52 protein-coding genes (1 of these 52 running past the window's edge) are annotated in these 57,671 nt (G+C 54.9%); 26 read left to right on the top strand and 26 right to left on the bottom strand.

Annotated elements, in window-relative coordinates; all coding sequences use genetic code 11:
- The 6 genes in view from CRO19_RS20930 to CRO19_RS20905 are tightly spaced (at most 29 nt apart) and all read right to left on the bottom strand, a layout consistent with a single transcriptional unit that may run on beyond the window.
- Positions 1 to 349, bottom strand: partial view of an ABC transporter permease gene (locus CRO19_RS20930; RefSeq protein WP_097097768.1) — the start only. The gene continues 596 nt to the left of window position 1, outside the view; the window shows 349 of its 945 coding nt (coding positions 1-349); the start codon lies at positions 347 to 349; its stop codon lies off the left edge, out of view.
- Positions 346 to 1,287 carry an ABC transporter permease gene (locus CRO19_RS20925; protein ID WP_097097767.1) on the bottom strand — a complete coding sequence of 314 codons (942 nt, stop codon included), beginning with the start codon at positions 1,285 to 1,287 and terminating at the stop codon, positions 346 to 348. The genes CRO19_RS20930 and CRO19_RS20925 overlap by 4 nt, the downstream gene beginning before the upstream one ends.
- A gap of 11 nt (positions 1,288 to 1,298) precedes the next feature.
- Positions 1,299 to 2,270, bottom strand: a complete 972-nt coding sequence (locus tag CRO19_RS20920) for an autoinducer 2 ABC transporter substrate-binding protein (RefSeq protein WP_097097766.1) — start codon at positions 2,268 to 2,270, stop codon at positions 1,299 to 1,301.
- Between the two features lie 29 nt (positions 2,271 to 2,299).
- Positions 2,300 to 3,067 (bottom strand): ATP-binding cassette domain-containing protein, encoded by a 768-nt coding sequence (locus CRO19_RS20915; protein WP_097097765.1) that lies wholly within the window; start codon positions 3,065 to 3,067, stop codon positions 2,300 to 2,302.
- Positions 3,064 to 3,723 carry a TenA family protein gene (locus CRO19_RS20910; protein ID WP_097097764.1) on the bottom strand — a complete coding sequence of 220 codons (660 nt, stop codon included), beginning with the start codon at positions 3,721 to 3,723 and terminating at the stop codon, positions 3,064 to 3,066. Before CRO19_RS20910 ends, CRO19_RS20915 begins: the two co-directional genes overlap by 4 nt.
- Complete coding sequence (locus tag CRO19_RS20905; protein WP_097097763.1) at positions 3,723 to 4,568, bottom strand: BtpA/SgcQ family protein; 846 nt, start codon at positions 4,566 to 4,568, stop codon at positions 3,723 to 3,725. Before CRO19_RS20905 ends, CRO19_RS20910 begins: the two co-directional genes overlap by 1 nt.
- 28 nt (positions 4,569 to 4,596) lie before the next feature.
- On the opposite strand from CRO19_RS20905, the gene CRO19_RS20900 reads away from it, so the two are divergent.
- Positions 4,597 to 5,466: a PfkB family carbohydrate kinase gene (locus tag CRO19_RS20900; RefSeq protein ID WP_097097762.1), complete on the top strand. Its 870-nt coding sequence runs from the start codon at positions 4,597 to 4,599 to the stop codon at positions 5,464 to 5,466.
- Between the two features lie 4 nt (positions 5,467 to 5,470).
- Here CRO19_RS20900 and CRO19_RS20895 read toward each other — a convergent pair whose 3' ends face one another.
- On the bottom strand, positions 5,471 to 6,421 hold the full coding sequence (locus tag CRO19_RS20895) for an ABC transporter substrate-binding protein (protein ID WP_097097761.1): 951 nt from the start codon (positions 6,419 to 6,421) through the stop codon (positions 5,471 to 5,473).
- 571 nt (positions 6,422 to 6,992) lie between these two features.
- Between CRO19_RS20895 and CRO19_RS20890 the strand changes: the two genes are divergently transcribed.
- The 6 genes from CRO19_RS20890 to CRO19_RS20865 all read left to right on the top strand — a co-directional run bounded on the left by CRO19_RS20890 (position 6,993) and on the right by CRO19_RS20865 (position 13,128).
- Positions 6,993 to 8,021: a substrate-binding domain-containing protein gene (locus tag CRO19_RS20890; protein WP_097097760.1), complete on the top strand. Its 1,029-nt coding sequence runs from the start codon at positions 6,993 to 6,995 to the stop codon at positions 8,019 to 8,021.
- A gap of 369 nt (positions 8,022 to 8,390) precedes the next feature.
- Positions 8,391 to 9,137 carry an ATP-binding cassette domain-containing protein gene (locus tag CRO19_RS20885; protein ID WP_176519248.1) on the top strand — a complete coding sequence of 249 codons (747 nt, stop codon included), beginning with the start codon at positions 8,391 to 8,393 and terminating at the stop codon, positions 9,135 to 9,137.
- 18 nt (positions 9,138 to 9,155) lie between these two features.
- Positions 9,156 to 10,157: an ABC transporter permease gene (locus CRO19_RS20880; RefSeq protein WP_176519246.1), complete on the top strand. Its 1,002-nt coding sequence runs from the start codon at positions 9,156 to 9,158 to the stop codon at positions 10,155 to 10,157.
- A gap of 3 nt (positions 10,158 to 10,160) precedes the next feature.
- Positions 10,161 to 11,240 (top strand): phosphotriesterase family protein, encoded by a 1,080-nt coding sequence (locus CRO19_RS20875; protein ID WP_097097757.1) that lies wholly within the window; start codon positions 10,161 to 10,163, stop codon positions 11,238 to 11,240.
- A gap of 14 nt (positions 11,241 to 11,254) precedes the next feature.
- On the top strand, positions 11,255 to 12,010 hold the full coding sequence (locus CRO19_RS20870; RefSeq protein WP_097097756.1) for a glutamine amidotransferase: 756 nt from the start codon (positions 11,255 to 11,257) through the stop codon (positions 12,008 to 12,010).
- The gene (locus tag CRO19_RS20865; protein ID WP_097097755.1) at positions 12,010 to 13,128 is read left to right on the top strand and encodes a M20 family metallopeptidase; all 1,119 of its coding nucleotides are present in this window, start codon (positions 12,010 to 12,012) and stop codon (positions 13,126 to 13,128) included. Before CRO19_RS20870 ends, CRO19_RS20865 begins: the two co-directional genes overlap by 1 nt.
- Positions 13,129 to 13,290: 162 nt before the next feature.
- Here the strand turns inward: CRO19_RS20865 and fhuE are convergent, their stop codons facing one another.
- Positions 13,291 to 15,495: a ferric-rhodotorulic acid/ferric-coprogen receptor FhuE gene (gene fhuE, locus CRO19_RS20860; RefSeq protein WP_097097754.1), complete on the bottom strand. Its 2,205-nt coding sequence runs from the start codon at positions 15,493 to 15,495 to the stop codon at positions 13,291 to 13,293.
- 591 nt (positions 15,496 to 16,086) lie between these two features.
- Here fhuE and CRO19_RS20855 point away from each other — a divergent pair.
- Entirely contained in the window at positions 16,087 to 16,488 is a 402-nt protein-coding gene (locus tag CRO19_RS20855; protein WP_097097753.1) for an H-NS family histone-like protein, read from the top strand.
- A gap of 110 nt (positions 16,489 to 16,598) precedes the next feature.
- Here the strand turns inward: CRO19_RS20855 and CRO19_RS20850 are convergent, their stop codons facing one another.
- From CRO19_RS20850 to CRO19_RS20840, 3 genes are read right to left on the bottom strand one after another with little or no spacing between them, the layout of a single operon-like run.
- Positions 16,599 to 17,798, bottom strand: a complete 1,200-nt coding sequence (locus CRO19_RS20850) for an aminotransferase class I/II-fold pyridoxal phosphate-dependent enzyme (RefSeq protein ID WP_097097752.1) — start codon at positions 17,796 to 17,798, stop codon at positions 16,599 to 16,601.
- A gap of 17 nt (positions 17,799 to 17,815) precedes the next feature.
- Complete coding sequence (locus CRO19_RS20845; RefSeq protein ID WP_097097751.1) at positions 17,816 to 19,117, bottom strand: LLM class flavin-dependent oxidoreductase; 1,302 nt, start codon at positions 19,115 to 19,117, stop codon at positions 17,816 to 17,818.
- A gap of 31 nt (positions 19,118 to 19,148) precedes the next feature.
- Positions 19,149 to 20,219 (bottom strand): iron-containing alcohol dehydrogenase family protein, encoded by a 1,071-nt coding sequence (locus CRO19_RS20840; RefSeq protein ID WP_097097750.1) that lies wholly within the window; start codon positions 20,217 to 20,219, stop codon positions 19,149 to 19,151.
- A gap of 328 nt (positions 20,220 to 20,547) precedes the next feature.
- Here CRO19_RS20840 and CRO19_RS20835 point away from each other — a divergent pair, with 328 nt between their 5' ends.
- Genes CRO19_RS20835 through CRO19_RS20825 form a run of 3 tightly spaced genes read left to right on the top strand, consistent with a single transcriptional unit; the run spans position 20,548 to position 23,554 of the window.
- Positions 20,548 to 21,093, top strand: coding sequence for a GNAT family N-acetyltransferase (locus CRO19_RS20835; protein WP_097097749.1), 546 nt, complete (start codon positions 20,548 to 20,550; stop codon positions 21,091 to 21,093).
- A complete protein-coding gene (locus CRO19_RS20830; protein ID WP_097097748.1) occupies positions 21,090 to 22,241 on the top strand; it encodes an amidohydrolase in 1,152 nt (383 codons plus the stop codon). Before CRO19_RS20835 ends, CRO19_RS20830 begins: the two co-directional genes overlap by 4 nt.
- Entirely contained in the window at positions 22,241 to 23,554 is a 1,314-nt protein-coding gene (locus CRO19_RS20825) for an MmgE/PrpD family protein (RefSeq protein WP_097097747.1), read from the top strand. The genes CRO19_RS20830 and CRO19_RS20825 overlap by 1 nt, the downstream gene beginning before the upstream one ends.
- On the opposite strand, the gene CRO19_RS20820 is transcribed toward CRO19_RS20825, so the two are convergent.
- Together CRO19_RS20820 and CRO19_RS26290 are read right to left on the bottom strand one after the other, a co-directional pair.
- The gene (locus CRO19_RS20820) at positions 23,551 to 23,775 is read right to left on the bottom strand and encodes a hypothetical protein (protein ID WP_097097746.1); all 225 of its coding nucleotides are present in this window, start codon (positions 23,773 to 23,775) and stop codon (positions 23,551 to 23,553) included. The genes CRO19_RS20825 and CRO19_RS20820 overlap by 4 nt on opposite strands.
- 113 nt (positions 23,776 to 23,888) lie before the next feature.
- Positions 23,889 to 24,011, bottom strand: coding sequence for a hypothetical protein (locus CRO19_RS26290; protein ID WP_255438391.1), 123 nt, complete (start codon positions 24,009 to 24,011; stop codon positions 23,889 to 23,891).
- A gap of 457 nt (positions 24,012 to 24,468) precedes the next feature.
- Between CRO19_RS26290 and CRO19_RS20815 the strand changes: the two genes are divergently transcribed.
- Entirely contained in the window at positions 24,469 to 28,182 is a 3,714-nt protein-coding gene (locus tag CRO19_RS20815; protein ID WP_097097745.1) for an FAD-dependent oxidoreductase, read from the top strand.
- 51 nt (positions 28,183 to 28,233) lie between these two features.
- Here CRO19_RS20815 and CRO19_RS20810 read toward each other — a convergent pair whose 3' ends face one another.
- The 6 genes from CRO19_RS20810 to CRO19_RS20785 all read right to left on the bottom strand — a co-directional run bounded on the left by CRO19_RS20810 (position 28,234) and on the right by CRO19_RS20785 (position 33,976).
- The gene (locus CRO19_RS20810; RefSeq protein WP_097097744.1) at positions 28,234 to 28,599 is read right to left on the bottom strand and encodes a type II toxin-antitoxin system PemK/MazF family toxin; all 366 of its coding nucleotides are present in this window, start codon (positions 28,597 to 28,599) and stop codon (positions 28,234 to 28,236) included.
- Positions 28,599 to 28,871 (bottom strand): AbrB/MazE/SpoVT family DNA-binding domain-containing protein, encoded by a 273-nt coding sequence (locus CRO19_RS20805; protein WP_097097743.1) that lies wholly within the window; start codon positions 28,869 to 28,871, stop codon positions 28,599 to 28,601. The genes CRO19_RS20810 and CRO19_RS20805 overlap by 1 nt, the downstream gene beginning before the upstream one ends.
- Positions 28,872 to 28,958: 87 nt before the next feature.
- On the bottom strand, positions 28,959 to 31,244 hold the full coding sequence (locus CRO19_RS20800) for a molybdopterin-dependent oxidoreductase (protein ID WP_097097742.1): 2,286 nt from the start codon (positions 31,242 to 31,244) through the stop codon (positions 28,959 to 28,961).
- Between the two features lie 161 nt (positions 31,245 to 31,405).
- Positions 31,406 to 32,167, bottom strand: coding sequence for an amino acid ABC transporter ATP-binding protein (locus CRO19_RS20795; RefSeq protein WP_097097741.1), 762 nt, complete (start codon positions 32,165 to 32,167; stop codon positions 31,406 to 31,408).
- Positions 32,160 to 33,083, bottom strand: a complete 924-nt coding sequence (locus tag CRO19_RS20790) for an amino acid ABC transporter permease (RefSeq protein WP_097097740.1) — start codon at positions 33,081 to 33,083, stop codon at positions 32,160 to 32,162. Before CRO19_RS20790 ends, CRO19_RS20795 begins: the two co-directional genes overlap by 8 nt.
- Positions 33,080 to 33,976, bottom strand: a complete 897-nt coding sequence (locus CRO19_RS20785) for an ABC transporter substrate-binding protein (protein WP_097097739.1) — start codon at positions 33,974 to 33,976, stop codon at positions 33,080 to 33,082. The genes CRO19_RS20790 and CRO19_RS20785 overlap by 4 nt, the downstream gene beginning before the upstream one ends.
- Positions 33,977 to 34,477: 501 nt before the next feature.
- Here CRO19_RS20785 and CRO19_RS20775 point away from each other — a divergent pair.
- Positions 34,478 to 36,649 carry a TonB-dependent siderophore receptor gene (locus tag CRO19_RS20775; protein WP_176519245.1) on the top strand — a complete coding sequence of 724 codons (2,172 nt, stop codon included), beginning with the start codon at positions 34,478 to 34,480 and terminating at the stop codon, positions 36,647 to 36,649.
- 137 nt (positions 36,650 to 36,786) lie between these two features.
- Here CRO19_RS20775 and CRO19_RS20770 read toward each other — a convergent pair whose 3' ends face one another.
- Positions 36,787 to 37,701, bottom strand: coding sequence for an alpha/beta fold hydrolase (locus tag CRO19_RS20770; RefSeq protein ID WP_097097736.1), 915 nt, complete (start codon positions 37,699 to 37,701; stop codon positions 36,787 to 36,789).
- 217 nt (positions 37,702 to 37,918) lie between these two features.
- Between CRO19_RS20770 and CRO19_RS20765 the strand changes: the two genes are divergently transcribed.
- A complete protein-coding gene (locus tag CRO19_RS20765; protein WP_097097735.1) occupies positions 37,919 to 38,836 on the top strand; it encodes a DMT family transporter in 918 nt (305 codons plus the stop codon).
- Here CRO19_RS20765 and CRO19_RS20760 read toward each other — a convergent pair whose 3' ends face one another.
- The gene (locus CRO19_RS20760) at positions 38,837 to 39,727 is read right to left on the bottom strand and encodes a MurR/RpiR family transcriptional regulator (protein WP_097098324.1); all 891 of its coding nucleotides are present in this window, start codon (positions 39,725 to 39,727) and stop codon (positions 38,837 to 38,839) included.
- A gap of 369 nt (positions 39,728 to 40,096) precedes the next feature.
- On the opposite strand from CRO19_RS20760, the gene CRO19_RS20755 reads away from it, so the two are divergent.
- The 4 genes from CRO19_RS20755 to CRO19_RS20740 all read left to right on the top strand — a co-directional run bounded on the left by CRO19_RS20755 (position 40,097) and on the right by CRO19_RS20740 (position 44,787).
- Entirely contained in the window at positions 40,097 to 42,226 is a 2,130-nt protein-coding gene (locus CRO19_RS20755) for a TonB-dependent siderophore receptor (protein WP_097097734.1), read from the top strand.
- A 58-nt stretch (positions 42,227 to 42,284) separates the two neighbouring features.
- Positions 42,285 to 43,370 carry an ABC transporter substrate-binding protein gene (locus tag CRO19_RS20750; protein ID WP_176519244.1) on the top strand — a complete coding sequence of 362 codons (1,086 nt, stop codon included), beginning with the start codon at positions 42,285 to 42,287 and terminating at the stop codon, positions 43,368 to 43,370.
- 117 nt (positions 43,371 to 43,487) lie between these two features.
- On the top strand, positions 43,488 to 43,640 hold the full coding sequence (locus CRO19_RS20745; RefSeq protein WP_008110189.1) for a KGG domain-containing protein: 153 nt from the start codon (positions 43,488 to 43,490) through the stop codon (positions 43,638 to 43,640).
- Between the two features lie 250 nt (positions 43,641 to 43,890).
- The gene (locus tag CRO19_RS20740; RefSeq protein ID WP_097097732.1) at positions 43,891 to 44,787 is read left to right on the top strand and encodes an SDR family oxidoreductase; all 897 of its coding nucleotides are present in this window, start codon (positions 43,891 to 43,893) and stop codon (positions 44,785 to 44,787) included.
- A 46-nt stretch (positions 44,788 to 44,833) separates the two neighbouring features.
- Here CRO19_RS20740 and CRO19_RS20735 read toward each other — a convergent pair whose 3' ends face one another.
- The gene (locus CRO19_RS20735) at positions 44,834 to 45,754 is read right to left on the bottom strand and encodes a LysR family transcriptional regulator (protein WP_097097731.1); all 921 of its coding nucleotides are present in this window, start codon (positions 45,752 to 45,754) and stop codon (positions 44,834 to 44,836) included.
- 146 nt (positions 45,755 to 45,900) lie between these two features.
- Here CRO19_RS20735 and CRO19_RS20730 point away from each other — a divergent pair, with 146 nt between their 5' ends.
- Entirely contained in the window at positions 45,901 to 46,647 is a 747-nt protein-coding gene (locus tag CRO19_RS20730; protein WP_097097730.1) for an SDR family NAD(P)-dependent oxidoreductase, read from the top strand.
- Between the two features lie 108 nt (positions 46,648 to 46,755).
- Here CRO19_RS20730 and CRO19_RS20725 read toward each other — a convergent pair whose 3' ends face one another.
- On the bottom strand, positions 46,756 to 47,928 hold the full coding sequence (locus CRO19_RS20725; protein ID WP_097097729.1) for an ROK family protein: 1,173 nt from the start codon (positions 47,926 to 47,928) through the stop codon (positions 46,756 to 46,758).
- 153 nt (positions 47,929 to 48,081) lie between these two features.
- Here CRO19_RS20725 and CRO19_RS20720 point away from each other — a divergent pair, with 153 nt between their 5' ends.
- The 6 genes from CRO19_RS20720 to CRO19_RS26165 all read left to right on the top strand — a co-directional run bounded on the left by CRO19_RS20720 (position 48,082) and on the right by CRO19_RS26165 (position 54,220).
- Positions 48,082 to 49,401, top strand: coding sequence for an MFS transporter (locus tag CRO19_RS20720; RefSeq protein ID WP_097097728.1), 1,320 nt, complete (start codon positions 48,082 to 48,084; stop codon positions 49,399 to 49,401).
- Positions 49,402 to 49,411: 10 nt separating this feature from the next.
- A complete protein-coding gene (locus CRO19_RS20715) occupies positions 49,412 to 51,055 on the top strand; it encodes a GMC family oxidoreductase (RefSeq protein WP_097097727.1) in 1,644 nt (547 codons plus the stop codon).
- The gene (locus CRO19_RS20710) at positions 51,048 to 52,127 is read left to right on the top strand and encodes a M24 family metallopeptidase (RefSeq protein ID WP_097097726.1); all 1,080 of its coding nucleotides are present in this window, start codon (positions 51,048 to 51,050) and stop codon (positions 52,125 to 52,127) included. The genes CRO19_RS20715 and CRO19_RS20710 overlap by 8 nt, the downstream gene beginning before the upstream one ends.
- Positions 52,128 to 52,137: 10 nt before the next feature.
- The gene (locus CRO19_RS20705) at positions 52,138 to 52,917 is read left to right on the top strand and encodes an SDR family oxidoreductase (protein WP_097097725.1); all 780 of its coding nucleotides are present in this window, start codon (positions 52,138 to 52,140) and stop codon (positions 52,915 to 52,917) included.
- A gap of 178 nt (positions 52,918 to 53,095) precedes the next feature.
- The gene (locus CRO19_RS20700; RefSeq protein ID WP_097097724.1) at positions 53,096 to 53,986 is read left to right on the top strand and encodes an oxidoreductase; all 891 of its coding nucleotides are present in this window, start codon (positions 53,096 to 53,098) and stop codon (positions 53,984 to 53,986) included.
- A gap of 84 nt (positions 53,987 to 54,070) precedes the next feature.
- Positions 54,071 to 54,220 carry a hypothetical protein gene (locus CRO19_RS26165; RefSeq protein ID WP_176519227.1) on the top strand — a complete coding sequence of 50 codons (150 nt, stop codon included), beginning with the start codon at positions 54,071 to 54,073 and terminating at the stop codon, positions 54,218 to 54,220.
- Here CRO19_RS26165 and CRO19_RS20695 read toward each other — a convergent pair.
- The 3 genes from CRO19_RS20695 to CRO19_RS20685 all read right to left on the bottom strand — a co-directional run bounded on the left by CRO19_RS20695 (position 54,186) and on the right by CRO19_RS20685 (position 57,020).
- Complete coding sequence (locus CRO19_RS20695) at positions 54,186 to 54,965, bottom strand: MipA/OmpV family protein (protein WP_097097723.1); 780 nt, start codon at positions 54,963 to 54,965, stop codon at positions 54,186 to 54,188. The two genes, CRO19_RS26165 and CRO19_RS20695, sit on opposite strands and share 35 nt — an antisense overlap.
- Positions 54,966 to 55,053: 88 nt before the next feature.
- Positions 55,054 to 56,322, bottom strand: a complete 1,269-nt coding sequence (locus tag CRO19_RS20690) for a HAMP domain-containing sensor histidine kinase (RefSeq protein WP_097097722.1) — start codon at positions 56,320 to 56,322, stop codon at positions 55,054 to 55,056.
- The gene (locus CRO19_RS20685; RefSeq protein WP_097097721.1) at positions 56,319 to 57,020 is read right to left on the bottom strand and encodes a winged helix-turn-helix domain-containing protein; all 702 of its coding nucleotides are present in this window, start codon (positions 57,018 to 57,020) and stop codon (positions 56,319 to 56,321) included. Before CRO19_RS20685 ends, CRO19_RS20690 begins: the two co-directional genes overlap by 4 nt.
- A gap of 325 nt (positions 57,021 to 57,345) precedes the next feature.
- Here CRO19_RS20685 and CRO19_RS20680 point away from each other — a divergent pair.
- Positions 57,346 to 57,671: MFS transporter (locus tag CRO19_RS20680; protein WP_141400274.1), on the top strand; the 326-nt coding region annotated here is incomplete at its 3' end.

The following is a 57,671-nucleotide window of genomic DNA, read 5'->3' as shown; positions in this document are numbered from 1 at the left end:
GCCGCAGCCGCGCAATCAGCCAACCGTTGATGGCGCCCGCCAGCGTGCCGGTGAGCAGACAGATCAGCGGTAGCCATGCCGGATTGATGCCCTGATCGAGCGCCAGCATGCCGAGAACCGCCGAAAGCGAAACGTTGCCGCCCACTGAGAGATCGATGCCGCCGCCTCCGGTCATCACCACTAACGATTGTCCCAGCGCGACCAGCGACAGCAAGGTAGCGAATTGCAGGATCGAGGTGATTGACCAGGACGCCAGCATCTGTGGCAACAGCAATACAATACCGATGGCCAGCAGCAGCCATAGCGCGATCAGCAGCGTTAAGTCAGGAGATTTACGCCATAACGTCATGCAAGCCTCCTGAAGGTAAATACGCGACTGCTGGCCGCTTCGCTACTCAATACGATGAGCAATACCGCGCCGGTCACCACCGTTTGCCACAGCGATGGAATGCCCACCAGCAGTAAGCCATTTTGCAGAATACGCAGCAGTAACACCCCAAGCAGCGTCCCCAGCAAGCTGCACGATCCCCCGGTAATCCGCGTGCCGCCTAGCACCACGGCGGCGATGGCTTCCAGCGCCAGGCTACCGCCCACCGTCATCTCGACGTTGCGATAAGTCGCGATATAGCAGGTGGCGGCAATACCGCACAGCAAACCGCTGATCATAAAGATGGCGATGCGTACCTGAGTGACCGGAATGCCCGCCAGCCGCGCTTTCTCCTCCGAGTTGCCCGCCGCCAGCAGCCACAAACCGTACGGCGTGTGACGCACTACCAGCCACACGCTGGCCCACACCAGCCCAATGATCCAGGCCATCACCGGCACGCCCAACAGGGAATGCATTAACCCGCCGGTTAACGTGCCTGGCAAACCGGAAAGCCACTGTCCGCCGAGCAGCGCAAACAGCCCGGTGCGCAACACGCCGAACAAGCCGAGGGTGCCAACAATCGCTGGAATACGACCAATCACTACCACCAGCGCGGTCATCAAGCCCAGCAGTAATCCGAGCAACGGGCCCGCCAGCGCCGCCAGCCATGGCGAATTCGTCAGCAGCAGCTGGCCAACCCCCCAGGCCGCTACGCCCATCACCACGCCGACGGACACATCCACGCCGCCCATGGCGATCACTAGCGTCATCCCTAGCGCGATCAACAGCAGTTCACTGCTATTGCGCAGAATGGTGAGCAGGTTATCCACCGTCGCGAACCAGGGAGAAAACCAGGAGAAACCGGCAATGGCGAGGAAGGCGATCGCCAGTAAAGCGATCTCCCGTGAAGTCATGTGCATGCGCATCCCCATTAGAATTTGAACTGGTCGACATTCTCTTTGGTAAATACTGCCGGCGCACCGAGCAGCAGTACGCCGGTTTTGCTATCAAACTTCACCGGCTCGGCGAAACCTGGCACGCGGTTTTCGGCGCTCAAGGCTTTGCCATCAATCAGCTGCTTACCGGCCCACACCGTCAGATAGCCAAGCTTCTCGGGATCCCACAGCACCGTGTAACCAAAAGCACCGCTTTTCAGATAGGCGCGCGCGGTGTTCGGGCTGCAAAAACCGCTGCCGATCACCTTGCCATTCTTACCGGCGGTTTCAATGGCCTGCGCGACGCCAGGGCAAGTGGTCGACGCCATGGCGATCAAGCCTTTAAGATCCGGATTGGCGGACATTAAATCGGTGGCGATCTGTGCCGCGCGGCTGGCGGAGCCACCGGCATATTGCGGTTTAAGCAAAGTAATGTGGGGATATTTGCTTTTCACCCGCTGCTGCATGAAGCCGATCCAGCTATTGAGATTAGATGCGGTGGCTTCACCGGAAACGATGCCGATTTTGCCGCGTTCGCCAACGCGTTTGACCATCTCGTCAATGATGGTTTCGCCCAATCCCTGATCGGTAGCCTGCGCGACATATACCGGACGGCCGCTGTCAGGGGCATCGCTGTCGCTGGTAAACAAATGCACATTATTCGCTTTCGCCTGCGCCAGTACCGGCGCAATGCTGGATGCATCCAGCACGCTGATGCCGATCGCGTTAACCTTCTGCGCAATCAGGTTCTGCACGATCTGCAGTTGATCCATTGGATTGGTGTCTACCGGACCGCTATAGACAAACTCGACGCCCAGATCGCTGGCCGCGCGTTTACCGCCCGCTTCCATCGCCTGGAAATAGGGAATGCCGATAATCTGTGGCACAAAGGCCACTTTTTCTGCGGCGAGGGAATAACCTGAAAACAGTAATGAGAGAGAACAGACTGCAGTAGCAATTCGACGCATTTTATTTCCCCTGGTTAATGGCAGAGCAATTACTGATTCTCAAACACGCGTGCATCGGGATGCGCGCCGGTAATGAGTGAAACGATTTCATCGGGTGAGGTTTCGGCGTGACGCCGCTCGGCAATTTTTCGTCCACGGCGGAACACCACCATGCGATCGGCCACCGCGAACACATCACTGATGTTGTGGCTGATCAGCACCACGGCGCAGCCGCGCGCCGCGAGTCGCCGCGTCAGCTGTAATACTTTTTGCGTTTCTGCAACGGCCAACGCGGCAGTTGGCTCATCCATAATCACCAGCTGCGCGTTGAGGTTGAGCGCGCGGCAGATCGCCACCGCCTGGCGCTGTCCGCCGGAGAGACTGCCGACCGACGCTTCGGCATCGGAGATATGCGCGTCAAGATCCTTTAACAGCTGATCGACCTGCTCACGCATCTCGCGTCGGCGTAGAAAAGGAATGCCCAGCACGCGGCGCTTGAGCTCACGGCCAAGGAAAACGTTCTCGGCAATGCTAAGGTTCTCCGCCAGCGCCAGCTCCTGATAAATGGTGGCGATGCCGTGTTCTGCAGCCTGGCGCGGCGAGGTGAATTTCACCGACTGGCCGTCAATCCACAGTTCGCCGTCGCTGGCGCTATAAGCACCCGACAGCACTTTGGTAAAGGTGGATTTCCCTGCGCCGTTATCGCCGAGCAGCGCCAGCACTTCGCCGCGATGAATGGTGAGATTGACCTGGTTAAGTGCCGTTAAGGCACCGAAGCGTTTGCAGATATTGCGCGCCTCAATAAAACACGTCGTCATCTTCTCTCCCCAGCGCTGAGATAGGCGGCGCTGTGGAAATCGATTTCCCACTGCAGCACCTGGCCGTAGAGAATGGATAAGCGGTTTTTTTCTGCCTCACTAAGATCCTGTGCACAGCGATCCAGCTCGGCTTTCAGCCACAGCGCCTGCTGATGAAACTCCTCTTCAGCATGCATATCGACCCAGCGACGGATGTCGTCATCCAGCAGCGGTTGGGCACTGACGCGTGCGCACCAGTGGTAATACATCCACTCGGCACCAAACATCAGCGTGATGATCTCGGCAAAACTGCCCTGCTTTGCGACGTTTAACATGCCATCGCGAAACGCCGTCACGCCGGGCAAATCATCCGGATAATCCGCCGTATTGATGTTGCGCCGCGCCAGCACCGCTTCAAACCAGGCAATTTGCGTATCCACCAGCGCATTTAACACGCCAATCAACCAGCGCTGCTGGCGAATATCCGGCGCTTTACTCACTGCCAGCGCAAAGATATTGATGGCAGTGGCGACAAAGTTGCCTTCAAACACCAGATAGCGATTAAACACGGCATCAGGCAGCTGATTGCGCTCGATATCCTGCACAAACTGATGCTGTTGCATCGCCAGCCATAGTGTTTGATGCTGCTGCAAAAGCTCATCAGAGAAGCCTTTCATCACGCCTCCTCCAGCGCCGCTTGCGCCACGGACATGAAGTGTTTGACGCGTGCAAGCTCAACCTCATTCCACCACACGCCATCCACTTTCAGCGTGCTGGCGACGATTACGCCCTGCGTGCGTTCAAGGATCTGGCAGATGTTGACGGGTGTTACGCCGGAACCAACCAGCAGCGGCAGCTCGGTAGCCGCACGGATTTCGTCGATTTCATCCAGCGTGGCGCTGTCGCCGGTGCGTTGCCCGGTGGCGATCACCGCATCCGCGTCAAAGAAATCCACGTCCCGCGTGAGCTCCTGAATGGAGCGGTCGGCAACAATCGCATGGCTGCCGTGTTTGACATGGCTATCGGCAAACACGCGGATATGTTCGGCCCGCAGCTGACTGCGGTAACGCAGCGCTTTTGCCGCCGCGCCTTCAATAAATCCTTCATTGGCGATATAGGCATTAGCCCACTGATTCACACGGACAAAATCAGCGCCGCCCGCCAGAGCGGTAGCAAAAGCAGGAATGGCGGCGTTGGCCAGCACATTAATACCGAGTGGCACGCCAAAACGTTCGCGAATTTTTTCCGTAATGACCGCCATAAAGGCAGCGGTTTCCGGACCAATATCCTCTGGTTTGGCAAAAGGAATATCACCGTGATTTTCTACGATCAAACCATGTACACCACCCGATATATAATTTTCGGCATCACGCAGCGCACGCTCAATAATAGCGGGGAGCGGCTTACCTTGATATTTAGGCGCCCCCGGAAAAGCCTCGCAATGAATAACACCTATCACTGCTTTCTTTCTGGAAAAAATATCTTGTATTGCGCTACTTTTTCCTGCTGATATAGAAGCCATCTTCTTCACCTTATTAATGAGAACCATTATGCGAATTTATGTTGCAGGTAATATTGTTGTTGATGAAACCTGGTCCATTAACGATTTGCCTCAAAAGGGCGCGTCTATCCATGGCGTAAAAACATCGCAGGATATTGGCGGCAAAGGCGCTAATCAGGCGATTGTTATTTCACGCTGCGGTATCGATACACGTTTAATTGCCGCAATAGGCGACGACAGCAATGGACGCTGGATTCGTGAGAATATCGCTCATGAACCGGTGACACTTTTTCCCACTGAATATTCATCCCCTCACAGTGACGCCTCAATTATTTTAAACAGCAGCGATGGTGACAATGCCATTATTACCACCACCGCAGCGGCCGATGCCTTAACGGTGGAGATGATTCTGCCCTATTTAGCCGATGCCGCTCCGGGTGATATTTTGCTGCAGCAAGGCAATTTCTCCATAGAGAAAACCCGCGCGCTGTTCAGCTGGGCAAAAACCAGAGGGATGAAAACCGTGTTTAATCCCTCACCGGTCAATCCTGACTTCGCGCAACTTTGGCCGCTGGTCGATATTGCCGTTGTGAACCAGCTGGAAGCCGATTTATTGCAACCGGCTGGCGTCAGCACCCTCATCGTTACTCAGGGCGCTGCCGGTGCGCTGCTTTTCACCGCCACGCAACGCAGCTTTTGCCCCGCCTCACCGACGCAGGCGGTGGACAGCACCGGTGCGGGCGATACCTTCCTCGCCGTGCTGCTGGCGTCTGCGCTCCTGCGCGGCGTGGAACCCGATCGGCTTGCTTTACAACATGCCAGCCAGGCAGCCGCCATCACCGTGAGCCGTACCGGCACCGTGACGGCTTTCCCTTCGCAACAGGAACTCGCCGCGCTGCTGGCTACGCGCAGCGAGTAACCGGTTACTTGAACAGCGGACGATAAGTATCGACGTTCGCTTTGGTCACCACGGTGGCTGGAACCAGAATGGTTTTACTCACCGTTTTCCCTGCCGACAGCGTGTTGAGGGCTTTCAGCGCCTCTTCGCCCATCTTTTTCGGATCCTGCTGCAGCACAGCAGTAACGTAACCGCCATCAATACCGCTGATGGCTTTGGCCGTCAGATCCCATCCGAATACTTTGATCGCTTTCTGCCGTCCCTGGTTTTCCACGGCGGCAATCGCGCCCAGCAGTGCCGGTTCTCCGGTGGCATAAATTGCCGTTAAATCAGGATTGCCGGTGATAAGGTTTTCCGCTGCCGTCATGGCGTTGTCCTGGATATTCTGACCATCCACCACATCGGCAACGGTGATGTTGCTATTGCTCTTGATGGTCTCTTCAAAGCCTTTCTGACGCTGGTTCTGGATCGCCGAATTAAGGGCACCGACAATGCCCAGGCGTGCCTTGCCACCCATCTCTTTCGCCACGTAATCGACAAAATATTTACCGAGTATTTTTCCGCCTTCCAGATTATCCACGCCAACCTGTGACGCTTGTGGACCCGCTGGTAATACCGCATCGATGGCAATTACGGGAATGTTCGCGGCAGCGGCTTCTTTAATCGCCGGCATAATTCCGTTGACGTCAATAGCATCAACCAGAATGCCTTTCACACCTTGCTGAATATAGTTTTCAATTGCATCGTTCTGCGCAACCGGATTATCGGTGGCATTGAAAATAACCAGATCTTTACCACTGGCTTTAGCGGCTTCTTGCGCGCCCTGATTCATCAGATTAAAGAATAATGCCTGCTGATTAATTTGCACTAAGGCATAAGTTGGTGCGGCTTGCGCCAGGGAAAAAAGGGAACCCGCAGAAATTAAGCCTGTAGCCAAAACCAATGAACGCAGTTTTCCGGTGAAAGATAACATCATGGTGTTCCTCGTCGGGAATAAATAATAATCAGCGTTTCCCAGCGTTAAGACACTGAGATTATTTTTGGCGGGCAAATATCGATGGATATGCTGTTCACACTGCGCAGGTGCAGTGTTTTTAAAACGCCCTGCTTACGTTTTTTCGGCAACCCATCCGCTAGGAATACCTGATGAAATAACGAAAGTCAGTTTGGGAATGGATTCCCGGTACTGCGGTAAACTGTGCATACAATTCGCTGAGTGACTTTTTTTGTCAAGTGTTTATTTATGCGCCAGTGGGCAAAGGAAAGCGCTGTATCAGCCGCGCTTAAGTGTGTTACAGATATTGGTGTGGATAAAAACGCATCCTCTTGCGACTCCGCGCGTTATTGTGAGGTCGCCATAAATGGCGACCCTACGATTGATCGGCACGTTTTGTAGGGTCGCCATTCATGGCGACCGAGAAATGGCGACCCTACGATTAATCGGCACGTTTTGTAGGGTCGCCATTCATGGCGACCGAGAAATGGCGACCTTACGATTGATCGGCACGTTTTGTAGAGCCGCCATTCATGGCGACCGATAAATCACTATGGCGAGGAACATGAGTACAAAACGCGTGTTGTTATCTGACGTGGCGAAATTAGCAGGGCTCTCCAAGGCCACGGTCTCTCGCTATCTGAATCACAGCATTGTGTTGCCGCAGGAGACGATTGACCGCATTGAAGCTGCCATTCACCAGCTCGATTATCGCGGCAACAGCCTGGCGCGACGCCTGAGCAAAGGCGGCAGCGAAACCCTGGGTTTAGTGCTGCCCGATATCACCAACTCCTTCTTCGCTGAACTGGCCGACGCGGCAGAAGAGGCGGCATCAGCGCGCGGTTACAGTTTGGTACTCTGCATCACCCGCAACAATCCCGACAAAGAGGCGCAGTTCATTCGCTGGCTGGACACACGCCAGGTCGATGGCCTGCTGTTTACCACCAACCGTCCAGATAACGGCTTGCTGCGTAAAGAGATGCAGCGTCATCAGCATATAGTATTACTCGATGAAGATATTCCCGGCAGCAGCGTACCAAAAGTATTTGCTGACAACGTGCAAGGCGGGCGTATCGCGACTGAACAGCTGATCGCTGCGGGACATCGTCATATCGCCTTTATTGGCGGTCCGGAACAGCTGATGAGCGTGCGCGAACGTTATCTCGGCTTCTGCACCGCGATGAAGCAGGCCGGTTTGTCGGTACCCGACGAATGGGTCATGTACGGTAACTACGAACGTGAGTTTGGTCAGCAGGCTTTGCAGCAGCTGTTCAGCCAGTCTCAACGCCCCTCCGCCGTGTTTGCCGCCAGTGATTATCTGGTGCTGGGCTTGCTGGATGGCTTACGTGCCAGCGGCCTTCAGGCCCCCGCTGCACTTTCACTGGTTGGCTTTGATGACGCCAACTACACCGACCTGACGCAGCCGCGCATCTCCACCATTCGCCAACCCGCCCGGGAACTGGGTTATACCGCAGTAGATATCATGCTGCGCCTGCTCAACAACGAAGCCAATATTCCATTGGAAACTCGCTTGCCGGTCGAATGGGTTGGACGCGATTCGATCCAGCTCTGCTGCCCCTGAACCAAAATGGCGCAAAATTGCACAACTTTGGCGCAAAAGATGATCAAAAATCACCAGCGTATTGCCTTTTAGTAAACCGGTTTACCTCGCTACGCACATTTAGCCTATTGAATTAACGATATTTTTGCCTTCACAATACTGGCTAAATTATAACCTGGCACAGAAACTGCAATATTCCTCCCGGCAAACAAATATCGTTGTATCCAGAGCCAGCACGTATCAGGTTATGTTGTATCCGGCAGGTAAACCGGTTTACTAGCATGTAAACCGCGCCAGATCCGACCTTTCCCGCTGACTAACAATTGTCCCGGTAACCGCAATGGGAGTGATCAGATGCAGCAGCCACACGCTACCCCGGCACGGGTAGAAATGATTAACATCACCAAAACTTACGGTTCGATACGATCCCTGCGCGGCGTGAATTTGCAGCTGGCGCCAGGGGAAGTGCTGGGATTGGTGGGCGATAACGGTGCGGGCAAATCAACCCTGACCAAAGTGCTCTCCGGTGCGGTGGTGCCCACCAGCGGTGCCATTCGCATCGACGGTGAGCAGCAGCACTTCACCAATCCGGCGGATTCGCGCCGTTGTCACATTGAGATGGTCTACCAGGATTTATCGCTGTGCGACACGGTGGATGTCGCCGGTAATCTGTTTATGGGCCGCGAGCCAATGAAATCGGTGCTCGGCATCCCTTTTCTCGATCAGGCCAAAATGCATGCCGAAGCACGCGATATGCTGAAAGGTTTGGGTATTTCGATTCCCGATACGCGTTTGCTGGTGCGCAATTTATCCGGCGGCCAACGGCAGGCGATTGCTATTGCCCGCGCCGCCGCCTTCGATCCGAAAGTGCTGATCATGGATGAGCCGACCGCTGCGTTAGCCGTAGCGGAAGTGGAAGCGGTGCTGGAGCTGATACGGCGCGTCTCTGCGCGCGGGGTTAGCGTCATCCTCATCACCCATCGTTTGCAGGATCTGTTCTTGGTGTGCGACCGCATTATGGTGATGTACGAAGGCACCAACGTAGCGGATCGCCGCGTAGCGGATACCAGCCTGAGCGATATCGTTAATTTGATCGTGGGTGAGAAATTTACCGCTCATTCGGCGGCTGCACACTGAGGTAATGGGATGAGCATCATGAATTTAAGCAGTTCGCGCATGATTCAGCATTCGCTACCGCGTCGCCTGCTGCATAACCATTCGGGCGTGGTGAGCATTGCGCTGTTTTTCATCTTTTGCTGCGTGGTGTTTTCGCTGATCACCAGCAACTTTCTCACCAGCACTAACTGGCTGAATATCATTCGGCAAAGTGCTCCGCTGCTGATCGTTGCAACCGCAATGACGTTGGTGATCACTACCGGCGGCATTGATTTGTCGGTGGGTTCGACGCTGGCGCTGGTTGGCGCGCTTTCCGCTATCGCGCTTAACAACTGGGGCTTATCCTGGCCAGTGGTGCTGATCGGTGGATTGCTGCTGGGCGGATTAGTTGGCGCCATCAATGGCTTCTTTATCGCCTTTGAGGGAATTCCGGCGTTTATCGTCACCCTGGCCACGCTGGCGGTAGTGCGCGGAGTGGCATTGCTGGTCACGCAAGGTTATTCCATTCCGGTGCCGGCCGACAGCTTGTTTACCTTTATGGGGCGCGCCTGGGTGCTTGGCGTTCCGATGCCCGCGCTGATTGGCATCGTAGTCCTGTTTGCCGGGCATATTGTGCTGAACCATATGCGTTTTGGCCGCTACGTTACGGCGATTGGCGCCAATGCGGAAGGTGCACGTCGCAGCGGTATCAACACCAAAGCGGTGACCATGAAGGTCTATATCATTAGCGGCATGGCAGCGGCGCTGGCGGGGATGATCATTACCGCGCGTCTCGGCAGCGGCTCATCCAATCAGGGTGAAGGCTTTGAACTGCAGGTGATTGCTGCCGTAGTGCTGGGCAGCACCAGCCTGTTTGGCGGCTTTGGCACCGTTATCGGCACGCTGCTGGGCGCGCTGTCGATTGCCATCATCCAGAACGGACTGATTCTGTCGCACATCTCGCCGTTCTATACGCAAATCGCCACCGGCACCATCATTCTGCTCGCTATCTGGCTGAATACCCGCATTCTCAACCCCGCCCGCGCGCCGGCAAAAGGATAGCCCATGAAAGGATCGATTTTCCGTCATGCCGATCCGTTACCGCTTGGCGTTACAAGTGGCTACGTGATGACGGTTTTAGGACCGCTACCGCTGGCTGAGATGGGCGTGACCTTGATGCACGAACACATTCTGCTGGACGCTTCCGGCAAATGGGTGCCGCCCTGCTGTTGCAGCGATCGTCATATTGCCGAGATGCCAGTCAAGATCGAGAACCTCGGCGAACTGGCCATGAACCCGCTGATGAGCCGCGATAACTGCCAACTGTTTGACGTCGACCTGGCGATTGAAGAGTTGATGAAGTACCGCGCGTTGGGGGGTGAAACCATTATTGATCCAACCAATATCGGCATTGGCCGCGACCCGAAGGGCTTACAGCGTATCGCCCGCTTGACCGGTCTCAACATAGTGATGGGCACTGGACTTTACCTCGAGCCCTCGCATCCCGCATGGGTGAAAAGTATCAGCGTGGAGCAGCTTAGCGAAAAATTGATCTTTGATCTCGGTGGCGCAGCGGAAAAACCGGAGGTGATTGCCGGACTGATCGGTGAAATCGGTATCTCCAGCCACTTTACCGCCGATGAAGAGAAATCGTTGCGCGCGGCGGGACGCGCCAGTGCGGCAACCGGCGTGCCGATTCAGGTGCATCTGCCGGGTTGGGAACGTTTAGGCCATAAGGTGCTGGATATCTTGCAGCAGGAAGGCGCCGATCTGCGTCACACCGTGCTGTGCCATATGAATCCTAGCTTTGCCGATAAACGCTATCAGCGTGAACTGGCCGATCGCGGGGTGTTCCTTGAATACGACATGATCGGCATGAGCTATTACTACGCCGATGAATCGGCGCAATCACCTTCCGATGAAGAGAACGCGCGCGCCATCTGCGAATTGATCGATGACGGCTACCTCCAGCAAATTTTGCTGTCGCAGGATGTGTTCCTGAAAACCATGCTAACGCGCTTTGGCGGCCACGGTTATGGCTACATCCTCAAACATTTTGTCCCGCGCCTGAAACGTCACGGCGTCAGCGGCGAACAACTCGAAACCTTATTGATTGCTAACCCGCAGCGCGTATTTGGCGGGTGAAAGGGAAAATTATCATGCAGAAACAAGTCTTGCTGGTGGGCGAATCCTGGACCAGCACCTCGAACCACATTAAAGGCTTTGACCAATTCTCCACCGCCACCTGGCATACCGGCGCCAGCGATTTTATCGCGGCGTTAAAGGAGAGCGATTACGCCGTCACGCACATGCCGGCACACGCTGCGGCCACCGATTTCCCACTCACGCTGGAAGGATTGCAGCAGTGGGATGTGATTATTCTTTCGGATATTGGTGCCAATACGCTGCTGCTGCATCCCGATACCTGGCTAAAAAGCCGTCGCACCGCCAACCGCTTATCGCTGATCCACGATTACGTGGCGGCGGGCGGCAGCCTGATGATGATTGGTGGTTACTTCAGTTTTCAGGGTATCAATGGCGGTGCGCGCTTCCGCCATACGCTGGTGGAAAAAGTCCTGCCGGTGCGCTGTCTCGCCTGGGATGATCGTGTTGAAACGCCCGAAGGATCGACGCTGGAGATGACGCAGCCGCATGCGGTATTCAACAATATTTCCGGCGAATGGCCGTGGATGCTGGGATACAACGAAGTGGAGATGCAGCCTGAAGGTACGCTGCTGGCGACCGTTGCTGGCACCGCGCATCCATTATTAGCGGTGCGGGAATATGAAAAAGGGCGATCGCTGGTGTGGACCAGCGATATGTCGGCACACTGGCTACCGCAAGAGTTTACGCAATGGCCCGGCTATCGCCAGCTGTGGATTAACTGCTTCGACTGGCTAACGGAGCGCGCCTGATGCCTCCCGCTTCGCTCGCCCTTACCCAACATTTGCTCGGTTTCGATACGATCAATCCGCCCGGTAATGAAGCGGCGTGCATGCAGTTTTTGGCCGATTGGCTGAGCGAGCGAGGTTTTGCGGTTAACTTGTCGTCTTTTGGTGCTGGCCGCAGCAATCTGATTGCGCATCTTCACGGCGCATCGCCCGGCAAACCGCTGGCGTTTACCGGCCATCTGGATACCGTGCCGCTCGGCAATCAACCCTGGCAACACGATCCTTTTGGCTCGGATATCGTGGCCGATCGGCTTTATGGACGCGGTTCGAGTGATATGAAAGCGGCGATAGCGGCTTTTGCTTTCGCCTGCCTCCAGCAGCAAACGGCGATTCGTACCGGGCGCGGCGTGGTTCTGCTGATCACCGGCGGTGAAGAAACGGGCTGTGAAGGCGCACAGTCGCTAATTGATGCCGGCACGTTGCCGGAAATTGGGGCCCTAATCGTCGGCGAACCGACAGCCAATTATCCGGTGATTGGGCATAAAGGTGCACTGTGGCTTCGCTGCGAGACGCGCGGAAAAACCGCCCATGGCGCGATGCCGGAACTGGGAATCAACGCTATTTACCTCGCGGCTGATGCGTTAGGCAAAATCCGCCGCTTTTCTCCCGGCGCACCGCATCCGTTGATGAAGCAGCCCACGCTGAATGTGGGACGGATTCAGGGCGGTTTAAACATTAACTCGGTGCCGGATCGCACGGCATTTGATGTTGATATTCGCAGCGCGCCGAATTTGCAACACGCAACAATTCGCCAGCGGTTAGCGGCGATGCTCGGAGAAGAGGTGCAGATCACCACCCTGGTCGATCTGCCTGCCGTATTGAGTTCCGAAGAGAATCAGTGGATCCAATCGGTCTATCGTCGCTGCCAGGCGCTTTTCACGCAGCCGTTAGCCGCGCGCGTTGTGCCCTACTTTACCGATGCCTCGCTGCTGCTGCCCGCGCTGGGTAATCCGCCATGTATTATATTAGGCCCGGGCGAACCGACGATGGCGCACCAGACCGATGAGTATTGTTCGTTGAGTAAGCTGGGGGAAGCCGAGCAGTTATATGGGCAGATTATTGCGGATTGGATGAAGGTATAGAAGCGGTCGCCATGAATGGCGGAATGTCGCTCACTTAACCTATTTATACAGGTGCGCATCAATGCGCACCCTACGAAAGCCCCGCACTATTAACGTAGGGTCGCCATTGATGGCGACCTGCGGGATTGCTGGGTGCACAATCCTGCGCACCCAGCATTTTCCTCAGAAACGATAGGTCGCGGATACCGAGACGTTACGCGGCTCACCGTAAACAATCCCGCCGTTGCCGACGTTGTTGTCGTACTCTTTGTCGAACAGGTTGTTGATGTTCGCTTGCAGCGAAACGTTTTTGGTCACGTCGTAGCGCGCGAACAGATCCACCAGCGAATAGCTGCCTTGGCGAGCACGCCAGGTGCCGTTGCCTTCCGGACCGGCAAGATCGCTGTAAGTCTTCGATTGCCAGGTCACACCACCACCGACCGTCAGCGCCTCTAGCATCGGCAAGCGATAGCTGGTGAAGAGATTGAATGACGTGCGCGGCAGCTGCGAATTGTAATTTTCGCCCTCACGATCTTCCGCCACATAGCTGGTTCCGCCGAAGGTCATCTGCCAGTTATCCGTCACCGCGCCGTTCACCTCGAACTCAACGCCACGGCTCACCACGCCACTTTTACCTACATAGATCGCATTACCGGTTTCAGGGTTGGTTTGTCCTGTGGCTTCACCGACGTTATCCAGTTCGGTGCGGAATACCGAAATTGAGGTGGTCAGGCGACTGTTAAACCAATCCGACTTCACCCCCGCTTCGTAGTTTTTACCAATCACTGGCGCCAGGAATCCGCCTGAAGAATCCTGGTAATCCTGCGGCTGGAACACCGAAGTGTAGCTGGCATACGCTGACCAATTATCGTAGAAGTCCCAAATCACGCCGCCATATGGCGTGATGTTGTTCTTCTCCATCTCTTCCGTCAGCGTCTGACGATTCCAGTTGGTATAACGCGCGCCCAGGATCACATGTAGCGGATCGGCCAGCGAAATGCGGGTTGCCAGATAAGCAGACTTCTGGCGCACCAGTTGGGTATCCGAAGCGGGTTCGCGTGGATTCCAGTCAGACTCCGGGAAGTTACCGTTGTAATCGTAGAAATTACCCAGTTGCGCCGGTGAAATGTTGGTCCAGGCACTGTAGTACTTATTATCCTGACGGCTGTAATTGATGCCCAGCATCAACTCATGCTGACGGCCAAACATCTCATATGGGCCGCTGGCAAAGGCATCCACCGCATCCACTTTACGTTTACCGGTGTTGTAGCCAGTACCGCCGACGGCGTCATAAGCATAAGAGGCAGGATACTGATTGACGGCAACGCCGGTGTCTTTATTGATATAGCTATCGATATACAGTTGCTTACTATCCAGAGTCATCTGGTTATGCGTGCCGTTAAGCGTGATGTTCCAGCCGTTATCAAAGTTTTGCTGCAGGTTAATAAAGACTTTATTGTTTTCTTTATTGTTATAAGCCCAATCCGGCGCGGTGTTATAACCACGGCGCAGTTTCACCTGCGAGCCGTCGGTATACCAGCGGGGTGAACCACCCCACATTGGCGAATCGGTATTCACCTGGCTGAACTCATAGCCTACCGACAATTTCGTGGCATCGGTCAGATCGGCATCGACTACGCCATAGACGAACTTCTTGTCTGCGCCATAGCGTTCGATAAAGCTGTTTTTGTCTTCATAGCCCGTCACCAGGCGTCCACGCACGTTACCTTCTGGCGACAGCGGCGCAGAGAGGTCCGCAACGTAACGCTGCTTATTCCAGCTGCCGTAGCTGGCAGAAACACTGCCGGTGAACGCTTTGCTATCGGCGTGCTTGCGCACCATGTTGATTGAAGCGGAGGGATTGCCCGGTCCGGTTAGCAAACCTGTGGCGCCGCGAACCACTTCAACGCGTTCATACAGCGCCATATCGCTCTGCGCATCGCCCAGATTCCAGCGCGAAGCGAAGGCGGTTGGGATGCCATCGACCATGTAGTTGTCGATCATAAAACCGCGCGAATAGTAGTTGGTGCGATCCATATCACTCGAGACGCCGTGAATGCCGGTGGTATTCGACAACACATCATTCAGCGATTGCAGCTGCTGATCTTCCATCCGCTGCTTGCTAACAATCGAAACCGATTGCGGAATATCGCGCGCGGTCAGCGCCATTTTGGTACCGGCACGCGTCACGGGAACGCTGTAATCTTTGGCGGCCTGCTCTTGCTGATCCGCGCTGGCGCTGGCATCAACGTTCAGAGTCTGTTCGGGAGGGGTGGATTCCGCTGCTTGCGCGATACCCGACGCAATCAACATAGCCAGTAAAGAGAGACGCAGCGCACGCTGAGGCACACTGCCGGGTTTCCTGACGCGCAAATCTTCGAAAGACATACGATTCCTCAATCAACTTATCGTTATTTTTTTCGGCATCGCAGCGTCTGCGGAACGAAGAACAGTAAGGATGCCGTTAAGAAAGCAAATGAGAAATATACGCATTAAGGTTTGCAATGCAAGAAATTGTTACCGGTTAACTGACACTTTTACACTTAGATAAAAGCCTTATGCGTCAACGAGTAATAATTGAGGTAGGTTACTTTCCGGAATCATTCCGTTAGCGTTATCAGCAACTCCGTGAAAAAGAACAGTTTCTGGATGCCCAACCGGCGGGAAGCACAGGAATGAATGGCCGTACCAGAACGGTTAGTGGCGTAGCAATAAACACAGCCGCCTTGGCTGACAAGCAACGTGCTGTTCGTAGAGCGCCGTAAAATGCGAAGTAAACGCCCCTCTATTATTCTTAGGCTGATACATTTCGGCGATAATAAATACAATAACCTTGCTAAATAATGAAAAATATAAAGACATTTCTGATGCTATCTTATTTTCCGGACAATTCTGCCTGCATGAAATTATTTTAATTTGGTTTAAAGTCTCGTAGAATACCTGATTCATACCTCTTAGACCAATAATAAGGATTTATTCATGAGCGATGCACTTATTGCGTTGAACAATATTCGTACGCTACGTGCTCAGGCGCGTGATATTGATATTGCCGTATTAGATGAAGTACTGGAAAAACTTTCCGTGGTAGTGGCAGAGCGCCGCGAAGAAGTCGCCGCAGAGAATGCCGCACAGCGCGAAAAAGAACAGAAACTGGCGCAGTATAAAGAGATGTTGCTAAAGGATGGCATCGATATTAATGACCTTGCGCAATTAACCCCGCAGGCAACGAAAGCGAAAGCTAAACGTGCGCCGCGTCCCGCGAAGTATAAATTTATCGACGAACAGGGTAAGGAAAAGCTGTGGACCGGCCAGGGCCGCACGCCATCGCCGATTAAAGCAGCCCTTGATGCGGGCGGTTCGCTGGATGATTTTCTAATCTGAATTAATTAGGTGGACGTCATTGTCCACCTATTGTTTCTCCGGAGCGGTGCGACTTTTTGCGCTCTTATAATAGAGCGCTGCTATTTAACACCCGCGCGATGAACATGGACCTATTTCAGAACGGCGCAAGCGTGCGCAATTCTCCGCCCCGCTTCACGCACCGTGTCAATATCGGTGGCAATCGACAAACGGAAATACGGTGATAAACCGTAAGCGCTGCCCGCTACGCCGGACACGCCGCTTTCCAGCAGATAATTCAGCACATCCTGCTCGCTCTCAATCTTCTGACCATCTGGACGTGTTTTGCCGAGCAAACCGGCGCAGCGACAGAAGATAAAGAACGCACCGTCCGGATTTAATACTTCAATCTCTGCCAGCGGTTTGAGTAACGCCATTATCGCATCACGACGATCCTGATAAGCTTCACGTTGCGGCGTAAGGAAATCCAGCCCGCCATTGAATGCCGCCGCCGCAGCGGCCTGGCTGATGGCGCTCGCGCCAGAACTGTTTTGCGACTGAACGACCACCATGGCATCAATCAACGCTTTAGGGCCCGCGCCGAAGCCAATGCGCCAGCCGGTCATGGCGTAGGTTTTGGACGCACCGCCTACCAGCAGAATGCGATCAACTAAATCGGGCGCCACGTGCATCAAACTAACATGTTCACGACCATCGAACAGAATATGCTCGTAAAGCTCATCCAGCATGATCAACACATCGGGATGATCGCGCAGTACCGTCGCCAACGCGGTCAATTCTTCGGCGCTGTAGGCCATGCCTGATGGATTGCCCGGATTGTTAAGTACCAGCCAGCGAGTTTTCGTCGTGATCGCCTGTGCCAGCTGCTGCGGCTGCAGTTTGTAATGCTGCTCGAGCGGGCAGGTTAAGAGAACCGCTTCGCCGCCGTTGAACCGCACGCTATCTGGAAAGGTCGGCCAATAGGGCACCGGCACAATCACCTCATCGCCTTCATTCAGCGTGGCGGCAAAAGCGTTGAAGATGATCTGCTTGGCGCCGTTGGCGATGCAAATCTGTCCCAGTTCATAATCGAGCCGATTTTCATTGTGTAATTTGGCCTGCACCGCCTTGCGCAGCGGTGCAGTGCCGTTGGTGGGCGTGTAGCGGGTTTCACCCGCTTCCATCGCCGCCACCGCCGCCTGACGAATGTGCGACGGCGTATCGAAATCGGGCTCACCGGTGGTGAGATCGAGAATATCCACGCCCTGCTCTTTCAGCTGGCGCGTCAGTTGCCGCGCCGCCGCATTAGCCGAGAGCGACACGGACTGCACACGCTTCGATAAGGTGACCATGTGTTGCTCCTGAAGGGTTAAACCGCCGGCAAACCGAGGTTTTCGCGCAGCGTGGCGAACGCGTAATCCTCGCGGAACAGACCGCGACGGCGCAGTTCCGGGATCACCAATTCGACGAACAGGTCGAGCTGCTCGGACATAATGGCCGGCATGATATTGAAGCCATCGGCACCGCCCTCTTTCAGCCACAACTCGAAATCATCGGCGATGTCTTCTGCGGTACCGACAATTACACGATGTCCGCGTGATCCTGCTGCCACCGCAGCCAGCTCGCGCAGGGTCAGATTTTCACGCTTCGCCATGTCCGTCATCAATTTGACGCGACTCTGATTACCTTCACCCAGCGGCACTTCCGGCACCGGACCATCCAGCGGGAACTGGCTGAGATCCATGCTGAAACGCAGCGACAGCTGACGCAGACCATTTTCGATATCCACCAGCGTATTGAGTTCTTTCCACAGCGCTTTAGCTTCTTCTCGCGTGCGGCCAACAATCGGCATGACACCCGGCATGATCACTACGTGGTCGGGATTACGACCGGCTGCAATCACCTGATCCTTCTGCGAGCGATAGAAGGTTTGTGCCTCTTCCAGACTGGCCGACGCGGTGAAGATCACTTCTGCCGTTTCAGCAGCCAGTTTCTGACCATCCGCAGACGAACCCGCTTCAATGATCACCGGACGACCTTGCGGTGAACGGGTGATATTCAGCGGGCCTTGCACCTGGAAATGTTCTCCCTGGTGATTAATCGGCTGAATTTTCTCATCTACAAAGTAGCTGCCCGTCTCCTTATTGGGCTGCACAGCACCCTCTTCCCAGCCGGCCCACAGTTTTTCCGCCACTTCAAGGAATTCACGTGCGCGCGCATAGCGCTCAGCATGGTTCGGCATATCGCTGCGGCTAAAGTTACGCGCCACATCGGTAGAGAACGAGGTGACCACGTTCCAGGCTGCGCGCCCGCGGCTGATATGGTCCAGCGAAGAGAAGCTGCGCGCCATGGTGAACGGATCGCTGAAGGTGGTGGACGCCGTTGCCGCCAGGCCAATGCGCTTGGTATTTACTGCCAGCGCCGAAAGCATGGTCAGCGGTTCCAGACGCGCCATGGTTGAAGGCAAACGATACATGCTGGTTGCCAGCGCATCGCCGACGAAGAACAGATCGAATTTACCGGCTTCGGCCTTTTTCGCGAGGGTGATGAGCCAGTCAATGTCGGTAGGATCGCCGAGCTTTTCCGTCAAACGCCAGCCGCTGACGTGTTGTCCGACCGGTTGAACAAAAAGACCTAAGCGGATGTGGCGTTGTTGTTGTGAAGTAGCCATGAATTTGTCCTGGTAAATAAAAGTGAGGCGTTTAAAAGGCGTTCTCGGTCGCCAGCAGCGCCTGCTCCAGCGCATCGGCAGTGATGCGGAACGGCAGGCGTTCGGCGCTGGCCGCCGGGAATTTGATCTGTTCAGCGATAGTGCGGATGATGGCCGCGCGATCGCCGGTTAATGGCGCAAGCGTTAAAGGCATATCGTATTGACGCAGCAGCGTCAGCAGTTCGCTGTCCGGCACCCCGTCATGCTCAATTAACGATTGCACCAGCAGGCTGAAGCCCACTTTCTCCCCGTGCAGCCACGCGTGTAGGTCCGGTTGATGGGTCAGGCGATTATGGATTGCGTGAGCGAATCCCGGCGTTGGCAACACGTCACGCACGCTGTTCGCCAGCCCCGCCAGAACAATATTGGCGTCGATGATTTGCACCAGCTCAGGCGTCACCTGCTGCTGCGCATTTGCTGCCACCGCTGCGGCACCCAGCTCACGGTAGCGATCCAGTGCGCGCCGCGCGGTCATCACTTTGAGATCCAGTGCCAGATCGTGGGGATTGTTACGCTGATAAGGGTAGAACTCGTAGTACTTCGCCAGCGCATCAACGATACCCGCTTTCAGATAACGCACATCGCTACGGGCAATCACTTCGCTATCCACCAGCACCAGATCCGGCATTTTACCCAGCGGCTGGCTGCGCACATGTCCGCCCTGCTCATTGTAAATAATCGCTACCGGCGACCACGCGGCGCAGGTGGCGGCCACGGTAGCGAAATTGATCAATTTTAGGTCGGGCAGTTGGCTACCAACGGCCTTGGCCGCATCCAGTACACGCCCGCCGCCGACTGCCAACAGCAGCTCAGCGCCCTGGCTTTCCACATTATGCTTCAGCGTTTCAATGGCGGCATCGGTGCATTCACCCGGCAGATACTCTATTTCCCAGCGAATACCTTCGGCTGCGAGACTTTGTGTTAATGCGGGATTGACCGCCTGCCAGGCGCGGGGAGAAGTAAAAATACGGATATGTGAGGCGTAAGGTTTTATAAATTCTCCGGTGCGCGCGCGCAAACCGGATTCATGTGCATAAGCACGCGGAGATTTGATTGCTAACACGGCTTCACCCTGATTAAGAATAAGGCTATAACGAATTAAAATTAAGATAATTCAGAGGGTTAATAAAGAATAGTTATAGCGCTATGTATTTTCTGCATACTACGGTAAATAACGATTTAAGCAATGCAAAACGGGCGATTTCATTTTCACAAATTCGCATTAGCTTAGTTAGTTTTCACATATAGCGCAGCTTGGCTTTGCTGGTAATCTGATCGCTTTCCATTGGTTTGCAAAATAGCCGCCTGTAAGGTCGCCATTTATGGCGACCCAATAAAAACGCGCATTCTTTGCTTTTCTCCGCCAGCTGGCGGTTTATCCGGGGATATCTATGTCACTTATATTTCGTCAGGTTAGAGAAGACGAGGTGGAAACTTATCAGGCCCTGATGCATGCCGCTTATGCGCCGACGCTGGCGCTGGGCATCAAGTTTGATGCCGCCACCGCCGATCGCGCTAAAACGCTGCGTCACCTGCAAAGCCACGGCGTTTATGCGCTGTATGCTGATGATGTCATGGTCTCGTCGGTCACCGTGCGCTATCCGTGGGGCCCGCTTCCCGGCCCGTTTGGCCTGCCGCACATTGGCTGGTTTGGCGCGCATCCCGATTATCCCGGCCTGCAATATGGGCGACAGGTACAAGATCGTCTCGAGCAAGAGATCCTGCGCGGCAAATTACGCGCCCCTGCCGTTTCGCTCGGCACCGCAACCAGCCATCCGTGGCTGATCGACATGTACCAAAAGCGCGGTTTTCAGCTGATGCACACCACCGATCTCGGCAAAGGTCACATTACTCAATATATGAAAAAAGTACTGGATGAAGCCGCCCATGATGCGTGGTTAACGCGTCTGGCCGCTCAACAAGGAATGAAACCATGAGCCAACAACTCGACACATTAGGCGAACAGCTGATCGCTTTCCGCCATGAACTGCACCGTTTTCCCGAACTTTCTAATGAAGAGTTTGAAACCACCGCACGCATTCGGCAGCAGCTGGAAAAGTACCGTATTCGCGTACTGGATCTGCCGCTCAAAACCGGCTTAGTGGCCGAAATTGGCCCCGAACAAGGCCCGCTGATGGTGTTACGTTCCGATATCGATGCGTTGCCGATTGAGGAGCAATCTGATGTGACATTTCGCTCTGAGCGTCCCGGCGTGATGCACGCCTGTGGCCACGATTTCCATAGCTCGGCGGCGCTTGGGGCGGCTATCTTACTGAAACAACAGGAAGATACCTTGCCGGGCCGCGTGCGCATTTTATTCCAGGCCGCCGAAGAAACCGGCCAGGGCGCGCCCGATGTGATTGCCACCGGTGCGCTGAACGACGCGGTGGCTATTTTCGGCATCCATAACGATCCTTCACTGCCACCGGGCGTGATCGGCAGTAAAGCCGGTCCGTTGACAGCAGCAGTCGACCGTTTTGATATCAGCATTACCGGCATCGGTAGCCACGCGGCTAAACCCCATCAAGGTAACGATCCGATTGTTATCGCAGCACAAATCGTTTCAGCGGCGCAAACGCTTATCAGCCGCAATGCGCCATCGGGTGATAACGCAGTGGTGTCGATAACGCAGATTCACAGCGGCAGCACCTGGAATGTTATTCCTGATAGCGCCTGGCTGGAAGGCACGGTGCGCTCCTTCTCACAGGAGACACGCGAACGGCTGGAGCAGCGCTTCCGGGAAATTGTGCTGGGTATCGGCGCGGCCTTTGCTGCTGATGTGACCTTCAACTGGCATGCGGGTCCGCCATCGGTGGTGAATGATGCACATTGGGCCGACTTCGCCCTGCAGCAGGCCAGCGCAAGCGGATTTGAGGCGCGCGTGGTGGAAGCCAGCCCGATCGGCGAAGACTTTGCTTTTTACCAGCAGCAGCTGCCCGGCGCCTTCATGATGATTGGCACCGGTGAGCCCTATGCCCTGCATCACCCGGCGTTTCGTATTAATGATGATGTGCTGCTGCCCACTGCACGCTATCTCGCTAACCTTGCCGTCGCGGCATTGCGTAGCCTGGAGCGTGCCAGCTGATGAATCTGACTGCCGCGCTGGCTGAGCGCATTGTTAACAGCCAACCGGATGACGCTGCACGCGATGCGGCGCGCAACGGCGTGCGTGATTTTCTCGCCGTCAGCTGGCCGGTATTGCAAGGTCAGGTACCTGATAGCGGTTTACCGGCGCTGCGCCGCGTTTACGGCGACGGCGGCACGCGCTCCCACGCGCTGCTACTCGGTTATGCCAGCCATGCGCTGGATTACGATGATTTCCATGCCGATTTTCGTGGGCATCCCAGCGTGGTAATTCTGCCCGCGCTCTTCGCCTGGCAACAGCAACAGCCTGCTGAACTGAACGATTTTCTTGATGCCTACGCGATAGGCGTGGAAGTTGCGGGTCGTCTAGGCGTTGCCGTAAGCCAACAGCATTATGCATTGGGCCATCACAACACTGCGACGCTGGGCACCCTTGCCGCCGCCGCCGCGCTCGCCCGGCTACTGCATTTGGATACGTCGACAACCGCAACGCTGCTTGGCATTGCGGCTACGCAGGCCAGCGGTTTACGTGCGCAGTTTGGATCGGCGGTAAAACCATTGCATGCAGGTTTCGCCGCAGAACGCGCAGTGACTGCCGCACAGCTGACGCTGGCTGGGTTTGATGGCAGACAAGGCGGCGTAATCGAAGCCTTTATTACCGCCACCAGCAATGGTCAGGCGCGGCCAGAAAAATTAATTGAAAACTGGGCGCAACCGTGGCGCATCGTGACGCCGGGGCTGGAGTTCAAGCCTTTTCCCACCTGCGCCGGTACGCACAGTGCCGCCGAAGCCACGCGCATCCTACGCCAGGCGTGGCTGGCAAGCGGAAAATCACTGGATTCACTGCTAGAAAATATCTGCGATATCAGCGTCGCTTTTCCGCCGGGTGGCGATATTGCCGCCTCGGTACGTGTGCCAACCAACGGCATTGAAGCACGGTTCAGCCTGGAATATGTGATTGCGGCGATGCTGATGTACAACGATTTGCGTTTGGAGGATTTCGCCGAAGGCGATCTGAATCACGCCGTGATGCCACTGGCGTCCAAAGTGCGGCGTACGCCGGATGAAAGCGCGCCGCCGGATGCGATTAATCCGGCGCTGCGTTTTCATGTGGTGACGTTGACGTTGCGCGATGGCACGCAGTTGCAGCATCGCCGCACACGCCAGCAATCGCTAGCTGATACGGTTGATGTCGCCGGGAAGCTGCGTGCGGCGCTGCTGAAGGAAACGCCGCAACGCCAGCAGCGGTTGTTTGAGAGCAGCAACTTGCGCAGCACGGCGGAACTAACCGCCTTAACACAGCTACTACTTTAGAGCGTTTCAACAGGCTCTAACGCATCCTGAATGGCATCAGCAAGATTAGCGATTTCGTTCGCTACGGCTTGCAAATCCCATGATGCCTTTGAACCACTGGCCGCAGTAGACGCGCTCACCGACTCTTTAGCCACGGCTAACGCTGCCGCAACTGCCACGGTGCGCTTATGCTGTTCTACCGTGACGCCTTGCGCTGGCTGTGTGAAATAGTCGTTGACCATAATACCTCTCCCTTACCTGTTAAAAATAAAATGAAATCCTGGAGAGGTATTATGAGGTAATTGCCGCAGAGTGCTATCGAAATAGTGAGCCGCCAGCGGCGGCTCACACTGTTTCAGATTTTAGGCTGCTGATCTTCGGGAAATTCTGTGTCGCGAGGTAAATCATCATCTTCATCGGGTAAGGGTTCATCATCACCGGGTAAAGGAATGACATCATCATCTGGACGCTCTGACATAAGTACCTCCATAAGCCCGAATTGGGTGAGTTAAGTGTAGTAATGCCGCCAAATAGGCCGAAGGCGTTCTCTTCAATATGTGAGCTAAGCGTAAGAAATATTTAAATAACACTATTCTTAATTTCGACTACCGCTTCACTTAAATAAATTTAATTAGCGCTGTGCTTATTTTATTTTTAGCTCAGTAATTTGCGTTAAGCTAAACCGTGGTTATAATTTAAAATAAGTTTCATAATTAAACCCCTAACGTTTCATTAATAAAAGAATGGTCCAAACAATTAGCGCACATTCGGTAGCGGCGCGATTCATCGTGCAATAAATTGCGCCGCTACCGAATGTATGTTCGTTCAAATCGGCATTTATATCTTACTGTTAAGCATTAATACTCATCACATTGTTAATAATTAACTCATTATTATTTATCTCTATTTCCTGAATATTATTCCGGGGGAACACCATGCCGCCATTTTCCAGCTTTTGGCAAGCCGGCTATGAGGGAGCAGATCATATCAATCCTTTCGGCGAAAAACTTTCCATGAATGCGATTAATGATCATTTATCTCAATACCATAATGATTATGCCGCTTTGCAGCAGTTCGGCATTACGTCGGTACGTGAAAGTATTGGCTGGCGGCTGGCCGAAACGGCGCCCGAAGCTACGCTGGCGAGCTTAAAAAAAAGAATGAATTCGGCGCGCTCTTTTGGCGTGCAAGTTAACTGGACGCTGTGCCATTACGGCTGGCCCGACGATCTCACCCTTTTTTCCCCCGAATTTGTGCCGCGCTTTGCCGCCTATTGTCAGCGCATGGCGGCCTGGCTGGCGGAGTATTACGACGACGCCCCTATTTACTCGCCGATGAATGAAATCTCATTTATGTCCTGGGGTATTTCCGTCGGGTTGTTTGGTCATGATACACAGGCCGATCCAGACGCGATTAAGCGGCAACTGATCCGCGCCACGCTGGCGGGCTGTGCCGCCATCCTTATTTCCGATCCTCGCGCCCGCTTTCTGCACTGCGATCCGGTGATTCACGTGGTGTCCGATGAGGAGAACGAAGCCTGTCATCGGCGAACAGCCGAGATTAATGCATCGCAGTATCAGGCGTGGGACATGATCGCCGGTCTGCGTGAACCGGAGTTGGGCGGCAAACCGCAATATCTCGATGTGGTAGGCGCTAACTATTACCACAGTAATCAGTGGCTCACCTATTCCGGCGGCCTGCTGGACTGGCATTTAGGTGACGCACGACGTATCCCGCTGCATCAGATTTTGCAGCAGCTTTCACAGCGCTATCAGCGTCCGATTTTGCTGGCAGAAACCAGCCATGTGGGTAGCGGACGTGCCGCATGGTTATCACAGGTTAGTGCCGACGTAGCTCAGGCACAGCTGGCGGGATGCGATATCCACGGCATCTGTCTCTATCCCATTATCGACCGTCCACTTTGGGAAGATCCCACACACTGGCCTCGCAGCGGGCTATGGGATGTCGATCCGCATCACCAGCGCGTTCTTAATTCGGTTTATGCCGCCTCACTACGGCAATCACAGCGTTTAGTCGCCCGCTTTCAGGGTTTCGTCACCGCGGCCAATCGGTCGGAGGAATGCTTTATGAAACAGTCGGTATTAGTGGTATTCAGTCATCTTCGCTGGGGCTTTGTGTTTCAGCGCCCCCAGCATTTGTTGTCACGTCTTGCTCAGTTTCACCGCATCGTATTTATTGAAGAGCCGATTTTCCACCCCGCTGAGGCGACGTTACGACAGTATCAACCGGCCCCGAATGTCACGGTCATTGAACCGCACACTAATGTCGCGGCGCCTGGCTTTCATGATAGCCAAATCGCCGTATTGCAGCCGCTGCTGGCCGATCTGCTCGATGAAGATGAAACACCACTGGTATGGTTTTACACCCCGATGGCGCTGCCGCTGTTGGCCTGCTTTAAACCCAGCGCCATAATTTACGACTGCATGGACGAACTTTCGGCTTTTAATCAGGCACCGCGTCAGTTACGACAGCGTGAATCTGCCCTGTTGAGCCGTGCCGATCTGGTGTTTACCGGCGGCACCAGCCTGTTCGAAGCGAAAAGAAATCGCCACGCGCACGTGTATTGCTGTCCTAGCAGCGTCGATGCGGCGCATTTCGAGCAGGCGCTGGACCGCAGTAACAGCCATCCATTACAGGATAATATGCCCAAGCCGCGTCTTGGCTATTATGGCGTGATTGATGAACGTCTGGATTTAGCGCTTATCGCCGCGTTAGCCGATGCGCATCGCGACTGGCAAATTGTGATGGTCGGCCCGGTCGTAAAAATTGACCCTGCTACGTTGCCGCAGCGTAATAATCTGCACTGGTTCGGTCAGCAGCCTTACGCGGCATTACCGCATTTCCTCGCCGGTTGGGATATCTGCCTGATGCCGTTCGCATTGAATCCCTCAACTCGCTTCATCAGTCCCACCAAAGTGCTGGAGTATATGGCGGCGCAGTTGCCCATCGTCAGCACCGCGATTGCCGATGTCGCGCGTCATTACGCTGATGTCGTGGCTATTGCCGATTCACATCAAACCTTCATTCAGGCTTGTGAAGTTGCGTTGACGTTGCCCGTTGAGACACGTTATCTGCTGGCGAAAAAAATGGCGGCGTTAGTGGCGGAAACCTCGTGGGACCGCACCGCCGAAGAGATGCAGGCGCATATTGCCGCGCTGCCCAAGCGAGAGATTACGCAGCCCGATGCCAACAGCGAACGTTCGCAACCGCTGGCGCCACATGCCATTGAATGCCTGATTCTCGGCGCTGGGCCAACTGGGCTGAGTGCCGGTTATCACTATGGCGCAGGTGCAGTAGTACTGGAGAAAAACGCCACGGTGGGCGGGTGGTGTCGCTCTATCGAAGATCAGGGTTTCACTTTCGATCATGCCGGGCACATCATGTTCTCCAACGATCCCTATGTGTTGCGTTTATACGACATTTTGCTCGGCGAGAATCAGCATTGGCAAACCCGCGAGGCCTGGGTTTACAGCCATGATGTTTATACCCGCTACCCGTTCCAGTCAGCATTACATGGTTTACCCGCCGACGTGATTAGCGAATGCGTGCTGGGTGCCATTGAGGCACGCTACGGTGCGCCGCCAGCCACACTGCAAGCGGTTACGACCGAGCCGCGGCGCGACTGTTGCGCGGATGGAGCCATCCCCGATGGGGAGAGCTTTGCGGCAAAAGAGGAGAGCGAAGATTTCGAAAGCTTTATCTTCCGTACCTGGGGCAAAGGGATCGCGCGTCATTTTGCCTTGCCCTATAACCAGAAGCTGTGGAAAACGCCGCTGGCCAATATGGAAACCTCCTGGCTCGGCGGACGCGTGCCGCTGCCCGATTTGCAGCAAATTATTACCGGTGCGCTGGCACCGCTAGAGAAACCCGTCGGCCCCAACGCACGTTTTGGCTATCCGCTGCGCGGTGGATTCCAGGCGTTGATGGAAGGTTTCGTGCCCCATCTGACCTGCACGCTGGAGCTGGGGGCGCAGGTTGCTGAAATTCAGCCACAGCTGAGACGCGTGCTATTGAGCGATGGCCGACAGTTCCATTACGATCAGATGGTCAGTACGTTGCCTCTGCCGGAGCTGGTACGATTAATGGGGAGTCTGGCACCAGAAGCGGTGCAGAAAGCCGCCAGGCAGCTGCGTCATATTTCCGTGCGCTGCGTCAATCTCGGTATTGGCCGCAGCGCGCTAAGTGATAAACACTGGATTTATTATCCCGGCGATACCCTATTCCATCGCATCTTTTTACAGGGTAACGCCAGCCCGCACTGTAATCCGCCGGGCGGTTTTGGTCTGACCTGCGAAATGACCTATCGTGACGACCAGCCATTACCTTACGCAGGCGACGCACTGATAGAACGCTGCATTGCGGATTGTATTCGTGTCGGCATTATTAACGCCGATGATGAGATTCTCACCGCTAGCGTTGTGGATATGCCCTATGCCTATGTAGTGTACGACCATCAGCGCACGGCAAACGTTATGCTGATTCGTAGCTGGCTAGCAACGCAGGGAATACAGCTCTCAGGGCGGTACAGCGAATGGGAATATTATAATTCCGATCACGCCTTTCTTGCGGGAAAACGCGCAGCGGAAACAGTGAAAGATATTACGCACAACCGTAAAACCACGGCTTAATTAAAAAATGGAATAATGCTGATAAGCGCGCCGCAAAGGCGCGTTTATATTTCATCGCGGATCAATCAAGTCCACCACCATTGACAAGATTTCATCCATGATGTGCGGTTCAACATTAGCGGCAAAACTCGCTTTACGCGCCATGAGATCCAGAGAGCGAAGCTGGTAGCACAATGCAACACCGGTAATATTACCGCTGTCCGTGCTATTGCCATCCAGATAGACCGTAACTGCCTGTGAGCGTGAGGCGGCTCCGCCACTGGTTACCGGAACGCAAACGGCTGTCCCTAGCGCGGCGACGAGTTCCCGCCGGGAAATCACCAGATAATAATGCGGCCCTTTAAACTCCCTGCCTTCAACGGGATCGCCGTTGACGTGCCAGATTTCACCCAACTGCGGAACTCTACGCGATATCATCAAATAGCCTCCTTGCCTTGTGGTTTATCCTGCAAATCATCACTTACTGCTTCGTTAAACTGGCGAATCTCATCCTGATCAATACCAGCTAACAGTTGATCCAAGGTTTTTCTGCCGCGCGCGACTCGGTTTACAGGCTTAATATTGATCGACTCATCCGTTGCAGTGACATCCAGCTCCATTCCCACATGCCATCCTGCTCTAGCCGCAATATCACTGGGAATTGTCAGCACGACGGCTCCGCCTTGCTGACGCAATTTGGTTAACGCCATATATCCTCCAAAGTGTAACTTTGTCACACAGAGTTTATCACTGAGTGAGATAAAGTCACACTTTGTTTTTTGAGATTAGTTTCCTTTTTACCGCGGCGGAATAAACGCCTGCACCGGCGTCAATTCGCCACGGTATTTCCGCACCTGCACCACGGTGATTTGTCCGCTGCAGCCTTGTGTCAGAGACGAAGTGCCGATATCCAGCGTGAGCACATTGGGATTACCATGGCGGCACAGCGGACGCAGCGCGGTGGGATCAACCGGATCGTACCAGGCGCCGGTAGGCAATTGTACTACGCCGCGCAGGATGGTTTCGGTCAGGCGCGCGCTCGCCAGCACGTGACCTCGCTCGTTGTAGAGCTCAATAATCTCGCCATCGCGAATACCTAATGACGCCGCATCCGCCGGATGCAAGCTGCACACCTCACGTCCATCGCGCTTACTACTCAAGCTGTAATCCCCAAAATCCAACTGGCTGTGCAAACGCGTCGCCGGCTGATTGGCGATAAGCCAGAACGGATGATCGGGATTCGGTTGTTGCTGCGGTTCGCGCCACACCGGATGACCAGGGCAGTTTTCATAGTTAAAGCTGGCGATAGTGGCTGAGAAGATCTCAATTTTACCGCTCGGGGTGGGCAGCGGCGCGGCATCAGGATCGGCGCGGAACGCATTGATCATGCGGCCACCGTCTTTCAGCTGCGGTAATTCCAGCACGCCTTGCTGCCAGAACTGATCAAAGCCAGGAATCTCGACCTGATGCGCCGCCAGTTTTTGCTGCAGCTGGGCATAATGATGCTTAAGCCAGCCGCGCGTATCACGTCCTTCGGTAAAGTCGTCTTCACGGCCTAAACGGCGTGCCAGTTCGGTGAAAATCGCATAATCGTCTTTCGCTTCGCCAAAGGGTTCTGCCACCGGCTGCATCGCAAACAGATGACGATCGGTAGGCGCGCCGCCAATATCTTCGCGCTCAAGCGTCATGGTGGCCGGCAGCACGATGTCTGCATGACGTGCGCTAGCAGTCCAGGCAATTTCATGCACGATTAGCGTATCCAGCTGGCAAAAGGCCTGACGCAGCCGTGCCAAATCCTGATGATGATGGAACGGATTGCCGCCCGCCCAATACGCCAGACGAATATGCGGATAGGTTAAGCGACGGCCGTTGTAATCAAACTTTTTGCCGGGATTGAGCAGCATATCAGCGATACGCGCCACCGGAATCAGGCGATCGATGCCATTTTTACCCTGCGGCAGCGCGGGAAAACTCACCAGATTATGATGCTTACCATAATGTCCTAGCGCGCCAAGCGCATAGGTATAACCGCCGCCTGGCAGGCCCGGCTGACCGAGTGCTGCCGCTAATACTAATCCCAGCCACACCGGCTGTTCGCCATGTTCGGCGCGCTGTAACGCGTGCGCCACCGTCACCAACACGCGTTTGCCGTAAAGCTGGCGCGCAAAATCACCTATGAATGCGGCGCTGACACCGCAAATCTCTGCTGCCCATGCGGCGTCACGCGGCGTGCCATCTTCTTCACCGCGAATATAGGCCGCCATTTCTGGCCAACCCACGGTATAACGAGCGAGGAAAGCTTCATCCGTCAGCTGTTCGGCGATCAATACCGATAACACGCCGAGGATAAAGGCGGCGTCGGTGCCCGGTCGCAGCGCCAGCCATTCGCCCTTCGCCTCATCCGGTAGATCGCTTTTAAGCGGGCTTATCGAAATGAAACGCGTGCCGCGCCGCGCCGCCTGTTGCATAAAACCACGTTCGGTATGTTCGCTTAAGCCGCCGCTGGCAACCTGCGAGTTCTTCAGCGCCAGGCCGCCAAACGCCAGCACGATTTCGCTATGCTGAGCAATCTCTTCCCAACTGACGCCGCGACGCGCAATTTCATTCATGTCGCCGACGATATGCGGCAACAATACTGACGCGGAACCGGAGCTGTAGCTGTTCACCGAACGCACGTAACCGCCAAGCGTGGTGTTCAGGAAGCGGTGCACCTGGCTTTGCGCATGGTGAAAACGCCCGGCGCTCGACCAGCCGTACGAGCCGCCGAAGATGCCTTCAGGACCGTAATTGTCGCCGACGCGTTGCAGTTCACGCGCCACTAATGCATAAGCTTCGTCCCAGCTCACCGCCACATAGTCGTCGTTACCGCGCCGATCGTCCGGGCCCGGGCCGTTCTCCAGCCAGCCGCGCCGTATCATTGGCCGGGAAACGCGCGCCGGGTGGTTTAAGGCCGTACGGAAATTTTGCAGTAGCGGGCTGGGATCGGGATCGTCCTTGAAAGGTTCAATTGTGAGCTGGTCGCCCTGCTGCTGGGCATGAAAAGCGCCCCAGTGGGCGCTGTGCATTACCGGTTTTTGCGTCATTTTTTTTCCTTAATGCTCTTCAGCTCAACGCATACTGGTCGCCATAAATGGCGCCCCTACCACAAACCGGTGCGGATGTTGTAGGGTGCGCATTAATGCGCACCTGGGCGTGGCTGAGCGGCATTAAATCTCGTCCTGGCATTAAAAAAGAAAAACGGTGCCTAAAGCACCGTTGCAATAAAGTTTCTTACGCGCCCGTTTTCCGGGTCATCGAGCACTTGCTGGGTTGGGCCCGCCGCCACAATGTTGCCGCTTTCCATAAAGACAATGTTGTCGGCGACCTCGCGGGCAAAGCCTATTTCATGCGTGACGACCACCATGGTGATGCCCGAGTGTGCCAGCTGTTTAATCACCTGCAAGACTTCGCCAACCAGTTCCGGATCGAGTGCCGAAGTGGGCTCATCAAACAGCATAACGCCAGGATCCATCGCCAGTGCACGCGCAATCGCTACGCGTTGCTGCTGCCCACCAGAAAGATTCTGCGGCCACTCATCTTCGCGTCCAGACAGCCCCACCTGCTTCAACAGCGCCAGCGCTTTGTTGGTTGCCTTCTGACGGCTCTGCTTTTTCACTCGCATCGGCGCATCAATGATGTTTTGCAACACGGTGCGGTGCGGAAACAGGTTGAACTGCTGGAACACCATGCCGATTTCGGCACGCTGACGCGCGACCTCACCGCTACTTAACTCGTGCAGCGCCTGGCCTTTCTGCTTATAGCCAATGATCTCGCCACCAATGCGAATGGTGCCACCATCGAGTTTTTCCAGATGGTTGATGCAGCGCAATAGCGTAGATTTCCCCGACCCGGAAGGCCCGAGGATCACCGTTACCGAACCGGCAGGAATATCCAGGTTCACGGCATCAAGAATGGTGACGCCAGAGAAGCGCTTAGTGACTTTCCGTAAGGCGATCGCTTCACCCATTGCTGACGCTCCTTTCTGCTTTCGCCGCCGAGAAACCCGGCAGCGATTTCAACAGACTGCGTTTTTCCCGACGCGTGACGCCACGTCCAAAATAGCGCTCTACATAGAACTGCCCCACTGACAACACCGAGGTCATCAGCAAATACCACAGCGTTGCCACCAGCAGTAGCGGGATCACTTCATACGTACGCTGATAGATGATCTGCGCCGAAAATAGCACGTCCTGCAGTGAGATCACCGAGACCACCGCGGTGGTTTTCAGCTGGCCAATAATTTCGTTACCGGCAGGCGGCATGATGGCGCGCATCGCCTGCGGCAGAATCGTGTGACGGAAAATTTGCGACGGGCGATAACCCAGCGCACGCGCGGCTTCCAGCTGGCCGTTGCCGACACTCTGAATACCAGCACGAACAATCTCTGCGGCATAAGCGGATTGGTGCATCACCAGCGCGATCACCGCAGCGCTAAACGGACTTACCAGCGCGTTCGATTGGGTACTCCAGATTTCACCAAGGCCGGGAATGGATAGTGCGATGGTGGGATAGAGCGCGGCGATGTTGTACCACAGGAACAGCTGCACCAGCATCGGCACGCCGCGGAAGAACCAGGTATAAAACCAGCTCACGCCCACCAGCACCGGATTAGAGGAGAGGCGCATCAGCGCCAGCACCGTACCAAAGGCAAAACCCAGCACCACGGAAATCGCGGTGAGCTGCAGCGTCATCAGGACGCCTTGCAGGATCGATTCGCCGGTAAAGTTCTCCGCAATCACGCTCCACTCGAAGCGTGGATTGTTGATCATCGAGTGCGCCATCGCCACCACGCACAACAGCACCACCAGCGCACTCAGCCAGCGTCCGTAGTAACGTTTGCCGACGATTTTCAGATCGTCGGTGTGGTGGTGAATATCACTCATTGAAAGATTTCCTGATTACGTTTGGCTTGTTTAACCGCACCAAATCCAATGCCCCAGGTATCGAGGATCTTGTTGTAGCTGCCATCTTTGATCAGCGAGTTCAGTGCCGCCTGTATGGCAGGCTCCAGCGGAGAATCTTTCTGGAAGGCGACAGAAACTGGCGCATCGTGGACGGTGATTTCACCGCTCATGGTCAAGGGTTTAATGACTTTAACCTGCCACAGCAGACCTTCGTACGGACCGAGGAACATCGGTACACGACCACTCACCACCGCTTGTACGCCCGCAGGACGATCCGGGAACACCGAAACTTTAATGGGTTTTTTACCCGCGGCTTCGCAGGCTTTGCTGGCGTCTTCAAGGCGCGTGACCTGGGTGGTGCCGGAACCCGCACCGACTTCTTTACCGCAAACATCGGAAAGGTCTTTGAACGGCGCAACGTTGGCATCTTTACGCGAGATAATGCCCAGGCGGCTGGCATCGTAATAACCGACAAAGTCGATAATTTTGGCGCGCGCCGGCGTGGCGTTGATGTTGGAAAGAGCCACATCATAACGACCGGTTTTCAAACCTGGGATAATGTTGTCGAAACCGCCGGTGTCGCGCCACTGAACCTGGATTCCCAGACGCTCGCCCACGGCATTCATGATATCAATTTCACGCCCGGCCAGCGTTTTGTTGTCTTCTTTATAGAAGGTGGTTGGCGGGGTATTGGGGTTGGTTCCTGCCACAATATAGCCGCGCTTAACCACATCCGCCGGTAGCAGGCTTTTCAGCGCAGGATCGGCCTGCACATGGATTGAGCTATCGGTTGGGACGGATTGATCGGCGGCGAACGCGGTATGTGCACTCAGAGCGAGCGCAAAAAGAGTCATGCCTTTTGCGAGTTTCACTGGAACCTTTCTCCTGATTTATAAAATGTTTCCCCACAGGGAAAAGGCGTTGAGGTAGCGATGGTTTTTTCTTCTGATTCACCTTGCGTCAAGGCGCACAGTGGTTCGAATTTTCATCCTCATTACGTCCCAAGGACATTCTCATTGAAGATATGCAACGATCACAAATGCGAAAAAAACATATCTATTGCCGAATTGTGGCAATAGCAGGGTGCGCGTTTTTACAAGACTATTTCCGTGCCCTTAACGACGCGGCTTAACATGCGAAATTCAGATTCTGCCACCGAATCAAAGGCCTGCTAATGCCGCATCGTTTGACCATTTTCGTCTTAGACATAACGGATTTATCTAACGGATAGCTCGCCTGCCCGCCACTCACCGCGTTGTCAGTCTTATGTAAATGTTTGTCATGCTGGATTACAATGCGAACCATTATCATTATCATGCGCATTTGCTTACAATTGTTAATGAAACAGGGAGAAGATCTAAGTGAATGTAACCATGCGTGGCAAAAAGCGTCCGGTGGCGCTTTTTTTAGCGGGAGTGCTAACGTCGCCTGCAATTGCAGCAGAATCCACGGAAAAGCTTGCAGACGACGAATCGATGATTGTCACTGCTGAACAGGAGCTTAAACAACAGCCAGGCGTCTCCACCATCACGGCAGAAGACATCAAGAAAAATCCCCCGGTTAACGATCTATCCGACATCATTCGCAAAATGCCAGGTGTGAATCTCACCGGTAACGGTGCCAGCGGCAGCCGCGGTAATAACCGCCAAATCGATATTCGCGGCATGGGCCCGGAAAACACCTTGATTCTCATCGATGGCGTGCCCGTCTCTTCACGCAATTCTGTGCGTTATAGCTGGCGCGGTGAGCGTGATTCACGCGGTGACACCAACTGGGTGCCCGCAGATATGGTGGAGCGTATTGAAGTTATCCGCGGCCCTGCCGCTGCGCGCTACGGTTCGGGCGCGGCGGGCGGCGTGGTGAATATCATCACCAAGCGCCCCACCAACGACTGGCATGGCTCACTGTCGCTGTACACCAACCAGCCTGAAAATAGCAAAGAAGGCGACACGCGCCGCGCCAACTTCAATCTTAGCGGCCCGCTGGCGGGTGAAGCGTTGACGATGCGGCTGTACGGCAATATCAACCGCACCGACGCCGACGCGTTTGATATCAATACCGCTGAAAATGGTTCTTACGCGGCGGGACGTGAAGGTGTGCGCAATAAAGACATCAATACCGTGCTCTCCTGGAAAATGACGCCGCTGCAAATCATCGATTTCACTTACGGCTACAGCCGTCAGGGCAATATTTACGCCGGCGATACGCAAAACAGTAATAGTAACGCCAGCACCGATGGCCTGGTTGAATCCCTTTACGGTGATGAAACCAACCGCATGTATCGTCAGAGTTACGGCATAGCGCATAACGGAATCTGGGATTGGGGAACCTCAAAACTCAATTTTAACTACGAGAAGACCAATAACACGCGTCTGCAGGAAGGCACCGCTGGCCGTACTGAAGGGATGATCAATAGCAACACTTACGCCACCAGTCGTTTGGAAAGCTATCGCGCCGGCGGTGAAATCAACTTCCCGGTGCAGCTGTTGGTGGATCAAACCGTGACCTTAGGCGCAGAGTGGAACCGCGATGAGCTCAACGATCCGGCTTCGATGTTATCGGCCAGCGCACCGGGCGTGAACCTGCCGGGCAGTTCAGGCGATCCGTCGCAGCGCAGCAGTAAAAACAGCGCCACCATTAGTTCGCTCTATTTCGAGGACAACATTGCCGCAACCGATACCACCGAGGTGATCCCAGGGCTGCGCTTTGATTATCACGATCAGTTTGGTGCCAACTGGAGTCCGAGCCTGAACGTCTCGCAAGGACTGGGTGATTACTTCACGTTGAAAGCCGGTATTGCGCGCGTGTTTAAAGCGCCAAATCTTTATCAATCTACCCCCGGATACTTGCTCTCTACCCGTGGCAACGGCTGCCCAATTGGGCTTAGCCAATGTTATCTGATGGGCAATAAAGACCTTGATGCGGAAACCAGCGTCAATAAAGAGATTGGCCTCGAGTTCAGTCATGAAGGCTATGTAGCGGGCATCACCTGGTTCCGCAACGACTACAAGAACAAGATTATCTCCGGCACCGAGCCGATCTACTCCAGTTCTAACCCGACCTATAACGTGCTGCGCTGGGAGAATGGTGGCAAAGCGATTGTGGAAGGACTGGAAGGTAATCTGACCATTCCTTTAATTGCCGACACGTTAGAATGGCGCTCGAACGCGACTTATATGTTCCGTTCGGAAAGTAAGAAAACCGGCAATCCGCTATCGGTGATCCCTGAGTTCACCATTAACTCGCAGCTGGAGTGGCAGGCGACGGACGATCTCAGCGCCAATATTAACTGGACGCAGTATGGGCGTCAGAAACCGCGACAAAATGCTGAGACAGTGATTGATGTCAGCAATATGACGTCGAAAGAGATCAGCCCTTATTCGGTGGTGGGTCTCAATCTCAATTACGACGTCACGAAAAACCTGCGGGCAAATGCCGGTATCAATAACCTGTTTGATAAGCGCATTTACCGTGAGAACTCAGGAGCTTCGACCTACAACGAACCGGGCCGGGCGTATTATGCAGGCGTGACCCTGTCGTTTTGATTCAGCGGGTTTAGGTCGCCATCAATGGCGTAATGCTGGTCAGTTAAGCGTGAATCGGTCACCATGAATGGTGGCCCTACGTGAATATAGCCAGGTTTTCGTAGGGTGCGCATTGATGCGCACCAGGACGATTCACATCAGCTAAAGAAATCCCGCAACGCCTCCGCCAGCGCCTGCGGTTGCTCATCCGGGATGAAGTGACCGCAGTGCTCAATCTTGATTCCCGAAACGTTTGCCGCGAATTCACCTAACGGCAACGCCATATCGGGAATCGATCCCTGATCGGCACTGACCGCCAGCAACGGCAGTGCTAATTTGCCCTTATCCCGCAGCAGATGGCGATTTTGCGTCGCCGATACTGTCACTTCACGATACGCCGCCATACCTGCCCGAATTGCCCCAGTTTGTTGTAACAGCCGCGTATATTCCGCCATATCTTCCTCACCAAACACCATTGGACTGGCCGCTTTGCGCTTGAGGAACCATTCAAGATAAATCTCTTCTCGTCCTTCGATAAGGGCTTCAGGGAGATCGGGCAGCAGATGAAAAGCGAAGTGCCAGGTTTTCCATGCTTTGTCCGGTGTGGCAGGTAGCGCCTCTGGCAAGGTCACACCTGGAATGCCGGCATCCAGCAGCGCCATTTTGATCACCTGCGCGCCAAATAGCGAGGCGTAGGGCCAGGCAACCCAGGCACCCACATCATGCGCGGCAAGATAATAACGCTCATGATTCAGCTGCTGCATTAAGCCCTGGACTTTCTCCGCCAGCGAAGTGGTATCGTAGCCGTTGATTGGCTTATCGGAATCACCCTGCCCGGGGAGATCGGGAGCGACAATAAAGTAGCGATCGCCCAGTAGCGCCATCACGTGACGCCAGGCGAACCAGCTTTGTGGGAAACCTGCCAACAGCAATAACGTATCACCCTCGACATTACCGCCACTCACATAGTGCAGCCGCACGCCGTCAACGGTGGCGTAATGATGGGAAAATCCGTCGAGTTGCGCAAAGGGCTGCGCCCAACCTGGCGCTGGTTTCATGATGGATGCTGACATTTTCTTCTCCAAGTTTAGGAAGCATTCATTTCCAATTTAAACGAAATTAGGAAATGATCGATTTCTAAATACTACCTGACGAACGCCGCGATGGGTAATCCCAAAATGATCCGCGCTTTTTTTACCTAATTGTCAGCGGGTCAACATAATGGGTACCGCTTCATCACAGGTTATTTGCTACTCTGTGCGCGACTATTTCATAACAATTGTGAAACCTATGCGAACATCGGATTTGTTGCGACTGCTGCTGCTGGCGGCAATTTGGGGTGCCAGTTTCCTTTTTATGCGCATTGCCGTACCGGCACTCGGCGCGGTAAACACGGCCTTTTTGCGGGTATTTTGCGGCATGTTGGGGTTGTTAATCATCATGGCCATCATGCGTATTCCAAAACGCTTTGAAGGAAAATTGGGATGGGCGATGCTGCTGGGCGTTATCAACTCTGCCATTCCTTTTCTGATGTATTGCATGGCGGCGCGCGTCTTACCTGCCGGTTACTCAGCAATACTCAACGCCACCACGCCGTTAATGGGCGTGGTGATCGGCGCCGCCTTCTTTGACGAAAAATTCACCCTGAGCAAAATTCTCGGCATGATTGCTGGGTTTGCCGGCATTATCCTTATCAGTACTACCGGGGAATCTCATCTCACGAGTGCACTCGTGCTGGGGATAGTGGCCTGTCTGGTGGCAACCGCGTGCTATGGGTTTGCTGGTTTTCTGACCAAACGCTGGATTGGCGCTCGCGGCGGGCTTGATGCCACCAAAGTGGCATTTGGCAGCCAGCTGGGCGCATCGCTTTTCTTGCTGCCTTTCTTTGCCTTTAGCGCCCCGCAGACACCTGCCGCGAGCTGGCAGCTCCCAGAGGTATGGGCCTGCGTGCTGGCTATCGGTTTCCTCTGCACCGCCCTTGCTTACATTATCTATTTCCGTCTGTTAGCCGATATCGGCCCTCTGCGCACGCTGACGGTCACCTTCATGATTCCGCCTTTTGGCATATTGTGGGGTTGGCTGGTGCTGGGCGAGCAGATTAATCAGGGCTTTATCGGCGGCTCGTTGCTGATTATCTGCGCGGTGTGGTTGGTGACGAGCAACGGATTCAGCAAGCGCCCTGCGGTTAACAGCGTGGTAAATAAGTAATCACACCTTTTTTCCACCGGGCTTCAGCGATCGATTGAGATCCTGAATGCGTTTCATGGTTTTGACCGTGCGCGCTGAGGTCGCTGAAGCCACCGAAAGAATCAGCATTTCCAGACATACCAACACCGTGCCGTGCAGCGGCATGCGGCCATTCTCACCGCCGCGCGGCACGTTAATCATCACATCCGCCTCTTTGGCAAACGCCGAATCAATAGCGTTGGTGAGCAAAATGACCGGCATGCCGAGCCGCTTTGCCTCTTTAAGCGCGGTGATGCCTTCCCGGTGCGCCGATTTCTGCGCCATCATGATCAGCACATCGCCGCGTTGCAGCGTAATTAACTGTTCTGCTAATGCAATTCCGGATCGGTTGAGGGTGACGGCAGGAATGCCAATGCGGGTGAATAAGCGTGCGCTGTAATCCGCCAGAATCCCCGATGCATTAATACCAAAGAGCGCCACCTGACGTGCTTCAATCAGCAGCGTCACCGCTTGTGCCACCGCCTGGCGATTGTGCGGTTCGGAAAGTGCATCACACGCACGCTTATGGCCACCCAACACAAAATCGATGCCTGAATTGATATCACACGACAATTCGCTCACGGTCGCGCTCATCTTCTCTTCGGAGTTCATTGCTGGACCAAACCAGGCTTTGAGGGTGGTTTTGAGATCGCGCAATCCGGCAAAGCCCAGCGCCTGAACGGCACGCACCACTGTTGCATCAGAAGTCTGCGTCGCATCGGCAATTTCCATCGCTGTAGCATCTACTATTGCCTCACGATTATCGTGGATATATTGCGCCACGGTTTGCAGACTTAATGATAAGGTTGGCGACCGCAGGCGATAACGTTCCCCTAATACATCCACACGGTTTTTAATTTTATTCGTACTCATCTGTTTAAACTCACCATCCTGCGATTCATTTGTTGCACGCCTGTAGTAAATGAGTGGTTTTAAACTGGCCATTTTGACCTTATCGGTCTGCCACAACCTCAGCAACAACGCCTGATTTTAAAAAAACAACACTCTGTAAAATAACACCTTTATTATGAAAATGGTGCTATTAACAGTCAGGAAACCCGGCCTCGACCTGCTGTAGTATCCGCACTTTTATTTCCGTTTACTACTACATTTTTTCATGTTTGAATGATTCTCAATTGCATTACATTGGCTATTTAACGCCGCACGACATTACGCAAAATTAACCACTCACTTCGATTCACGGATGAATATTAATCCCGTAATAACACCAGGTTTAATTACATGAATAATAATCTGCCATGCGCTTTTAAATCAAAACGCCATCCCGCGATCCTTGCGGCGATTTATGGTGCCACCCTTTGGGGTTCGGCCAGCAGTTTTGCGGCCGAGGAAAACACTACGCTGACGGTATCGGCCGATGAAACCGCGGCGCAAGGCTATAACGCCACTAGCAGCTCGGTAGGGAGTAAAACGCCAACGCCTCGCATAAACCAGGCGCAGTCGGTGAGCGTGGTGACGCAGCAACAGCTTGAAGATTATCAAGCATCCAGCCTTGCCGATGCGATGCGCTTCGTCAGCGGCGTGACCGAAGGCAACACGCTGGCGGGTACCGAAGATGGTTTTGTTCGGCGTGGTTTTGGCAGTAATTCAGATGGCTCGATCTACCGCGACGGCGTTCGCAGCAGCCAGGGCCTGAATTTTGATGCCACGACCGAGCGCGTAGAAGTATTGAAAGGCTCAGCCTCGCTGCTGTATGGCATTCAGAATCCGGGCGGCGTCATCAATGTTATCAGCAAAAAGCCGCAATATGAGTGGCACACCAAAGTGAGCGGTAAGACCTCCAGTGAAGGCGGCGGCGCAGGCACCGTTGATGTCACCGGACCGCTTGGCAACGGCTTCGCCTTCCGTCTGATTGCGGAAAAACAAAATCAGGATTACTGGCGTAATTTTGGCAGTGACAAGCACACGCTCATTGCGCCCTCACTTCAATGGTTTGGCGAACAAGCCAGTTTCCTCATCAGCTATGAGGATTATCAATATGACATCCCATACGACCGTGGCACGGCGTTTATTAACGGCAAACCTGTTGATATCGGTTACAAGGATCGTCTTGATGATAAAGCCAACCACGCGTGGGGCCACAACAAAACGCTCAACGCCCATTACGACTGGCAATTTAATGATGAGTGGAGTACCCGCGTTACGCTCGGTTGGAACCAGCGCCAGTACGACAACAACGAAGTGCGCGTTACCGCAATCAATCCCACCACCGGCGTGGTGACGCGTCGCGCCGATGCTAACCGCGGCTTTAACCATAAAACCAAATACGTATCGTGGGATCTGATCGGGTCACAACAAGCGTTCGGCATGACGCACGATATCGTGCTGGGCACCGATTACGAGATGATCCAAACCTACCGCGCACATCAGTTCCAGGGCAAAGCCAACAGCGCATTTAACCTGAACGACCCGCAGTACGATATTTTATCACCCATCACCAATAGCACGACGGAAAACAGCGCCAACGCCAATAACCTGAACCGCACGCATAGCCGCTCGCTGTATGCCAAAGACAGTATCAGCCTGACGGAGAACTGGATTGCGGTGCTTGGCGGACGCTACCAGCATTATGAACAACGCGCCTCGAAAGGCTTCGATCCGGTGGTGCAAACCCTGGATAGCGAAGGCAATAAATTCCTGCCGCAGGTCGGTTTGATATACAAAATAACCCCAGACGTTTCGCTATACTCCAGCGTCAGCAAATCCTTTACGCCCTCCACCGATGTGGATGATGATGGCAATGTGGGCAAACCGGAACAGGGCACAACCTGGGAAGTGGGCAGCAAATGGCAGATTTCACCGAAGCTTTTTGCCAGCGTGGCGCTGTATCGCATCAACGAGCGAGACATGTCGCTCTCCATAAATGGCACCACACGCGCCATTAATAAAGCCCGCTCCAGCGGGGCGGAATTTGAGTTAAATGGCGAAGTATTACCGGGCTGGGATCTCAGCGCCAATTACAGTTACGACAAAGCAGAAATCGTTGATGACGGCGTAAACGCAGCCAACAACGGCAATCGGCTGCAGAATGCACCCCGCCATTCTGGCGCGCTCTATCTGAGCCATAACTTGGCCATCTCCGGCATTCCGGGCGACTTCCGCGTTGGCGGCGGCGCGCGTTACGTTGGCAGCCGCGCAGGCGATCCGGAAAATAGTTTCACCATGCCGGATTACGTCGTCGCGGATAGCTTTATCGCCTGGAATAACTCACTATTTGGCGAAAAAACGCAGTTGAAACTGAATCTGAATAATCTGTTTAACAAGCACTATTACACCTCCAGCGGCGGTAACTTACGCGTGCGTGAAGGCGAAACCCGCAACCTGATGCTCGAGGCCAGCGTTGAATTCTGATTCCGTACGTCTATCAGGCGCATTGCGTGCGCCTTCCCTCCTCGGCGCGATCCTGTTGATGCTAGCGCTTAGCAGCGCTGCATGGGCGAAAAGCATCACCGACATTGACGGTAATCGCGTTGAAATTCCCGATCATCCACAACGCATTGTGTTAGGCGAAAGCCGCATGCTGTATACGCTGGCGCTGCTGGAGCCGGGCGATCCTTTTCAGCATATCGTGGCGTGGCCGCAGGATCTGAAGAAATACGACAGCCAGACCTGGAACAGTTTTGCGCGCCAGTTTCCACAGATGTTGAAGATCCCGTCGCTGGGTTCTGGCGGCCCGAATGCAATGAATCCCGAGCAAATTCTGGCGCTGCAGCCCGACGTGGTGATATTGCCAAGCCTGGCGCGCTACGATGATGCCGATCTGCGTTTGGTGAGCATGCTAAAAGCAGCGCATATTCCGGTGGTGAAAATCGATCTGCGCGTGCATCTGCTGAAAAATACGCGCCGCAGCGTGGAGATCTTCGGTGAAGTACTGAATCAACAAGCGCGAGCGCAGGCATTTAACCGCTTCTACGACGCACATATGCAGGTTATCCGCCAGCGCTTAGCCCGCTATCAGGGCGCAAAACCCTCGGTACTATTGCAACTGCATCTCGGCCGACGCAACGAATGCTGCGTAACCGCCATTAACGGCAGCCTGGGCGAATTACTGAATGCGGCGGGCGGCGCTAACATTGCCAGCAAAACCCAGCATGGGGTTTTCGGACGTCTTAGTGAAGAAAGCGTGATTGCCGCTCAGCCTGATTTCTACTTCGCCACGGGCTTCGGCGATAACGCATCGCAGGGTTTGCTCAAGCTCGGCCCTGAAGTAGCGCCAGCCGCGGTGCTCACCAGTTTTAAACAGCTCACCGCGCAGCAAAACGGTTTACGCGAGTTGCATGCGCTGCGCAATGGACACGCCGCAGCGATCTGGATGAACTTCTATCTAAGTCCCTGGCACATTGCCGCCACGGAGTTTATGGCAAAAACCCTCTATCCCCAGTTATTTACTGACGTTGATCCGGAGAAAACGCTGCAGCAGATATTTCATGATTTTCTGCCCATCCCTTATAGCGGCACCTATTTTAAGGTCATCAGTCCCACGGAGACTAAATAATCGCTGTCGCTGCGCTTGTGATTAATCGGAACATCGCTAATCTTAAATTTGCAGCACGGGCATGGCGTCGAAGAAGTTATTTCCGCCATGCAACAACAACTCATGAGAGGATGTTTTATGGCTGAGCATAGAGGCGGTTCCGGTAATTTCGCTGACGATAAAAAGAAAGCGTCTGATGCCGGTAAAAAAGGCGGAGAGAAAAGCGGCGGTAGTTTCAAAGACGACCCTGCAAAAGCCTCCGAAGCTGGTAAGAAAGGCGGTAAGAAGTAGCTATTACAGCTGCAAGTAGTATGCAGCTTGCTGGAACCTCGCCCGGGCATGGACGCCCGTTGTCGTCCCCCCTCAAGCATTAAACTTCCCCCGACAAATATTGTTAATAACCTGACTTAACTGCTAACAATTTGCAGCGCGCCCTAATGCCGATTCGTCTTAATAAATTTGATTGTTCATTTTTTAACGTGACAAATATCACATTTATGCCAGGCTTAATTTATTCACATCATGCGACATGGAGATATATATGACTGTGCAAACCACTAATAAGACCTTAATTACTGAAGAGTATCCGGTTCCGCCATTTAAAAAACAGCAGCAACCGATGCCTGGTTTAGCAAGCAAAATGGATCCCCGTCCAGATCATGGTGAAACCAGTTATCGCGGCAGCGGTAAACTTACCGGACGTAAGGCGCTGATCACCGGCGGTGATTCCGGTATTGGCCGTGCCGTCGCTATCGCTTATGCCCGAGAAGGGGCTGATGTGGCGATCAACTATCTGCCCGAAGAGGAATCCGATGCCGCTGAAGTTGTGCAACTGATTGAAGCAGAAGGCCGTAAAGCGGTGGCGATTCCGGGTGACATTCGTTCTGAAAAATTTTGTCAGGAGCTGGTAAAACAGGCTGCTGAACAGCTTGGCGGGCTGGATATTCTGGTTAACAACGCGGGTCGCCAACAGTTTAATGAGTCAATCCGTACCCTTTCCACCGAAGATTTTGATGCGACGTTCAAAACTAACGTCTACGCGATGTTCTGGATCACCAAAGCGGCGCTGGAATATTTGCCTGCAGGATCTTCCATCATCAATACCTCCTCGGTTCAGGCTTACCAACCGAGCGCGATTTTGCTGGATTATGCCCAGACCAAAGCCTCAATCGTTGCCTTTACTAAAGCGCTGGCGCAACAGCTGGGCAAAGATAAAATCCGCGTCAACGCGGTCGCCCCGGGTCCATACTGGACTGCGCTGCAGGTTTGCGGCGGCCAGCCGCAAGAGAAAGTTGAGAAGTTTGGTGAATCGGCCCCGCTGGGTCGCCCTGGACAACCGGCTGAGATCGCCCCGCTGTATGTGACCTTTGCGCAGGTGAATAACAGCTTCACCTCCGGACAAGTGTGGTGCTCGGATGGTGGTACCGGTACGCTATAACGTCTGCAGCGTTTGATTCGCCCTACGACATCAATGACGGTCGCCTTTATGGCGACCGTTTTGTTGCTAATAGCCGTGCGGGAAACACGTCGCGTAACCATTCGATAAACACCCGTAGGCGCTGCGTAAGATGCCGATTTTGCGGATAAACCACGTGAAATGGGTATCTTGCCGGTTGCCATGCGGCAAGTATCTCGACTAAGCGTCCCGCTTCCAGATCGGCTGCTGCCGCATAGCGGAAGGTCTGAATAATCCCCAATCCCGCCACCGCCGTTGCCAGATGTGCATTGCTTTCATTCACACCAATGCGATGTGCAGCCTTGATTTCCAACACGTCCTCATCACGCGCAAAGCGAAACGGAAACGCCCGGCCACTTTGTGGCGATAAATAGCTGACCAGCCGATGACCGTTGCGTAGCTCCTGCGGATAAGCCGGCACGCCATACGTTTTCAGATACGCGGGCGCGGCGCAGGTGATGAGCTCAGCATCGCCCAAATGTCGCGCCACCAGCGAAGAATCACTCAGCGGACCGCCACGAATGACGCAATCGACATTGCCACTGATTAAATCTACTGCACGGTCTGAGACGCCAAGATCAAGGCGGATTTCCGGATAGCGTGCGATAAAATCCGGCAACAAAGGAATTAATACATCGCGCGCGGTGGATCCGCCAATGTCGATACGCAAATAGCCGCTGGGTTTAACGCTTTCCGCGTTGAAAGAGTGGTCGATATCTTCCAAATCACGCACGATGCGCAGCGCCTTTTCGTAATAGTCGCGCCCTTCGGGCGTCACCGTAACGCGTCGCGTGGTGCGCTGCAGCAGGAGAATGCCAAGATGCGCTTCCAACTCCTGCACCAGCTTGCTGAGCGTGGCGTTGGGCATATCCAGTGAATCTGCCGCACGGGTAAAATTGCCTGCTTCTACTACGCGTGCAAACGCGCGTATTGCCATTAACTGATCCACGCCGTTTTCCTCAAGCCCGCATTATCCACCTACAGAAATAGTCCTTTCGATTTTACACCATTTATCACCAAACTCAGCAGGAATAGAGTGCTTCTCATGCACTGCAACGCAGTCATCTCAACCCCATTACATTTGGAGAAGTACACATGAATACGCTTAACGGTAAAATCGCACTGGTAACCGGCGGCACCACGGGTATCGGTTTAGCATCAGCGCAAGAGTTAGCGGCACAAGGCGCCCGCGTATTTATCACCGGACGTCGTCAGGCGGAGCTTGATGCGGCGGTGGCCCGCATCGGTGCCAGCGCCACCGGCATTCGCGCTGATGCTTCACTGCTGAGCGACCTCGATAATGTGTATGCAGAAATCGCCCAACAGGCGGGGCGGCTGGATATACTTTTTGCCAACGCGGGCGGCGGCGATATGTTGCCGCTCGGTGCCATCACCGAAGAGCATTTTGACCGCATTTTTGGCACCAACGTTCGCGGCGTACTGTTCACGGTGCAAAAGGCGCTGCCGCTGCTCAGCGACCACGCCTCGGTGATCCTCACCTCCTCCACCACTTCGGTTCAGGGCACTGCCGGTTTCAGCGTCTACAGCGCCAGTAAAGCGGCAGTACGCAACTTTGCCCGCTCGTGGGCGCTGGACGTGAAAGATCGCGGCATTCGCGTTAACGTTGTCAGCCCAGGACCGGTGCGCACGCCAGGCTTAGGTGGCTTGGTGAGCGAAGATCAGCGTCAGGGATTGTTTGATGCGCTAGCGGCACAGGTGCCGTTGGGTCGCCTGGGGGAAGCGGAAGAGATCGGCAAAGTGGTGGCGTTTTTGGCGTCTGATGCATCCAGCTTTATCAATGCCGCCGAACTGTTTGTCGATGGCGGTATGGCGCAGGTGTGATAGCGCAAGGTAGGTATGGCTGGGCTAATGCCGATCGTTGATATCGCCGGTTTTTCGTAGGGTGCGCATTCATGCGCACCTGCATAAACTGGCCTTGCTTTGCAGCCTTCAGGCCGCGCTGGGATCGGCTTCCACATACAAATAACCGATACCCAGCACCTGACGCGCGCGATCTAACTGGCCAAAATGCACATTTGTGCCTTTGCTTTTCAGCGCATCGCGCGGATCGAAAGGATTGAAATCAATCTGCTGCACGATGCTGTGCAGCCAATTTTCACCGAAAGTACAGCTGCGTCCATATAACCAAATCTGGTTAATATTCAGCGTATTGAGAAAATTATACAAGCTCATGCCGATCGCCTCTGCTGCACGCTGCGCCCACGCCACGATCCACGGCTCGCCCGCTTGCCACGCGGCCAGCAACTGCTTGCTCGAGGGCTGCGCTGCCTGCGGTGCTCGCTGATGAGCAGCCTGTTTTAACGCGCTAAGGGACGCTACCGTTTCCAGACAACCCTGGCGTCCGCAGCTGCAGCGTAAGCCGTTGGGCACAATAATGGTGTGGCCGATCTGGCCACTGCCATAAAGATTGCCGCGAAAGATTTCACCGTTAATCACGAAGGACGATCCAATACCGTAATCGACGTTGATGACGCAGAACTCACTCAACGCGTTGCGATTGAGCCACTTTTCAGCCAGCGCCAGCATCACGCAGTCGTTATCGACGCGGACTTCAACGCCAAGCTTCTCCTCCAGCAGAAATTTCATCTGCAGCGGCGTCTTCCACGCGGCCTGCGGCATATGCTGTGATACGCCAGTCACCGGATCGACCTGGCCATGTACCGCCAACGCCAGATTAATGCGCCGCTTCGGCCACTGTTTACAGGTTTGCCGCCATACCGCTTCAATCTCATTGAGTAGTGCTTCCGGCGTCTCAGCGTTGATCGTGGTTTGCTGATAGTCGCCTTGCGGCACGAGCTGCGCATCAGCCAGCTGCCGTTCAATACTGGTTGGCTTCACGCACAAACACAGCGTCCACGGCCCTTCGGAAGGCAGTTGAAAACTGCCGTTGCTGTTGCCACGGGTGCTCATCACAGCATGGGAATGCTGAAGTTTTCCCTCATCCAGCAGCGCCTGCAAAATTTTACTGGCAGCGGGGATCGTCAATCCACTGAGCTGGGCCAGCTGCGATTTGCTGAGCTGTTTATGGCGCCACATCAGGTCAATAAACACGGCCTTATTGTGTTTGCGTACGTGAAAATTGTTCAGTCCAACCGGCTTCATTTTCTCTCCCTGCATCCACAGCAGACGCGTTTACTAAACAGCGTTTACTATCTTTTGTGATGGTCTCACCATCCTGCTTGCACCCATTGCTCTAGAGTTCGTGCTCATCCCAATAACAAAAAATCATCATGACCTCTCAAGGGAAAAATTAAAATGACAACATCACCTGCAAACCATCCGTGGCTGCTCCGCCTCGGCATTCCACCCGCGCTGGCATGGGGCTACGTCGCTGTGCTGCTGTTTATGATTGGCGACGGCGTCGAATCGAACTATCTGGCTCCTTACCTGCATGAAAATGGCTTTTCGCTCAACATCGCGGCGGCGGTGATCGCGTTCTACGGCGTGACCGTTACCCTGGGTTCATGGCTGGCCGGTTCACTCTCCACGTTAATTGGTCCGCGCAAAGTGATGCTGGCGGGCGGTTTGATTTGGATTGTATTCGAAGTCCTGTTTCTGGCCATTGCGCTCCCTTCACACAGCGTACTGCTGCTGGCGCTAACTTACGGCCTGCGCGGCGTGGCTTATCCGATGTTTGCCTATGCTTTTCTGGTGTGGATTCAGGCCGCCGCCCCCGCGGAGATGCGCGGCTCAGCAACCGGTTGGTTCTGGCTGGCGTTTACCGGCGGCTTGCCGACGCTGGGTTCGCTGGTGGCAATCTTCTCGATCAGATGGGTTGGCGAATATGCCACCTTCTGGCTGTCGCTGGGGCTGGTGGCGCTGGGTATGTTGGTAATGCTCGTCGCGCTGAAAGAGCGCAGCGGATATCAATCGCTGCTGGATGAAAAGCATCGTCAGCAGGGCACCGCCCGAACGCTAATGGGCGGCATTGATATTCTGTGGCGTGAACCACGCATTGCCGCCGCCGCCGTGGTCCGCATCATTAACACCACGCCCTACTTTGGTTTCTTTATTTTCCTGCCGGGCTTTTTCACCGAGCAGATCGGTTTTACACAAACCGAATACCTCAGCCTGATCACGATCATGGGCCTGGTTGGCATGAGTTTTAACCCGATCGTCGGCAAAATCAGCGATCGCATCGGCTGGCGCAAGGTATTGACGGTATTTGGCGGACTCGGCTCCGGTATTTCAATGCTACTCATGTACTTCGTGCCGCAATGGAGCCATGGCAGCTTTGTGCTCAGCGTGATTTGCGCCTGTTTATATGGCATCACCTTGTGTGGCTATGTCCCTGCCGCAGCACTGTTTTCTTCACTGTGTCAGCCAAAAGATAAAGGCAATGCGATGGCGATCTACTGCTTCGCCGCCGGGCTTTCGACCTTCTTTGGCCCGGCACTCTATGGCGCCTTCAACGCACTCTTCGGCACCTCGGGCGTGGTTTGGGGATATGCCGCGCTGTACCTGGTGAGCGCGATGCTTTCGTGGTGCTTCCTGCTTAGCCCGCTCGATCCCGGCGAGCAGCACAATCCCGAGGCGCAGCGCCTGCGTCGTTTTGATTCTGTCGCTTCAGAGTAAAGAGAAAAACATGAAAGAGTTTGATTACATTGTGGTGGGCGGCGGCAGCGCTGGCTGTATCGTCGCCGCCAGATTGGTCAGGGAGGGCAACGCGCGCGTGCTGCTGCTGGAAGCCGGGCGCGATGAATATCATCCGGTATTAAAAATGCCGGCGGGTTACATGAAGTTCCTCGCCAGCGACAAGTTCCTGACGATGCATCAAACCGAGCCGCAAGCCCAGCTGAACGGACGCGGTGTGATTGTGCCGCAGGCGAAGGTGCTGGGCGGAGGATCGACGGTGAATGCCATGGTGTATATGCGCGGCCATCGTCAGGATTATGCCGACTGGAATCACGCGCTGGGCAATCAGGGGATTGACTGGTCGTGGGAGGCGCTGCTGCCCCACTTCACCGCTATCGAAGATAACGATCATCTTGGCGCTCCCGATCATGGCGTTGGCGGCCCAATGAAAGTGTCACATCTGGGTCACTTCAGCCCGCTCAGTCGCGCGTACGTCAAAACCATGCAGGGCCTGGGCATCCCTTACACGCCGGATTTCAACACCGGCAATCCGTTTGGCGTCGGGTTCATGCAGCACACCATCAATGGACAAACGCGTCAGCGTTGCAGCGTGGTAGATGCGTTTATCAACCCGCTGCGCCAGGACACACGCTTAACGATTGCCACCGGCGCGCAGGTGGAGGAGATCCTGTTTGAGGGCGCGAATGCCACTGGCGTCCGCTACACGCTGGAGGGGCATCCGCAGCGTGCCAGCGCCTGCAAAGAGGTCATACTCGCCGCTGGCGCCTACCAAACGCCGAAACTCCTGATGCTCTCCGGGATTGGCCCACAGGATCAGCTGAAAAAGCACGGCATCACGCTACGTCATCATCTGCCAGGCGTTGGTAAGAACTTGCAGGATCACTATGAAGTGCCGGTGGTCGCCAGCACCAAAGGTGCGTTTGGCTATTACGGTCAGGATCGCGGCTGGCCAATGATCAAAGCGGGTTTGCAGTACATGCTGTTTAAAACCGGCCCGGTCACCACCACCGGCGTCGAAACCTGTGCCTTCTTTGATCCGCTCGATTTTAGCGCCACGCCCACCATCCAGATGTTCTGCGTGCCCACGGTATATCTCGATCGCGATGTGATGGGCGCCGACCCTGGCCACGGCGTCACCGTTAATTCGCTGCTGCTGCGCCCCAAAGCCACCGGCGAAGTCACGCTGCGCGACGGTAGCGCCAGCAGCTTGCCGATCATTGATACGCAAATATTTGGTCACCCGGATGATTTGGCTCGCACCATTGCCGGCTTCCGCTTCGCGCGGCAGGTGATTGCCGCAACGCCCATCAGCGAGATGGTGCAGCAGGAAATTTTCCCCGGTGCAGAAATCACCTCCGATGTAACTATCGTCGAGCACTGTAAACGCATGGTGAAAACCGGCTATCACCCGGTGGGCACCTGCCGCATGGGGCACGCGAACGATCCGCTAGCGGTGCTAAGCGACGATCTGCGGGTGCGCGGGGTCAATCGCCTGCGCGTGGTGGATGCCTCAATGATGCCTAACATCGTTAGCGGCAATACCAATGCCATCGTGATGGCTGTCGCGCACCGCGCCGCAGAATTGCTGATGCAAACACAGGATTTCGTACAGAAGGAAACAGCCGATGAGTGAAAAGTTGACGCGGCTGCAGCGGGCGCTGGCCGATTGGCAGCTGGATGCGGTGCTGCTCACCCGGCGCGATAACATCGCCTGGCTGACGGAAGGTGCCAGCTATTACGTTGTTGAACGCGCCGAAACCGGCGTCGCCAGCCTGCTGGTAACCCCGCATAAGGTGCTGCTGCTCGCACCCGAAAATGAGATGCCGCGCATTCTCGCCGAAGAGCCGCTGCCGTTTGCCTGCGAAACGCAAAGCTATCCCTGGTTTCAGTCGCTAAATAGCGTGCTGCCGCCCGGTAAACTTGGCAGCGATACGCCGCTTGCCGAGACAATCGATATTCAGCAGCAGATGATCGTGCTGCGTCAGGGGCTGAACAGCAGCGAACAGCAAAGATTTCGCACGCTCGGACGCGAAGCCGCGCAGATTGTCGAGGATGTGGCGCGCCAACTGCGTGCCGGCGTAACGGAATGGCAGGTGGAAGCGCAGATCGTTGCGGCTTGCCTGGCGCGCGGCATTCGCCCGATGTGCACCTTAGTGGCGGCCGATGAGCGTATCGCCGCATTTAAACATCCGGTGCCCACTGCGAAAATAGTGCGGCATCAGCTGCTGATTACGCTGGGCGCTGAGCGCCATGGCCTGCACGTTAGCCTGACGCGCCTGGTGCATATCGGTGAACCAGCGCCCGCGCTGCGCCAGCGCCTTCAAACCTTGAGCCAGATCCATGCCGATATTCTCTGTGCAACCCAGCCTGGCCGCAGTTGGTCTGCGGTGTTCAACGCCATTCAAAATGCTTATCAGCAGCAGGGTCAGGGCGATGCCTGGCGCGATCATCATCAGGGCGGCCCGGCCGGTTATGGCTGTCGCGACGAGATCGTAACGTCCGAGTCGCAAGGCGAAGTACGGCTCAATACAGCGCTCGCGTGGAATCCCACGCTCAGCGGCGTAAAAAGTGAAGACACCTTTTTATTGACCTCCGAGGGCTGCGAGGCACTGACGCGTACCGCAAACTGGCCGCTGATTAGCGTGCGACGTGGCGCCAGCCTACTGCACTTCGCCGACTGGCTAGTGTTACCGGCATCTTCATAAGGAAGCGCCCATGTCACAACGTTTAACCAACAAAACCGCGATTATCACCGGCGCGGGCAGCGGGATTGGCAGCGCGATTGCCAGGCTGTTTGCGCGTGAAGGTGCCCGCATAGCTCTGTTTGATCTCAACACTGAGACCACCGCAGCGCTGGCCGCCCAGCTGCAGGAAGCATTTGGACAACAGTGCATGGCCTGCGTGGCGGACGTGACGCAACCGCAGCAGGTACAACGTGCGGTGGTGCAGGCACAGGACGCGCTCGGGCCTATCGATATTCTGATCAACTGCGCAGGCGTGAATGTATTTCGCGATCCGCTGGGGCTGGAAGACGACGACTGGCAGCGCTGCATGGAGGTCAATCTGAAAGGGCCTTACAACCTGATCCGCAGCGTGTTGCCGGGGATGCTGGCGCGGCATTATGGCAACATTGTCAACGTCGCCTCGGTACACGGACATAAAATCATTCCAGGCGCTTTCCCCTATCCGGTGGCAAAGCACGGATTGATTGGCATGACGCGGTCGCTGGGGGTGGAATACGCCAGCCGGGGCATACGTGTTAACAGCGTGTCGCCGGGTTTGATCATGACGCCTGCCGCAGAAGCCTGGCTGGCAAGCTGCCCTGATCCTCAGGCAGAACGTGAACGCCAGGCGGCATTACTGCCCTGCAAGCGCATCGGTGAACCAGATGAAGTCGCTTACACCGCGCTGTTTCTCGCTTCAGATGAGGCGCGCTTTATCAACGCAACCGATATTCTGGTGGATGGCGGCCGCAGCCAGGTTTATCACGATTAATCATTCCGTTTGCTGTCTGCCTGTTGCGCATCACTGCGCACCTGACTAAATCCTCCGCATTGATGTGTTAAAACAGGTGGCAGCAACCGCGCAAAAAATAACATTAGCGCGCCATAACCCGCTATTCTTCGGTGCTGAAGCGACCCTCTGTCATTTGATAATCAGGAGCCTGGAAAAGATGTCTGAGAATCCCAGCATTGCCCTCATTGGACCGGGTGCAATTGGCACCACCATCGCCGCCGCTCTGCATGAAGTTGGCCGCACGCCGACCCTCTGTGGCCGCACCGCGCATCCGCAGCTCGAACTGCGTCACGACAGTGGCAAAATTATTGTCCCTGGCCCGGTGCTCACCCATCCGGCTGACATTGCGCAGCCGTTTGATCTGGTGTTTGTGGCCGTAAAAACCACGCAGGTGGCAGACATCGTCGCATGGCTGGCGGCGCTGTGTGATGAAAATACCGTGGTGTGCGCCCTGCAGAACGGCGTAGAGCAGAAAACGCAACTTGCACCCTATGTCAACGGCGCAGCGGTACTGCCTTCGGTGGTGTGGTTCCCTGCCCAGCGAGAACCGGACGCTTCGGTGTGGCTACGAGAAAAACCGCGCCTGACGCTGCCTGAAACGCCACAGGCTGAACGGGTCGTTGCGGCGCTGCGTGACACGCGCTGTAGCGTCGATCTCTCGGCCGATTTTCTCACCATCGCCTGGCGCAAACTGCTGCAAAACGCCGTTGCTGGCCTGATGGTGCTTTCGAATCGTCGCGCCGGGATGTTCCAGCGTGAGGATGTTACCGCGCTGGCATTGGCCTATTTACAGGAGTGTTTAACGGTGGCGCGCGCTGCCGGGGCAGCGCTGAGCGACAGTGTGCCGCAGGAAATTGTTGACCGTTTCCACCAAGCACCTGCTGATCTGGGCACGTCCATTCTCGCCGACCGCCAGGCCAATCGCCCGCTGGAGTGGGATATCCGCAACGGCGTGGTGCAGCGCTATGGCCGAACCTATGGCATCGCCACCCCGATAAGCGATGTGATCGTGCCCCTGCTGGCGGCAGGAAGCGAAGGCCCAGGCTGAAGATCTGGGGTTACCTGGTCGCCATGAATGGCGTAATGCCGCTCACTTAAGCAAAAAAATGCCTGTTTATGCAGGTGCGCATGAATGCGCACCCTACGAAAACCCGGCGATATCCGCGTAGGGTCGCCATTCATGGTGACCGATTCACGCTTAACTGACGAGCATTACGCCATGAATGGCGGCCTTACGGTGTTGGCGATTAAAATCGCCACGCCGCAAATAGTGCACCGCTGACCTGGCCTGATTTCTCGACGATCGGGCTGTCGGCTGCCTGACTTTCCAGATGCTGCGCCGTAACGCGGGCACCGATCAGCCAGGCAGGCGTTAACGCATACTCCATGCCCATTTCCCAGCCCACCTTCTCCAGACCTGAACCGGCATGGTAACGATTCAGTCCGCTGCGTGCCGCTTGCACCGCCGTCACGCCATATTGGGTCTGCATGTAATCGCTATCCGCCCAGCTCAGGCTCGGGCCGGTGTAAAAACGCAGGCTCGCCGTTGGTCGCCACTGCAAATGCGCATAGGACGCGAGTTTGAATCCCTGCTGATTGCCGCCTACATCCTGGGTTAAGATCACGCCGCCTTTAAAATATTCATTCTCATACACCGCCGAGGTGAAAGCGCGTGGCGTAATATCAATATCCTCCAGCCCTTTTAGGTGCGCATCATCAGACTCCTGACGCGGTGAAATATTCGTCCCTACCCCCAGCGAGAACGTCCATCGATCGGTGTTGGCAACGTTCCATCCGAGAGCAATCAGATCGTCCACGCCACCGACAAAGAAGGGGCCATATTTCAGCTTCAGCGCCGGCACGAAGTCGGTTTTATGCTCTTTGGCGCCAGAATAGTTCGGTTTCACACCGACGCCGCCGCCGATAAAGCCCGAAAATTCATTTTGGCTGGATTCAGCGCAGGCCGCAGAGGTGGCAACCGTTAGCAGGCAAAATAGCGTGAAAGGTTGAGCCAGGGTGAAACGCATCAACATTATCCTTACCGTTACAGAAGTTAATCAGGAGGAAACCTATTGCAGCAGCCTCTTGTAACGCCCGTTTTTACCTTCGGTAAAGTTATGTAACAGCTAGCGGCAGACACACGCAAAAATGGGCTCCGCCCCCTGCCCGATCGTGTACGCTAATGCTGCCAGCGTGATATTCGGTGATCGAACGCACTAACGCTAAGCCAAGGCCATAACCGCTGCTGCTGTGGGCAAGGCGATAAAACGGCTGAAAAATACTCTCGCGCTCAGCGCACGGAATGCCGGGCCCGCGGTCAAGCACCTCAAGTAAAAAACAGCGCTCTTCTGTATGTTTAAGCACCACGCAAATTCCGCTGCCGGCATAGCGCTGCGCATTTTCGATGAGGTTACGTAGAAGACGGCGAATTAAACGCGCATCGACTTCGGCCACCACATGCTCCGCCTGAAGTTCAACTTGCGCGGCGGCACACTCTTCCGCGGCAATCGCCGTGATATCGGCGGGATGAAAGTCCGCGTTAATCGCGCGGGTTGCCATCTCTAAACGGCTGAGGGTCAAGATCTCCTCCACCAGCGCGTCCAGTTCGCCCACGCTGCGTTGCAGTTCGCGGCGCGTGGGTGAATCCTCTGGCGCCAGCAGCGCGGCCGCCATCTGAATACGCATCAATGGCGATCGCAGTTCGTGTGAGGCGTTCGCCAATATCGATTTTTGCGCCTGGATCAATTGCTCTATTTGCATGGCCGAGCGGTTAAAACTGGCCGCCAGCCGTCCCACCTCGTCGCGACCCGAAACCGCTACTCGCGCCGTCAGATTTCCCTGACCGAGTGATTCCACGCTCTGCTGCAGTGATTCCAGTCGCGCCGTTAAACGCCGTATCACCGGGAAGGAGATCAGCGCTACGCAGCTGGCTAATCCCAGCAGCAGCAAAATAAACAGCCACGGCCGTTTCTGGCGGTCGCTACTGAACTGCGTAACCAACACGCGCTTATCTTTTAGCGGCCAGACAAAACGCATGCCGTACCAATCATCATCTAATTGGCCGTAAACCGTGCGCGAAGGAAATGCAATGGGTGGATCGAGTGGACGACTGAGCCGTTCGCCATTGGCGGCAAACAGGGTAAAACGCGTGTGGGCGCGCGCCATCCAGCGATCGATGGCTGCCGCTTGCACCGGCTGTGGCGCGTCCGCCGGCGGTAGATTCTGTTCCACCAGCTCGGAAAAGGTGGCGAAGGCGTTGAGATGGCGATTGTCATCATCGTTCCAAAGCCACAACACGATAGTACAGATCACCACTATCAACAGAGCGCAGCTGAAGGCGAAAAAGATTTGCAGATGCAGCGGAAAATCCGTGAGGCGCTTCATGCGTGCGGCATTGCCGAGAAAACATAGCCGACACCGCGCACGGTGATGATACGTTTCGGCGTGCGCGGATCATCTTCAATCAGCTGGCGAATGCGACCGATATGCACATCAATTGCGCGATCAAAGCTGTCGTAACTTTCACCGCGCACCGATTGCCAGATTTGTTCCCGATTAAGCACCCGCCCGGCATGACGCGCCAGCGCCACCAGCAGATCGAACTGCAACGAGGTGAGCGCACAAGGTTGTTGATGCAGCAGCACGCTGCGCGCGGCGGTATCGATCTCTAGCGCTCCGGAGCGAATAACGTGCTCTGCGTTAAGCAAGCGCCCAGGCTTGATTCGTCGTAGCACCGCCCGCATCCGAGCCAGAAGTTCGCGCGGTTCATAAGGCTTTGGCAGATAATCATCTGCCCCCACTTCCAATCCGATAATGCGATCCGCCGGATCGCCGCGTCCTGTCACCATAATAATGGCGGGCTCATTATGACACTGGCTGCGAATCTGCCGGCAGAGCGCCAAACCGTCGGCATCACCGAGCATCAGATCCAGCAGCACAACGTCGAATTCACACTGCCGCAGGCGCAGCTGAGCGTCTGGCGCGCTGGCGCTGTGCATCACATTAAATTCGTGCTGCGCAAGGTAAGGCATAATCATCCCTGCCAGCCGATGATCGTCCTCAATTAACAAAACGGAGGTCATGTCTTATTTTCCCGGCGGAATCGCTTTATCGATGTGTTACAGACAGCGGTGCAGGTAAATAAGTTTCTCCGGGATAGCGTGGAGAAGGTAATCGGGCGCGGAAGCGCGAAATTTCTGCACAAGCGAATATGTTGCACTTTATAATTTATTCAGCGAATTACAGTATTAAATACATTTTCCGCAAAGCAAAATGCCACTAACTTGCGCTTCGTTAAAATCTTTACTAGGGTTTGCACTTCTTTAGCCTCTTATAGCTTTCTTTTCCTTCAATGAAATAACGGCTGCGAAAGCTATAAGATCGCGCCACTTTTTCTCAGGGGATATTATGAGCACAGGATCGATTTCAGATAAGCCGGCGACCTCCAGCGGGTTAACGGTTGATGATATCACCGTCATCGACAACAAATTGCTGAAGCGCGCCGTGGGTGCCGCTGCACTCGGTAACGCCATGGAGTGGTTTGATTTCGGCGTTTACAGCTATCTCGCCGTCATTATCGGCCAGGTCTTCTTCGCCGATGCCAGCGCAACCGCTCAGCTCATTGCCTCATTCGGTACTTTCGCCGCGGCATTTTTAGTGCGTCCCATTGGCGGCATGGTCTTTGGCCCGCTCGGCGATCGCATTGGACGCCAGAAAGTATTGGCGTTAACCAT

It is taken from the genome of Candidatus Pantoea floridensis (assembly GCF_900215435.1).
GTDB lineage: Bacteria > Pseudomonadota > Gammaproteobacteria > Enterobacterales > Enterobacteriaceae > Pantoea > Pantoea floridensis.
This window is presented reverse-complemented; position numbering and strand designations above follow the sequence as displayed.

Coding starts and splice junctions, on each gene's coding strand:
- CRO19_RS20925 (WP_097097767.1), bottom strand. CDS start 1,287: ATGCACATGACTTCACGGGAGATCGCTTTACTGGCGATCGCCTTCCTC.
- CRO19_RS20920 (WP_097097766.1), bottom strand. CDS start 2,270: ATGCGTCGAATTGCTACTGCAGTCTGTTCTCTCTCATTACTGTTTTCA.
- CRO19_RS20915 (WP_097097765.1), bottom strand. CDS start 3,067: ATGACGACGTGTTTTATTGAGGCGCGCAATATCTGCAAACGCTTCGGT.
- CRO19_RS20910 (WP_097097764.1), bottom strand. CDS start 3,723: ATGAAAGGCTTCTCTGATGAGCTTTTGCAGCAGCATCAAACACTATGG.
- CRO19_RS20905 (WP_097097763.1), bottom strand. CDS start 4,568: ATGGCTTCTATATCAGCAGGAAAAAGTAGCGCAATACAAGATATTTTT.
- CRO19_RS20900 (WP_097097762.1), top strand. CDS start 4,597: ATGCGAATTTATGTTGCAGGTAATATTGTTGTTGATGAAACCTGGTCC.
- CRO19_RS20895 (WP_097097761.1), bottom strand. CDS start 6,421: ATGATGTTATCTTTCACCGGAAAACTGCGTTCATTGGTTTTGGCTACA.
- CRO19_RS20890 (WP_097097760.1), top strand. CDS start 6,993: ATGGCGAGGAACATGAGTACAAAACGCGTGTTGTTATCTGACGTGGCG.
- CRO19_RS20885 (WP_176519248.1), top strand. CDS start 8,391: ATGATTAACATCACCAAAACTTACGGTTCGATACGATCCCTGCGCGGC.
- CRO19_RS20880 (WP_176519246.1), top strand. CDS start 9,156: ATGAATTTAAGCAGTTCGCGCATGATTCAGCATTCGCTACCGCGTCGC.
- CRO19_RS20875 (WP_097097757.1), top strand. CDS start 10,161: ATGAAAGGATCGATTTTCCGTCATGCCGATCCGTTACCGCTTGGCGTT.
- CRO19_RS20870 (WP_097097756.1), top strand. CDS start 11,255: ATGCAGAAACAAGTCTTGCTGGTGGGCGAATCCTGGACCAGCACCTCG.
- CRO19_RS20865 (WP_097097755.1), top strand. CDS start 12,010: ATGCCTCCCGCTTCGCTCGCCCTTACCCAACATTTGCTCGGTTTCGAT.
- fhuE (WP_097097754.1), bottom strand. CDS start 15,495: ATGTCTTTCGAAGATTTGCGCGTCAGGAAACCCGGCAGTGTGCCTCAG.
- CRO19_RS20855 (WP_097097753.1), top strand. CDS start 16,087: ATGAGCGATGCACTTATTGCGTTGAACAATATTCGTACGCTACGTGCT.
- CRO19_RS20850 (WP_097097752.1), bottom strand. CDS start 17,798: ATGGTCACCTTATCGAAGCGTGTGCAGTCCGTGTCGCTCTCGGCTAAT.
- CRO19_RS20845 (WP_097097751.1), bottom strand. CDS start 19,117: ATGGCTACTTCACAACAACAACGCCACATCCGCTTAGGTCTTTTTGTT.
- CRO19_RS20835 (WP_097097749.1), top strand. CDS start 20,548: ATGTCACTTATATTTCGTCAGGTTAGAGAAGACGAGGTGGAAACTTAT.
- CRO19_RS20830 (WP_097097748.1), top strand. CDS start 21,090: ATGAGCCAACAACTCGACACATTAGGCGAACAGCTGATCGCTTTCCGC.
- CRO19_RS20825 (WP_097097747.1), top strand. CDS start 22,241: ATGAATCTGACTGCCGCGCTGGCTGAGCGCATTGTTAACAGCCAACCG.
- CRO19_RS20820 (WP_097097746.1), bottom strand. CDS start 23,775: ATGGTCAACGACTATTTCACACAGCCAGCGCAAGGCGTCACGGTAGAA.
- CRO19_RS26290 (WP_255438391.1), bottom strand. CDS start 24,011: ATGTCAGAGCGTCCAGATGATGATGTCATTCCTTTACCCGGTGATGAT.
- CRO19_RS20815 (WP_097097745.1), top strand. CDS start 24,469: ATGCCGCCATTTTCCAGCTTTTGGCAAGCCGGCTATGAGGGAGCAGAT.
- CRO19_RS20810 (WP_097097744.1), bottom strand. CDS start 28,599: ATGATATCGCGTAGAGTTCCGCAGTTGGGTGAAATCTGGCACGTCAAC.
- CRO19_RS20805 (WP_097097743.1), bottom strand. CDS start 28,871: ATGGCGTTAACCAAATTGCGTCAGCAAGGCGGAGCCGTCGTGCTGACA.
- CRO19_RS20800 (WP_097097742.1), bottom strand. CDS start 31,244: ATGACGCAAAAACCGGTAATGCACAGCGCCCACTGGGGCGCTTTTCAT.
- CRO19_RS20795 (WP_097097741.1), bottom strand. CDS start 32,167: ATGGGTGAAGCGATCGCCTTACGGAAAGTCACTAAGCGCTTCTCTGGC.
- CRO19_RS20790 (WP_097097740.1), bottom strand. CDS start 33,083: ATGAGTGATATTCACCACCACACCGACGATCTGAAAATCGTCGGCAAA.
- CRO19_RS20775 (WP_176519245.1), top strand. CDS start 34,478: ATGCGTGGCAAAAAGCGTCCGGTGGCGCTTTTTTTAGCGGGAGTGCTA.
- CRO19_RS20770 (WP_097097736.1), bottom strand. CDS start 37,701: ATGTCAGCATCCATCATGAAACCAGCGCCAGGTTGGGCGCAGCCCTTT.
- CRO19_RS20765 (WP_097097735.1), top strand. CDS start 37,919: ATGCGAACATCGGATTTGTTGCGACTGCTGCTGCTGGCGGCAATTTGG.
- CRO19_RS20760 (WP_097098324.1), bottom strand. CDS start 39,727: ATGAGTACGAATAAAATTAAAAACCGTGTGGATGTATTAGGGGAACGT.
- CRO19_RS20755 (WP_097097734.1), top strand. CDS start 40,097: ATGAATAATAATCTGCCATGCGCTTTTAAATCAAAACGCCATCCCGCG.
- CRO19_RS20750 (WP_176519244.1), top strand. CDS start 42,285: ATGCTAGCGCTTAGCAGCGCTGCATGGGCGAAAAGCATCACCGACATT.
- CRO19_RS20745 (WP_008110189.1), top strand. CDS start 43,488: ATGGCTGAGCATAGAGGCGGTTCCGGTAATTTCGCTGACGATAAAAAG.
- CRO19_RS20740 (WP_097097732.1), top strand. CDS start 43,891: ATGACTGTGCAAACCACTAATAAGACCTTAATTACTGAAGAGTATCCG.
- CRO19_RS20730 (WP_097097730.1), top strand. CDS start 45,901: ATGAATACGCTTAACGGTAAAATCGCACTGGTAACCGGCGGCACCACG.
- CRO19_RS20725 (WP_097097729.1), bottom strand. CDS start 47,928: ATGAAGCCGGTTGGACTGAACAATTTTCACGTACGCAAACACAATAAG.
- CRO19_RS20720 (WP_097097728.1), top strand. CDS start 48,082: ATGACAACATCACCTGCAAACCATCCGTGGCTGCTCCGCCTCGGCATT.
- CRO19_RS20715 (WP_097097727.1), top strand. CDS start 49,412: ATGAAAGAGTTTGATTACATTGTGGTGGGCGGCGGCAGCGCTGGCTGT.
- CRO19_RS20710 (WP_097097726.1), top strand. CDS start 51,048: ATGAGTGAAAAGTTGACGCGGCTGCAGCGGGCGCTGGCCGATTGGCAG.
- CRO19_RS20705 (WP_097097725.1), top strand. CDS start 52,138: ATGTCACAACGTTTAACCAACAAAACCGCGATTATCACCGGCGCGGGC.
- CRO19_RS20700 (WP_097097724.1), top strand. CDS start 53,096: ATGTCTGAGAATCCCAGCATTGCCCTCATTGGACCGGGTGCAATTGGC.
- CRO19_RS26165 (WP_176519227.1), top strand. CDS start 54,071: ATGCGCACCCTACGAAAACCCGGCGATATCCGCGTAGGGTCGCCATTC.
- CRO19_RS20695 (WP_097097723.1), bottom strand. CDS start 54,965: ATGCGTTTCACCCTGGCTCAACCTTTCACGCTATTTTGCCTGCTAACG.
- CRO19_RS20690 (WP_097097722.1), bottom strand. CDS start 56,322: ATGAAGCGCCTCACGGATTTTCCGCTGCATCTGCAAATCTTTTTCGCC.
- CRO19_RS20685 (WP_097097721.1), bottom strand. CDS start 57,020: ATGACCTCCGTTTTGTTAATTGAGGACGATCATCGGCTGGCAGGGATG.